The 56,915-nt window shown below is 64.8% G+C and carries 51 protein-coding genes (2 of these 51 running past the window's edge); 16 read left to right on the top strand and 35 right to left on the bottom strand.

Annotated features, from left to right (window positions below):
• The 8 genes from VUG52_RS25935 to VUG52_RS25970 all read right to left on the bottom strand — a co-directional run.
• Window positions 1-893, bottom strand: the 5' portion of a protein-coding gene (locus VUG52_RS25935) for a sulfate/molybdate ABC transporter ATP-binding protein (RefSeq protein WP_011536261.1). Its footprint begins 97 nt before the window's first position; only the first 893 of its 990 coding nucleotides appear in the window; the start codon lies at window positions 891-893; the stop codon falls past the left edge of the window.
• Window positions 894-896: 3 nt separating this feature from the next.
• Window positions 897-1,769, bottom strand: a complete 873-nt coding sequence (gene cysW, locus VUG52_RS25940; RefSeq protein WP_050707422.1) for a sulfate ABC transporter permease subunit CysW — start codon at window positions 1,767-1,769, stop codon at window positions 897-899.
• 12 nt (window positions 1,770-1,781) lie between these two features.
• Window positions 1,782-2,600, bottom strand: coding sequence for a sulfate ABC transporter permease subunit CysT (gene cysT, locus VUG52_RS25945; RefSeq protein ID WP_028688531.1), 819 nt, complete (start codon window positions 2,598-2,600; stop codon window positions 1,782-1,784).
• Window positions 2,601-2,790: 190 nt separating this feature from the next.
• Entirely contained in the window at window positions 2,791-3,798 is a 1,008-nt protein-coding gene (locus tag VUG52_RS25950; protein ID WP_050707423.1) for a sulfate ABC transporter substrate-binding protein, read from the bottom strand.
• A 48-nt stretch (window positions 3,799-3,846) separates the two neighbouring features.
• Window positions 3,847-4,029, bottom strand: a complete 183-nt coding sequence (gene oscA / locus VUG52_RS25955; RefSeq protein ID WP_016489716.1) for a sulfur starvation response protein OscA — start codon at window positions 4,027-4,029, stop codon at window positions 3,847-3,849.
• 259 nt (window positions 4,030-4,288) lie between these two features.
• A complete protein-coding gene (locus VUG52_RS25960) occupies window positions 4,289-7,354 on the bottom strand; it encodes an efflux RND transporter permease subunit (protein WP_050707424.1) in 3,066 nt (1,021 codons plus the stop codon).
• Entirely contained in the window at window positions 7,351-8,418 is a 1,068-nt protein-coding gene (locus tag VUG52_RS25965) for an efflux RND transporter periplasmic adaptor subunit (RefSeq protein ID WP_050707425.1), read from the bottom strand. Before VUG52_RS25965 ends, VUG52_RS25960 begins: the two co-directional genes overlap by 4 nt.
• Window positions 8,415-9,503: an efflux RND transporter periplasmic adaptor subunit gene (locus tag VUG52_RS25970; protein WP_050707426.1), complete on the bottom strand. Its 1,089-nt coding sequence runs from the start codon at window positions 9,501-9,503 to the stop codon at window positions 8,415-8,417. The genes VUG52_RS25965 and VUG52_RS25970 overlap by 4 nt, the downstream gene beginning before the upstream one ends.
• Before the next feature lie 293 nt (window positions 9,504-9,796).
• Between VUG52_RS25970 and VUG52_RS25975 the strand changes: the two genes are divergently transcribed.
• Entirely contained in the window at window positions 9,797-10,252 is a 456-nt protein-coding gene (locus tag VUG52_RS25975) for an REP-associated tyrosine transposase (protein ID WP_050707427.1), read from the top strand.
• Window positions 10,253-10,346: 94 nt separating this feature from the next.
• Here VUG52_RS25975 and VUG52_RS25980 read toward each other — a convergent pair whose 3' ends face one another.
• From VUG52_RS25980 to VUG52_RS26010, 7 genes are all read right to left on the bottom strand, one after another.
• Window positions 10,347-11,240 (bottom strand): ABC transporter permease subunit, encoded by an 894-nt coding sequence (locus VUG52_RS25980; protein WP_050707428.1) that lies wholly within the window; start codon window positions 11,238-11,240, stop codon window positions 10,347-10,349.
• Complete coding sequence (locus VUG52_RS25985) at window positions 11,237-12,118, bottom strand: ABC transporter permease subunit (RefSeq protein ID WP_177330865.1); 882 nt, start codon at window positions 12,116-12,118, stop codon at window positions 11,237-11,239. Before VUG52_RS25985 ends, VUG52_RS25980 begins: the two co-directional genes overlap by 4 nt.
• 35 nt (window positions 12,119-12,153) lie before the next feature.
• Window positions 12,154-13,296, bottom strand: coding sequence for a polyamine ABC transporter ATP-binding protein (gene potA / locus VUG52_RS25990; RefSeq protein WP_028688539.1), 1,143 nt, complete (start codon window positions 13,294-13,296; stop codon window positions 12,154-12,156).
• Window positions 13,297-13,353: 57 nt separating this feature from the next.
• A complete protein-coding gene (locus tag VUG52_RS25995) occupies window positions 13,354-14,448 on the bottom strand; it encodes a polyamine ABC transporter substrate-binding protein (RefSeq protein WP_050707430.1) in 1,095 nt (364 codons plus the stop codon).
• Between the two features lie 161 nt (window positions 14,449-14,609).
• Complete coding sequence (locus tag VUG52_RS26000) at window positions 14,610-15,707, bottom strand: polyamine ABC transporter substrate-binding protein (RefSeq protein WP_011536274.1); 1,098 nt, start codon at window positions 15,705-15,707, stop codon at window positions 14,610-14,612.
• A gap of 169 nt (window positions 15,708-15,876) precedes the next feature.
• Window positions 15,877-17,238: an aspartate aminotransferase family protein gene (locus tag VUG52_RS26005; RefSeq protein WP_050707431.1), complete on the bottom strand. Its 1,362-nt coding sequence runs from the start codon at window positions 17,236-17,238 to the stop codon at window positions 15,877-15,879.
• Between the two features lie 48 nt (window positions 17,239-17,286).
• Window positions 17,287-18,645, bottom strand: a complete 1,359-nt coding sequence (locus VUG52_RS26010; RefSeq protein ID WP_028688542.1) for a glutamine synthetase family protein — start codon at window positions 18,643-18,645, stop codon at window positions 17,287-17,289.
• Between the two features lie 667 nt (window positions 18,646-19,312).
• Here VUG52_RS26010 and VUG52_RS26015 point away from each other — a divergent pair.
• Window positions 19,313-20,689, top strand: a complete 1,377-nt coding sequence (locus VUG52_RS26015; protein WP_050707432.1) for a glutamine synthetase family protein — start codon at window positions 19,313-19,315, stop codon at window positions 20,687-20,689.
• Between the two features lie 193 nt (window positions 20,690-20,882).
• Here the strand turns inward: VUG52_RS26015 and argA are convergent, their stop codons facing one another.
• Together argA and argE are read right to left on the bottom strand one after the other, a co-directional pair.
• The gene (gene argA / locus VUG52_RS26020) at window positions 20,883-22,181 is read right to left on the bottom strand and encodes an amino-acid N-acetyltransferase (protein WP_262950754.1); all 1,299 of its coding nucleotides are present in this window, start codon (window positions 22,179-22,181) and stop codon (window positions 20,883-20,885) included.
• A gap of 109 nt (window positions 22,182-22,290) precedes the next feature.
• Window positions 22,291-23,436 carry an acetylornithine deacetylase gene (gene argE, locus VUG52_RS26025; RefSeq protein WP_331832260.1) on the bottom strand — a complete coding sequence of 382 codons (1,146 nt, stop codon included), beginning with the start codon at window positions 23,434-23,436 and terminating at the stop codon, window positions 22,291-22,293.
• 134 nt (window positions 23,437-23,570) lie between these two features.
• On the opposite strand from argE, the gene VUG52_RS26030 reads away from it, so the two are divergent.
• Window positions 23,571-24,950 (top strand): CYTH domain-containing protein, encoded by a 1,380-nt coding sequence (locus VUG52_RS26030; protein ID WP_050707435.1) that lies wholly within the window; start codon window positions 23,571-23,573, stop codon window positions 24,948-24,950.
• A 57-nt stretch (window positions 24,951-25,007) separates the two neighbouring features.
• Here VUG52_RS26030 and VUG52_RS26035 read toward each other — a convergent pair whose 3' ends face one another.
• On the bottom strand, window positions 25,008-25,478 hold the full coding sequence (locus tag VUG52_RS26035; protein WP_050707492.1) for an Lrp/AsnC family transcriptional regulator: 471 nt from the start codon (window positions 25,476-25,478) through the stop codon (window positions 25,008-25,010).
• 126 nt (window positions 25,479-25,604) lie between these two features.
• Here VUG52_RS26035 and VUG52_RS26040 point away from each other — a divergent pair, with 126 nt between their 5' ends.
• From VUG52_RS26040 to VUG52_RS26050, 3 genes are all read left to right on the top strand, one after another.
• Window positions 25,605-25,919, top strand: coding sequence for a hypothetical protein (locus VUG52_RS26040; protein WP_050707436.1), 315 nt, complete (start codon window positions 25,605-25,607; stop codon window positions 25,917-25,919).
• 99 nt (window positions 25,920-26,018) lie between these two features.
• Window positions 26,019-27,701, top strand: coding sequence for a GspE/PulE family protein (locus tag VUG52_RS26045; RefSeq protein WP_331832261.1), 1,683 nt, complete (start codon window positions 26,019-26,021; stop codon window positions 27,699-27,701).
• Between the two features lie 92 nt (window positions 27,702-27,793).
• Window positions 27,794-28,108 carry a DUF2388 domain-containing protein gene (locus VUG52_RS26050; protein WP_331832262.1) on the top strand — a complete coding sequence of 105 codons (315 nt, stop codon included), beginning with the start codon at window positions 27,794-27,796 and terminating at the stop codon, window positions 28,106-28,108.
• 148 nt (window positions 28,109-28,256) lie between these two features.
• On the opposite strand, the gene gcvP is transcribed toward VUG52_RS26050, so the two are convergent.
• The 6 genes from gcvP to VUG52_RS26080 all read right to left on the bottom strand — a co-directional run bounded on the left by gcvP (window position 28,257) and on the right by VUG52_RS26080 (window position 36,210).
• Window positions 28,257-31,130, bottom strand: a complete 2,874-nt coding sequence (gene gcvP / locus VUG52_RS26055) for an aminomethyl-transferring glycine dehydrogenase (RefSeq protein ID WP_331832263.1) — start codon at window positions 31,128-31,130, stop codon at window positions 28,257-28,259.
• Between the two features lie 174 nt (window positions 31,131-31,304).
• A complete protein-coding gene (gene gcvH, locus VUG52_RS26060) occupies window positions 31,305-31,688 on the bottom strand; it encodes a glycine cleavage system protein GcvH (protein WP_050707440.1) in 384 nt (127 codons plus the stop codon).
• Window positions 31,689-31,737: 49 nt separating this feature from the next.
• Window positions 31,738-32,820, bottom strand: a complete 1,083-nt coding sequence (gene gcvT / locus VUG52_RS26065; RefSeq protein ID WP_050707441.1) for a glycine cleavage system aminomethyltransferase GcvT — start codon at window positions 32,818-32,820, stop codon at window positions 31,738-31,740.
• Between the two features lie 124 nt (window positions 32,821-32,944).
• Window positions 32,945-34,567, bottom strand: a complete 1,623-nt coding sequence (locus VUG52_RS26070; RefSeq protein WP_050707442.1) for an ABC transporter permease — start codon at window positions 34,565-34,567, stop codon at window positions 32,945-32,947.
• A gap of 116 nt (window positions 34,568-34,683) precedes the next feature.
• Window positions 34,684-35,685, bottom strand: coding sequence for an extracellular solute-binding protein (locus tag VUG52_RS26075; protein WP_050707443.1), 1,002 nt, complete (start codon window positions 35,683-35,685; stop codon window positions 34,684-34,686).
• A 123-nt stretch (window positions 35,686-35,808) separates the two neighbouring features.
• The gene (locus tag VUG52_RS26080; protein ID WP_050707444.1) at window positions 35,809-36,210 is read right to left on the bottom strand and encodes an RNA-binding S4 domain-containing protein; all 402 of its coding nucleotides are present in this window, start codon (window positions 36,208-36,210) and stop codon (window positions 35,809-35,811) included.
• Between the two features lie 109 nt (window positions 36,211-36,319).
• On the opposite strand from VUG52_RS26080, the gene rimB reads away from it, so the two are divergent.
• Window positions 36,320-36,802, top strand: coding sequence for a retropepsin-like aspartic endopeptidase RimB (rimB, locus tag VUG52_RS26085; RefSeq protein WP_050707445.1), 483 nt, complete (start codon window positions 36,320-36,322; stop codon window positions 36,800-36,802).
• Window positions 36,799-37,704: a 30S ribosomal protein S6--L-glutamate ligase gene (gene rimK, locus VUG52_RS26090; RefSeq protein ID WP_011531656.1), complete on the top strand. Its 906-nt coding sequence runs from the start codon at window positions 36,799-36,801 to the stop codon at window positions 37,702-37,704. Before rimB ends, rimK begins: the two co-directional genes overlap by 4 nt.
• Window positions 37,705-37,818: 114 nt before the next feature.
• On the opposite strand, the gene VUG52_RS26095 is transcribed toward rimK, so the two are convergent.
• Entirely contained in the window at window positions 37,819-39,132 is a 1,314-nt protein-coding gene (locus VUG52_RS26095; protein ID WP_050707446.1) for an ATP-binding protein, read from the bottom strand.
• 94 nt (window positions 39,133-39,226) lie between these two features.
• Entirely contained in the window at window positions 39,227-39,967 is a 741-nt protein-coding gene (ompR, locus tag VUG52_RS26100; RefSeq protein WP_050707447.1) for an osmolarity response regulator transcription factor OmpR, read from the bottom strand.
• A 229-nt stretch (window positions 39,968-40,196) separates the two neighbouring features.
• Between ompR and VUG52_RS26105 the strand changes: the two genes are divergently transcribed.
• The 4 genes from VUG52_RS26105 (at window position 40,197) to VUG52_RS26120 (ending at window position 45,342) form a co-directional block, all read left to right on the top strand.
• Window positions 40,197-42,521, top strand: coding sequence for a Tex family protein (locus tag VUG52_RS26105; protein ID WP_331832264.1), 2,325 nt, complete (start codon window positions 40,197-40,199; stop codon window positions 42,519-42,521).
• Entirely contained in the window at window positions 42,521-42,904 is a 384-nt protein-coding gene (locus tag VUG52_RS26110) for a PaaI family thioesterase (RefSeq protein ID WP_050707449.1), read from the top strand. Before VUG52_RS26105 ends, VUG52_RS26110 begins: the two co-directional genes overlap by 1 nt.
• Before the next feature lie 228 nt (window positions 42,905-43,132).
• Window positions 43,133-44,710, top strand: coding sequence for a glutamate--cysteine ligase (gene gshA, locus VUG52_RS26115; RefSeq protein WP_162232989.1), 1,578 nt, complete (start codon window positions 43,133-43,135; stop codon window positions 44,708-44,710).
• Window positions 44,710-45,342, top strand: coding sequence for a TetR/AcrR family transcriptional regulator (locus VUG52_RS26120; protein ID WP_050707451.1), 633 nt, complete (start codon window positions 44,710-44,712; stop codon window positions 45,340-45,342). Before gshA ends, VUG52_RS26120 begins: the two co-directional genes overlap by 1 nt.
• A 123-nt stretch (window positions 45,343-45,465) precedes the next feature.
• On the opposite strand, the gene VUG52_RS26125 is transcribed toward VUG52_RS26120, so the two are convergent.
• The 8 genes from VUG52_RS26125 to VUG52_RS26160 form a co-directional block, all read right to left on the bottom strand.
• Entirely contained in the window at window positions 45,466-45,681 is a 216-nt protein-coding gene (locus tag VUG52_RS26125) for a TOBE domain-containing protein (RefSeq protein ID WP_008095172.1), read from the bottom strand.
• 29 nt (window positions 45,682-45,710) lie between these two features.
• Window positions 45,711-46,523, bottom strand: a complete 813-nt coding sequence (ssuB, locus tag VUG52_RS26130) for an aliphatic sulfonates ABC transporter ATP-binding protein (RefSeq protein ID WP_331833190.1) — start codon at window positions 46,521-46,523, stop codon at window positions 45,711-45,713.
• Window positions 46,523-47,320, bottom strand: coding sequence for an aliphatic sulfonate ABC transporter permease SsuC (gene ssuC / locus VUG52_RS26135; RefSeq protein WP_050707452.1), 798 nt, complete (start codon window positions 47,318-47,320; stop codon window positions 46,523-46,525). Before ssuC ends, ssuB begins: the two co-directional genes overlap by 1 nt.
• An 11-nt stretch (window positions 47,321-47,331) precedes the next feature.
• On the bottom strand, window positions 47,332-48,480 hold the full coding sequence (gene ssuD / locus VUG52_RS26140; protein WP_062575545.1) for an FMNH2-dependent alkanesulfonate monooxygenase: 1,149 nt from the start codon (window positions 48,478-48,480) through the stop codon (window positions 47,332-47,334).
• A 60-nt stretch (window positions 48,481-48,540) separates the two neighbouring features.
• Window positions 48,541-49,506, bottom strand: a complete 966-nt coding sequence (locus tag VUG52_RS26145) for a sulfonate ABC transporter substrate-binding protein (protein ID WP_028689217.1) — start codon at window positions 49,504-49,506, stop codon at window positions 48,541-48,543.
• A 95-nt stretch (window positions 49,507-49,601) separates the two neighbouring features.
• A complete protein-coding gene (gene ssuE, locus VUG52_RS26150; RefSeq protein WP_028689218.1) occupies window positions 49,602-50,195 on the bottom strand; it encodes an NADPH-dependent FMN reductase in 594 nt (197 codons plus the stop codon).
• A 343-nt stretch (window positions 50,196-50,538) separates the two neighbouring features.
• Complete coding sequence (locus VUG52_RS26155) at window positions 50,539-51,177, bottom strand: peroxiredoxin (protein ID WP_050707455.1); 639 nt, start codon at window positions 51,175-51,177, stop codon at window positions 50,539-50,541.
• A gap of 164 nt (window positions 51,178-51,341) precedes the next feature.
• A complete protein-coding gene (locus tag VUG52_RS26160; RefSeq protein WP_050707456.1) occupies window positions 51,342-52,670 on the bottom strand; it encodes an OprD family porin in 1,329 nt (442 codons plus the stop codon).
• A 540-nt stretch (window positions 52,671-53,210) separates the two neighbouring features.
• Here VUG52_RS26160 and tauA point away from each other — a divergent pair.
• The 4 genes from tauA to tauD all read left to right on the top strand — a co-directional run bounded on the left by tauA (window position 53,211) and on the right by tauD (window position 56,777).
• Window positions 53,211-54,182, top strand: a complete 972-nt coding sequence (tauA, locus tag VUG52_RS26165) for a taurine ABC transporter substrate-binding protein (RefSeq protein WP_050707457.1) — start codon at window positions 53,211-53,213, stop codon at window positions 54,180-54,182.
• Between the two features lie 13 nt (window positions 54,183-54,195).
• The gene (tauB, locus tag VUG52_RS26170) at window positions 54,196-54,975 is read left to right on the top strand and encodes a taurine ABC transporter ATP-binding subunit (protein ID WP_050707458.1); all 780 of its coding nucleotides are present in this window, start codon (window positions 54,196-54,198) and stop codon (window positions 54,973-54,975) included.
• Window positions 54,972-55,811, top strand: a complete 840-nt coding sequence (gene tauC / locus VUG52_RS26175) for a taurine ABC transporter permease TauC (RefSeq protein WP_050707459.1) — start codon at window positions 54,972-54,974, stop codon at window positions 55,809-55,811. Before tauB ends, tauC begins: the two co-directional genes overlap by 4 nt.
• A gap of 132 nt (window positions 55,812-55,943) precedes the next feature.
• Window positions 55,944-56,777: a taurine dioxygenase gene (gene tauD / locus VUG52_RS26180; protein WP_050707493.1), complete on the top strand. Its 834-nt coding sequence runs from the start codon at window positions 55,944-55,946 to the stop codon at window positions 56,775-56,777.
• 100 nt (window positions 56,778-56,877) lie between these two features.
• Here the strand turns inward: tauD and betT are convergent, their stop codons facing one another.
• Window positions 56,878-56,915, bottom strand: the final stretch of a protein-coding gene (gene betT / locus VUG52_RS26185; protein ID WP_162232990.1) for a choline transporter BetT. Its footprint extends 1,924 nt past the window's final position; the window shows 38 of its 1,962 coding nt (coding positions 1,925-1,962); its start codon lies off the right edge, out of view; it ends in the stop codon at window positions 56,878-56,880.

The following is a 56,915-nucleotide window of genomic DNA, read 5'->3' on the forward strand; positions in this document are numbered from 1 at the left end:
GCCTCGATCAGCTCGCTCTGCCCTTCCACCTTCAGCGTCACTCGCGTGGTCGCCCCCAACGGACGGATATCGCGCACTTCGGCGGCATGATGCCCCTCGGTCTCGTGGCGCGACAGCGACACTTCGTGCGGACGGAACAGCACGTGGTGCCCTTCGCTCAGCGCCAGGCGGTTGGAATCGCCAAGGAAGTGGTAGACGAAGTCGTTGGCCGGCTTCTCGTATACCTCGCCCGGCGAGCCGATCTGCTCGATCACACCCTTGTTCATCACCACGATGCGGTCGGCGACTTCCATGGCCTCTTCCTGGTCGTGGGTGACGAACACCGAGGTCAGGTTGATGTCCTCGTGCAGGCGCGCCAGCCAGCGGCGCAGCTCCTTGCGCACCTTGGCATCCAGCGCCCCGAACGGCTCGTCGAGCAGCAGCACCTTGGGCTCCACCGCCAGGGCACGGGCCAGGGCGATGCGCTGGCGCTGGCCGCCGGACAGCTGCTCGGGGTAACGGTCGGACAGCCAGTCGAGCTGGACCATGTTCAGCAGCTCATGGACCTTCTCGGCGATCTTGCTTTCGCTCGGGCGCTCGCCCTTGGGCTTCATGCGCAGGCCGAAGGCGACGTTGTCGAACACGCTCATGTGGCGGAACAGCGCGTAGTGCTGGAACACGAAACCAACGTTGCGATCACGCACGTCATGGCCGGACACGTCCTCGCCGTGGAATACGATGCTGCCGTTGTCCGGGGTCTCCAGGCCGGCGATGATGCGCAGCAGGGTGGTCTTGCCGCAGCCGGACGGGCCGAGCAGGGCCACCAGCTCGCCGCTGTGGATATCCAGGTTGATGTTGTCCAGGGCCTGGAAGCTGTTGAAGCGCTTGCTGACGTTACGAACTTCGATCGACATGAATCATTCCTCCGCGGCGCTGTGGCGCAGGCGGTTAATACGGTTCTCGCTCCACTGCTTGAGCAGCAGGATGAAGAGCGCCAGGATCAGCAGCAGGCTGGCCACGCTGAAGGCCGCGACATGGTTGTACTCGTTGTAGAGGATCTCCACGTGCAGCGGCAAGGTGTTGGTAACGCCACGGATATGGCCCGACACGACAGACACCGCGCCGAACTCGCCCATGGCCCGGGCAGTGCACAGCACCACGCCGTAGATCAGGCCCCACTTGATGTTCGGCAGCGTGACATGCCAGAACATCTGCCAGCCGTTGGCGCCGAGCAGGCGCGCGGCCTCCTCCTCCTGGGTGCCCTGCTCCTGCATCAGCGGGATCAGCTCGCGGGCCACGAACGGCACGGTGACGAAGATGGTCGCCAGGACGATGCCCGGCAGGGCGAAGACGATCTGGATATCGTGGTCCTGCAGCCACGGCCCGAACAGGCCCTGCGCACCGAACATCAGCACGTAGACCAGACCGGCGATTACCGGCGACACCGAAAACGGCAGGTCGATCAGGGTGACCAGGATGCTCTTGCCGCGGAAGCTGTACTTGCTCACGCACCAGGCGGCGGATACGCCGAACACCAGGTTCAACGGCACCGAGATGGCCACCGCCAGCAGGGTGAGCTTGAGCGCGGACAGCGCGTCGGGCTCGAAGATCGCTTCGAAGAACGTGCCGAAGCCGTTCTTCAGGGCCTGCGACACCACGATCACCAGCGGCAGCGCCAGGAACAGCGCGAAGACGATCCAGGCCAGGGTGATCAGCACCCGGCGCGAGGTGGCGCTGCTGCGTCGGGCGGCGTTGGCGGCGGCGGTTGCGCTCATGGGTTGACTAGACATTGCCGGCCTCCTTCAAGGGGTTTCGATGCGCCGCTGCAGCAGGTTGATCAGCAGCAGCAGGATGAAGGAAACCACCAGCATCAGCACGCCGATGGCGGTGGCGCCGGTGTAGTCGTACTGGTCAAGCTTGACCATGATCAGCAACGGCAGGATCTCGGTCTTCATCGGCATGTTGCCGGCAATGAAGATCACCGAACCGTACTCGCCCACGCCCCGGGCGAAGGCCAGGGCAAAGCCGGTCAGCCACGCCGGCAGCAGCGCCGGCGCCAGCACGTGGCGGAACACCTGCAGCGGTTTGGCGCCCAGGCAGGCGGCGGCCTCCTCGACTTCACGCGGGATGTCGGCCAGCACCGGCTGCACCGTGCGCACCACGAACGGCAGGGTGACGAAGGTCAGCGCCAGGGTGATGCCCAGGGGGGTGTAGGCGATCTTGAAGCCGAGGTCGGTGGCGAACTGGCCGACCCAGCCCGCCGGGGCGTACAGGGCGGTCAGGGCGATACCGGCAACAGCGGTGGGCAGGGCGAACGGCAGGTCGATCATCGCGTCGATGACCTTGCGCCCTGGGAAGGTGTAGCGCACCAGCACCCAGGCCAGCAGGGTGCCGATCACACCGTTGATGATGGCGGCGAACAGGGCAGTGCCGAAACTCAGTTTCAGCGCGGCCAGCACCCGTGGTGCGCTGATGATGTTCCAGAACTGCTCCCAGGTGAGCTGCGCGGCATGCACGAACATGGCGGCCAGCGGTATCAGCACGATCAGGCTGAGGTACACCAAGGTGTAGCCCAGCGTCAGCCCGAAGCCGGGTATGACGGGGGAAATGCGACGTGACATAAAGGTCCCTGGTTGAACGCACGAAGCCCGGGAGTCATCCCGGGCCGGTGCAGGCTACTGAAGGGTGAAGCGTTGGCAAAGCCCTGTTCGGAACATCGTGGGAGCGGGCTTGCCCCGCGATAGGGCCGCCCCTGCAATCGCGGGGCAAGCCCGCTCCCACGCCATCACGATACATGGTTTGAACAGCCGATCACTGTGCCTGATAGATCTGGTCGAACACACCGCCATCATTGAAGAACTTCGGCTGCGCAGTCTTCCAGCCGCCGAAGTCCTTGTCGATGGTCACCAGGTCCAGTTTCGGGAACTGCTTGCCGAATTCGGCGGCGACCTTGGCGTCACGCGGACGGTAGAAGTTCTGCGCGGCGATCTTCTGGCCAGCCGGACTGTACAGGTGCTTGAGGTATTCCTCGGCGATCTTCTCGTTGCCTTTCTTCTCGGCGTTCTTGTCGACCACCGCCACCGGTGGCTCGGCCAGGATCGACAGCGAAGGCACGACGATCTCGAACTTGTCGGCGCCGCCGTCTTCCTTCAGCGCCAGGAAGGCCTCGTTCTCCCAGGCCAGCAGCACATCGCCCTGGCCGTTGTTGACGAAGGTGATGGTCGAGCCACGGGCGCCGGTATCGAGCACCGGCACGTGCTTGAACAGCTCCTGCACGTAGGCCTTGGCCTTGTCTTCATTGCCGCCGGTCTTCAGGCCGTAGGCCCAGGCGGCGAGGAAGTTCCAGCGGGCGCCGCCGGAGGTTTTCGGGTTGGGAGTGATGACCGAGACGTCCTTCTTGATCAGGTCGCCCCAGTCCTTGATGCCTTTCGGGTTGCCCTTGCGCACCAGGAACACGATGGTCGAGGTATACGGCGTGCTGGCGTCCGGCAGGCGCTTCTGCCAGTCCTCCGGCAGGGTCTTGCCGAGCTTGGCGATCTCGTCGATGTCGCCGGCCAGGGCCAGGGTCACCACGTCGGCGCGCAGGCCGTCGATGACCGCGCGCCCCTGCTTGCCCGAACCACCGTGGGACTGCTGGATCTTCACCTTGTCGCCCGGATGGGCGGCTTGCCAGTGCTTGATGAACTCGGCGTTGTACTGCTGGTAAAGCTCGCGGGTCGGGTCATAGGACACGTTCAGCAGTTCGTAGTCCTTGGCGATCGCGGAACCGGCAAAAACGGCACTGGCCAGGGCGGCAAGCGCATAACGGCGGATGGACATGGTGAAGCTCCCGATTGGCATTTTTCTAGTTTTTGAAGTGATGCGGTGTCAGCCGGACTTGTTGCCGGGCTGCTGCAGGCGGAACTTCTCCTTGCGTTCGATCTGCACCACCTGGGCGTTGTGCACGGTGATCTCCACCGCGCCGAAGCGCAGGTCGCGCAGCGCGCTCTGGATTTCACGCAGAATGGTGGCTTCGTCCTGACCGTCGATGCTGCGCAGAGATGCACTCATGCTCGTTCTCCTGTGAGTAAGGGTGCCGGGCAGAGGTTTGAAGGGGATTTGCGCCTGGCTTGAAGGCAATACTAGTGAGGCGCGGATATTCTTAAAAATACTGTTTAAGAATGTTTATATAACCAACTTTAGGTAGCTACCCTGTAGGAGCGGCCTTGCGCCGCGATGGGCTGCGCAGCAGCCCCGAGAATTCTGCAGGATGCCCACAACCTGGGGCCGCTGCGCAGCCCATCGCGGCACAAGGCCGCTCCTACAGGGGTCAATGTGGTCGCTGTGTCTTGTCCTGCGGCTCGCGAATCTTGTACCAGGCCACATACAGCGCCGGCAGGAACAGCAGCGTCAGCAGCGTTGCACTGATGATGCCGCCAATCATGGCGTAGGCCATCGGCCCCCAGAACACTTCCCGGGCGATCGGGATCATGCCCAGGCTCGCCGCCGCCGCCGTCAGCAGGATCGGCCGGCGCCGGTGATTGGTCGCCTCCACCACCGCATCCCACGGCGTATAGCCCTGCTCCTCGAACTCGTCGATCTGGGTCACCAGGATCACCGAGTTGCGGATGATGATCCCGGCCAGGGCGAGGATCCCGAGGATCGCCACGAAGCCCATCGGCGTGCCCGTGGGCACCAGCGCCAGCACCACGCCGATCAGCCCCAGGGGCGCGACGCTGACCACCAGGAACAGCTTCTGCACGCTGTGCAGCTGGATCATCAGGAAGGTCGCCATCAGGAACAGCATCAGCGGGATAACGTCGGCGATCGGCCCCTGGGCCTTGCTGCTCTCCTCCACCGTACCGCCGGTGGCCACGTCATAGCCCACCGGCAGCTTGCTGGCGAAGTCATCGATGCCGGGCTTGAGTTCGGCCACCAGGTCGGTGGGCTGGATATCACCGACCACCGAGGCCTTGATGGTGATGGTCGGCTTGCGGTCGCGGCGCCATACCAGCGGCTGCTCCTGCTCGTAGCGCACGGTGGCGAAGGCCAGCAGCGGAATCGAGGCGCCGCTGGGCGTGACGATCTGCAGGTTCTGCAAGGTATCCGGCGAGCCGCGTTCGCTGTCTTCGGCGCGGGCCACCACATTGACCAGGTAGATGTTGTCGTTGACCTGGGTGACCGGCACGCCGCTGACAATGCTGTTCATCACATTGGCCACGTCCTCGGACGACAGGCCCAGCTGACGCGCCTTGTCCTGGGCGATCTCGATGCGCAGCACCTTGCCGGGCTCGTTCCAGTCGTAGATCATCTCGCCGATGTGTTCGTTGCTGTCGAGCAGGGTCGCCAGCTCGATGGCGTGCCTGCGCACCTGGTCGATGTCCTTGCCGCTGACCCGGTACTGGATCGGCCGGCCCACCGGCGGCCCCATTTCCAGCGACTGGACGTTGGTGCCAATGCCGACGAACTCCTCATGCAGCAGCTTCTGCAGGCGCTGCATCATGCCCTCGCGCTCCTCGAAGCCCTTGCTGACGATCACCAGCTGGGCGTAGTACGGGTTCTGCAACTGCTGGTCGAGGGGCAGGTAGAAGCGGATCGCGCCCTGGCCGATGTAGGTGCTCCAGCGCACCAGGTCCGGGTCGTCCTTGATCCTCGCCTCCAGGCGGTCGACAACCTTGCGTGTTTCCTCGATCGAGGCGTTCTGCGGCAGGTTGAGGTCGACGAGGATCTCCGGGCGGTCCGACGACGGGAAGAACTGGTTCTGCACGAAGCGCATGCTGAAGATCGACAGGGCGAACAGCACCACTGTACCGATGATGGTCAGCCAGCGGTGGCGCATGCACCACAGCAGCCCGCCTTCGAACGCCCGGCCGACACGCCCGGGCTCGGCCTCGTGGGGCTTGAGCTTGCTGCTGCTGAGGATATGCACGCCCAGTACCGGAGCGAAGAACACCGCCACCACCCAGGACACCAGCAAGGCCACGGCGATCACCGCGAACAGGGTGTAGGTGTACTCGCCCGCGGAACTGGCGTTGAGGCCGATCGGCACGAAACCGGCCACCGTCACCAGGGTGCCGGTGAGCATGGGGAACGCCGTGGAGGTGTAGGCGAAGGTGGCCGCCTGCTCCTTGGTCTCGCCCATCTCCAGGCGCGTGACCATCACCTCGACGGTGATCATCGCATCATCCACCAACAGGCCCAGGGCGATGATCAGCGCACCGAGCGAGATCCGCTGCATGGTGATGTCGCTGTACTCCATGAACACGAAGACCATGGCCAGCACCAGCGGAATCGAGCAAGCCACCACCAGTCCCGCGCGAATACCCAGGCTGACGAAGCTCACCGCCAGCACGATCACCACGGCTTCGAACAGCGCGCTGGTGAAGCCGCCGACCGCCTGCTTGACCACCACCGCCTGGTCGGACACGTTGTGCACGCCAACACCCACCGGCAGGTCCCGAACGATGCTGTCCATCCGCGCCTTCAGGGCCGCGCCGAACACCTCGATGTTGGCGCCGGCCTTCATGCCGATCGCAAGGCCAATGGCGGTCTGGCCATTGAAACGGAACATCGGCGACGGCGGGTCGACATAGCCGCGCTCGATATCGGCGATGTCGGCCAGGCGGAAGAACCGGTCATTGATGCGCAGGTTCACCGTCTGCAGGTCCTTCTCCGAGGCGAATTGCCCGGTGGTGCGCACCGAGATGCGTTCGGGCCCGGCCTCGATCACACCGGCGGGGGTCACTGCGTTCTGCTGCTGCAGGGCTTGCATGGCCTGGCGCTGGTCGATGCCCAGCGCGGCCAGCTTGCGGGTGGAGAAGTTCAGGTACAGCACTTCGTCCTGGGTGCCGATCAGCTCGACCTTGCCGATGTTGGGCACTTCGCGCACCTCGGCCCGCGCCACCTCGACATAGTCGCGCAGCTGGCGCAGGGTGAGGCCGTCGGCGGTGAACGCGTAGATCGAGCCGAACACGTCGCCGAACTCATCGTTGAACGCCGGCCCCTGGATACCTGCGGGAAACTGCCCGCGGATGTCCTGGATCTTCTTGCGTACCTGGTACCAGATCTCGGGGATGTCCTTGGCCTTGGTGGTGTCGCGAAGGTAGACGTAGACCGTGGATTCGCCCGGGCGGGTGTAGCTCTTCACGTAGTCGAGCGAGTCGAGTTCCTCGAGCTTCTTCTCGATGCGATCGGTGACCTGGTACAGGGTCTCGTCCTGAGTGGCGCCCGGCCAGCGGCTCTGGATGACCATGGTCTTGATGGTGAAGGACGGGTCCTCCTCACGGCCAAGGTTGAAGTAGGAGAAGATCCCCATCAGCAGGCCAACGAACATCAGGTACCAGACGAAGGACTGGTGCTTCAGCGCCCACTCCGAGAGGTTGAAGCTTCCTTTCATTGCGCGTCCTCGTCGAAGGTGACCTTCTGGCCGGGCTTGAGGCTGTTCACTCCAGCGGTCACCACGCGCTCGCCGGGCTGCACGCCGGAGGCCAGGACGATGCTGTCGGCGGTACGCTCGATCAACGCGACGTCACGAGTGGCCACGGTTTTCTGCTGCGGATCGACCACCCACACCTGGGGCTTGCCGTCACGTTCAAGCAACGCGGTCAGCGGCAATTCGCTGCGCGGGCTCACCGCCGAGGTCAGGGTGACGCTGACCGCGGTGCCCAGGTGGAAGGCATCGGGCGTGCTGGTCAGGGTCAAGCGGGCGCGGCGGGTACGGGTGGTGGCGTCAGCCTGTGGCTCGAGCTCGCGCAGCGTGGCGGTGGTGTTGATGCCCGGGTCGAGCTGCGAAGCGACGGTAAAGGTAAGGTCCTTGTTCAACTGTTCGGCGAGCGGGATCGGCAGGTCGATCACCGCCTCCTTGACATCCGGACGGGCCAGGGTGACAACGGCCTGACCGGCGCTGACGGTCTGCCCCGCCTCGGCCTGCCAGGCAGTGACCACCGCCGCATGATCACTGCGCAGGGTGCTGTAGCCGAGCTGGTCGCGGGCCTGGCTGACCGCCGAGCGCGCCTGCTCCAGCGCGGCACCGGTGGTTTTCAGGTCGGTCTGGGCGATGTCCAGCTGGGCCTGGGCGCCGACACCACGGTCGTACAACTGCTGCTGGCGGCGAGCATTGGCCTGGGCATTGATCCATTGCGCCTGGACCTTGGCCAGATCGCCCTCGGCTGCGCGCAACTGGTTTTGCTGGTCGGTCGGATCGAGGGTGGCCAGGGTATCGCCAGGGCTTACCCGCGTCCCCACATCCAGCCAGCGCCGGGCAATGCGTCCGGACACCCGAAACCCCAGGGTGCTTTCGTAGCGGGCCTGAATGGCACCGGCAAAGCGGCCCAGCTGCGACTGTACCTGCGGCTCGACCAGCGTCGACAGCACCGGGCGTATCGCCTCAGGCGGCGCCTCATCGCCCCCGCAGGCCCCCAGCATCAGGCTGGCTGACAGTATCAGCATCTGACGTTTCATGGCGCGGCCCCTCCGTCCTTGGCGCTGACCTTCTCGACCTGCATGTCCGGGTGCAGCAGCTGTCCACCGCCCACCACCACGGTCTCGCCGCCCTTGATACCGTCGGCGATCACCACCTTGCCGGTGAGGTAGCGCGCGACCTGGACCTTGCGCAATTCGACCTTGTCGCCCTCGCCCACCACCCACACCGCCGGCTCCTTCAGCGCCTTGGTCAATGCCGACCACGGCAATTCGATGCTGGGCCGGCCCTGGGTGTTGCCAGTGGCCGTGACCGGTGAGCCCAGCTGCATGCCGGCCGGCACGTTGCGCAGCGCGACCTTGACCTGCACCGTACCGCTCTCGGCGGACACCGTCGGGGTGATCTCGCGGACCCGGCCTTCGGCCTTGATCGCCGGGTTGTCCAGCAGGCTGACGACGACGCCCTCGTCGCTGGGGGATTTCACCAGCAGCGATTCGTAGACATTGAACACCGCGTCACGGTCGCCATCGACCGCCAGGCTGAAGATCGGCATGGTCGCCTGCACCACCTGGCCGACCTCGGCCTGGCGCGCGGTGATCACCCCGTCGGCTTCGGACACCAGCGCCGTGTAGCTCAACTGCTCATTGGCGTTGGCCAGCTGCGCCTGGGCGGCCTTGAGCGCACTCTGGCTGCTGCGCAGCGCGGCTTCGGCGGAATCGTACTCGCTCTGGCTGGTGTAGCCCTTGGGCAGGAGCTTCTGCTGGCGCACGAACGCGGCGCTGGTCTGGGTGACCCGGGCCTGCTCGGCGAACACCTCGGCCTTGGCCGAGTCGACGTTGTTCTGCAGGTCCTTCGGATCCAGGCGCGCCAGCACCTGGTTGGCCTTGACGTGGTCGCCGACATCGACACTACGGGCGATGATCTTGCCGCCCACGCGGAACGACAGGTCGGTCTGCACCCGCGCCTGCACGTCACCGGTCAAGGTGACCCGGGCGGCAAAGTCGGTGGGTTGCACCTGTTGCACCGCGACCCGGGGCAATACCGGGGCGGCCTCTTCCTTGCCACAGCCCGTAAGCATGAACAGCAGCCCCAGGCAAACGACCGACGATGGACGTGTCAACGTCATTCGGGCTCCTTGCTTGCGCGCAGATGATTCGTGGGATGCGACTGTTAGCGTAGATCAGGGATTGGAAAAGGGTACTGGGCTGGAATTCGTGGTGGCCGGAAGGGCCTCTTCGCGGGTGAACCCGCTCCCACAGGTATCGAGTGCACCTTGGCCCCTGTGGGAGCGGGTTTACCCGCGAAAGGGCCATCAAAGCCAGCACCACTTCTTGCCATATCCAGAAACCATCCGCAGCAAAGGCTCTTCATTCCAACCGCTACCGTTCAGAAGAGATGTGTTTTCAAGGAGTGACTCGAATGCCTGTCGCCCAATCCCATCTGCTGCGTCGTGGCCGCTTCTCCGAGCCTGAAAGGCTCTACCTGCTGACCACTATCACTCACCAACGCAAGCCTCTGTTCCACGACTTCCATCATGCGCGTCTGGTCGTTCAGCAACTGCGTCGATCAGATCAGGAACAAGCCTGCCGATCACTGGCCTGGGTCGTGATGCCGGATCATCTGCATTGGTTGATCGAGTTGAAGTCGGTAACGCTCGGAACACTGATGCGCAGGTTCAAGTCGCGTTCCAGCCTTGAACTGCACAAGGCTGGTGTCAGGCATCATCCGATCTGGCAGACCGGATATCAGGACCACGCATTACGTCGGGAAGAGAATGTGGTCCATGTCGCCAGGTACATCGTTGCCAATCCGTTGCGGGCGGGGCTGGTCACTAGCGTCAGGGACTATCCGCATTGGGATGCGGTCTGGCTTTGAGGCGGCGGGAGGCATTCGCGGGTAAACCCGCTCCCACAGGGACCGAGATGCACACAAGTCCTGTGGGAGCGGGCTTGCCCCGCGATGCGTCGGCTCAGGCCTGCGCGGTGGCCTGGGCCGGACGGCGGGTCTGCGGCTGCGAGACGTTCGCTGCGGCGCCCTCTTCGATGGCCTGCTGGATCGCCCGACGGCGACGCTCTTCGGCCTGGCGGCTGAAGTACCAGACCAGGAAGGTCACCAGCGACACCGACAGCAGGATCAGGCTGGCCACGGCGTTGATCTCCGGCTTCACGCCCAGGCGCACGGCCGAGAACACTTCCATCGGCAAGGTGGTCGAGCCCGGGCCGGAGACGAAGCTGGCCAGCACCAGGTCATCCAGCGACAGGGCGAACGACATCATGCCGCCCGCCGCCAGCGACGGCGCGATCATCGGGATGGTGATCAGGAAGAACACCTTCCACGGCTTGGCGCCCAGGTCCATGGCCGCCTCTTCGATGGACAGGTCCAGCTCGCGCAGGCGCGCCGACACCACCACCGCCACATAGGCGGCGCAGAACGTGGTGTGGGCGATCCAGATGGTGACGATGCCACGCTCCTGGGGCCAGCCGATCATCTGCGCCATGGCCACGAACAGCAGCAGCAGCGACAGACCGGTGATCACCTCGGGCATCACCAGCGGCGCGGTGACCAGGCCACCGAACAGGGTGCGGCCCTTGAAGCGGGTGACCCGGGTCAGCACGAAGGCCGCCAGGGTGCCCAGCGCCACCGCGGCGACCGCCGTGTAGCAGGCGATCTCCAGCGAGCGCATCACCGAACCCATCAGCTGGGTGTTGTCGAGCAGGCCGACGTACCACTTCACCGACCAGCCGCCCCACACCGTCACCAGCTTCGAGGCGTTGAACGAGTAGATCACCAGGATCAGCATCGGCAGGTAGATGAACAGCAAGCCGAGCACCAGCATCAGCTTGGAGAAACTGAAGCGTTTCATGCGCGGCCCTCCATCTCTTTGGCCTGGCTACGGTTGAACAGCAGGATCGGCACGATCAGGATCGCCAGCATCACCACCGCCAGGGCGGACGCCACCGGCCAGTCGCGGTTGTTGAAGAACTCCTGCCACAGCACTTTACCGATCATCAGGGTTTCCGGGCCGCCGAGCAGTTCAGGAATCACGAACTCGCCCACCACCGGGATGAACACCAGCATGCAGCCGGCGATGATGCCGTTCTTCGACAGCGGCACGGTGATCTTCCAGAAGCTGTTGAAGGTGCTCGAACCCAGGTCCGACGCGGCTTCGAGCAGGCTCTCGTCATGCTTCACCAGGTTGGCGTACAACGGCAGGATCATGAACGGCAGGTACGAATAGACCACGCCGATATACACCGCCAGGTTGGTGTTGAGGATCTGCAGCGGCTGGTCGATCAGGCCCAGCCACAGCAGGAAGCTGTTGAGCAGCCCGTTGTTGCTGAGAATGCCCATCCAGGCATAGACGCGGATCAGGATCGCGGTCCAGGTCGGCATCATGATCAGCAGCAGCAGGACGGTCTGCGACTCCTTCTTGGCCTTGGAGATGGCGTAGGCCATCGGGTAGCCGATCAGCAGGCACAGCAAAGTGCTGAAGAAGGCCACCTTCAACGAACCGAGGTAGGCCGCGATATACAGCTCGTCCTCGGTGAGCAGGCCGTAGTTGGCCAGGTTCAGCACCAGCTGCACCTTGCCTTCGAGATAGGTGTAGATCTCGGTGTACGGCGGGATCGCCACGTCGGCTTCGGCGAAGCTGATCTTCAGGACGATGAAGAACGGCAGCATGAAGAACAGGAACAGCCAGATGAACGGCACGCCGATCACCATGTGCCGCCCTTCGGGGATCAAGCGCTGGAGGGCTCGTTTGAGCTTTCGTGGTTTCATGAGCGCAGTACCACGCCGCTGTCGTCTTCCCACCACACGTAGACTTCGTCATCCCAGGTTGGGCGAGTGCCCTGGCGCTCGGCGTTGGCGACGAACGACTGGACGATCTTGCCGCCGGGCAGCTCGACGTAGAACACCGAGTGGCCGCCGAGGTAGGCGATATCGTGGACCTTGCCGCGCGACCAGTTGTGCTCGCAGGTCGGCTGCTCGGTGGTGACCAGCAGCTTCTCCGGACGCAGGGCGTAAGTGATGTGCTTGTCCTCGACCGAGGTGGTGACGCCGTGGCCGACGTAGATCTTGCGCTCCAGTTCCGGGCTGGCAATGATCGCGTGGCCTTCGGCGTCGTCGACCACCTCGCCCTCGAACAGGTTGACGTTGCCGATGAACTCGCAGACCAGACGGCTGGTCGGGGTTTCATAGACGTCGATCGGGCTGCCGATCTGGGCGATCCAGCCCAGGTGCATGATGGCGATGCGCTGGGCCATGGTCATGGCCTCTTCCTGGTCGTGGGTCACCATCACGCAGGTCACGCCCACGCGCTCGATGATCTCCACCAGCTCCAGCTGCATCTGCGAGCGCAGTTTCTTGTCCAGCGCGCCCATCGGCTCGTCGAGCAGCAGCAGCTTGGGACGCTTGGCCAGCGAACGGGCCAGGGCCACCCGCTGGCGCTGGCCACCGGACAACTGGTGCGGCTTGCGCTTGGCGTACTGGGTCATGTGCACCAGCTTGAGCATCTCGGCCACGCGGGCGTCGATCTCGGCCTTGGGCATCTTGTCCTGCTGCAGGCCGAAGGCGATGTTCTGCGCCACGGTCATGTGCGGGAACAGCGCGTAGGACTGGAACATCATGTTGATCGGCCGCTCATAGGGCGGCATGTCGGTGATGTCGACGCCATCGAGGAAGATCCGCCCTTCGGTCGGACGCTCGAAGCCGGCCAGCATGCGCAGCAAGGTCGATTTGCCGGACCCGGAGCCGCCCAGCAGGGCGAAGATCTCGCCCTTGCGGATTTCCAGGGACACATCGTCCACGGCTACCGTTTCGTCGAATTTTTTCGTGACCCGGTCGATCTTGACCAGCACCTGCTTGGGTTGCTGGCCACCCTCGAGGGCTTTCTTATAGGCACCGGAGGCAACTGCCATGAGTGAAACTCCCAACAAGATTTATGTGCCCGCCGCTGCGCTGGCGGGCCTGGATTGTTACTTGCCCGACTTGACCTTGGTCCAGCTGCGGGTCATCAAACGTTGCACCTTGGGTGGCAACTCGGCGTTGACGAACATCTTGTCCAGCACTTCCTGCGGTGGGTAAACCGCGGCGTCAGTCCTCACGGCCTGGTCCATCAGGTCGCCAGCCTTGGGGTTCGGGTTGGCGTAACCGACGTAATCACTGACCTGGGCGATCACCTCAGGTTTCAGCAAATAGTTGATGAAGGCGTGGGCCTCCTTGACGTTGCTGGCGTCCTTGGGAATCGCCAGCACATCGAACCAGAGGTTGCCGCCTTCCTTGGGAATGGCGTAGGCCAGCTTCACGCCCTTCTTCGCTTCTTCAGCGCGGGCCTTGGCCTGGAAAATATCGCCGGAGAAGCCAGCGGCCACGCAGATATCGCCGTTGGCGAGATCGCTGATGTACTTGGAAGAGTGGAAGTAGGTCACGTACGGGCGCACGGCCAGCAGTTTCTCTTCCGCCTTCTGGTAGTCCTTGGGGTTGCTGCTGTTCGGGTCCAGGCCCATGTAGTTGAGCACCGCCGGGAGCATCTCGTCGGCCGAGTCGAGGAAGGCCACGCCGCATTTGCTGAGCTTCTTCATGTTCTCGGGTTCGAACAGCACCGCCCAGGAGTCGATCTTGTCGGTGCCCAGCGCCGCCTTGACCTTCTCGACGTTGTAGCCGATGCCATTGGTGCCCCACAGGTAGGGGACGGCGTACTGGTTGCCCGGGTCGTTCTTCTCCAGACGCTTCATCAGCGCCGGGTCGAGGTTCGCGTAGTTGGGCAGCAAATCACGGTCGAGCTTCTGGAACGCGCCCGCCTTGATCTGCTTGCCGAGGAAATGGTTGGACGGCACGACCACGTCATAACCGGTGCGTCCGGCCAGCAGCTTGCCTTCCAGCGTCTCGTTGCTGTCGAAGACGTCGTATTTCGGGGTGATGCCGGTTTCCTTCTGGAAATCGGCAAGGGTATTCGGACCAACATAGTCGGACCAGTTGTAGATGTGCACCGTGGGCGCCGCTTGGACGCTGCAAGCCAGCGTCAGACCCGCTCCAGCCATCAAGGCCTTGCGAAATACAGAAATAGACAAGTGGGTGGTCCTCACAATCAGTGCCTCAAGTGGCGGAAAAACTCGGCCGCACACGCAAAACCGGCGCGCAACTTACCTTCACGGCGTGGATGCCGCAAACTTATTTGCCTTTACCTGCCTCCGGGCCGGGAAACCCCGGCCCAGAGGGCCTTGCATCAGGCTTACTTGCCCGACTTGATCTTGGTCCAGCTGCGGGTGATCTCGCGCTGGGCGGTCTTCTCCGGTGCCTTGATGGCGTACAGCTTGGCCTTCACCTCATCGGACGGATAGATCGCCGGATCGCTGGTGATCTCTTTGTCCACCAGCGGGGTGGCGGCCTTGTTGCCGTTCGGGAAGCGCACGGCGTTGGTGATGCCCGCCATCACTTCCGGCTGCAGCAGGAAGTCCATGAACTTGTAGGCGGCTTCGACGTTCTCGGCATCCTTCGGAATGGCGACCATGTCGTAGAAGGTACCGGCACCTTCCTTCGGAATGGTGTAGCTCAGCTTGACCTTGTCGCCGGCTTCATGGGCACGGGCCTTGGACTGTTCCAGGTCACCCGAGTAACCCACGGCCACGCAGATGTTGCCGTTGGCCAGGTCCGAGATGTACTTGGAGGAGTGGAAGTAGGTGATCGAAGGACGGATCTTCAGGAACAGGTCTTCCGCGGCCTTCAGGTCTTCCTTCTTGGTGCTGTCGCTGGGCAGGCCCAGGTAGTGCAGCGCGGCCGGGATCATCTCGGTCGGGGCATCGAGGAAGCTCACGCCGCAGCTCTTGAGCTTGGCGATGTTCTCGGGCTTGAACACGGCATCCCACGAGTCGATCTTGTCCACGCCCAGCGCGGCCTTGACCTTCTCCGGGTTGTAGCCGATGCCGATGGAGCCCCACATGTACGGGAAGGCGAACTTGTTGCCCGGGTCGCTGGCATCACCCACGGCCTTGAGCAGCGCCGGGTCGAGGTTCTTCCAGTTGGGCAGCTTGGAGCGGTCCAGTTCCTGGTAGACACCCGCCTTGATCTGCTTGGCCAGGAAGTTGTTGGACGGCACGACGATGTCGTAGCCCGACTTGCCCGCCAACAGTTTGGCTTCGAGGGTCTCGTTGCTGTCGAAGACGTCGTAGACCACCTTGATGCCGGTCTGCTTCTCGAAGTTGGCCACGGTGTCCGGGGCGATGTAGTCCGACCAGTTGTAGACGTGCAGCACCTTGTCGTCAGCCTGAACAGCGGTGGCCATGGCACCCATCAGGGCGGCGGCCAGCAGCGTCTTGCCCAATTTCTTCATGCGTAATGCTCCAGAATTTATTATCAAGCCATCTGTTCAGCAGCCAGGTACCACGGGACGCGCGTTGGGCGACTAAACAGCCGTTAGTCTGGCAAGTTACAAGGCGCTGTTTCAACCAAAGCAGGGCCTTGCAACGACATTAATGTCACCTCGCCAGCCTAGCAGACTGTCATTTGACCGCTTCGTAGGTCAGGTCCAGGCACTTGCGCGCCTTTTCCACCAGTTCGTCGATCTCTTCGCGGCTGATCACCAGCGGCGGCGCGATGATCATGGTGTCGCCCACCGCGCGCATCACCAGGCCGTTCTCGAAGCAGTGGGTGCGGCAGATCATGCCGACGCCCTTGCCCTCGTAGCGGCTACGGGTGGCCTTGTCCTTGACCAGCTCGATCGCGCCGAGCAGGCCCAGGCCGCGTACCTCGCCCACCAGCGGGTGGTCCTGCAGCTCACGCAGTCGTTTTTGCAAATACGGTGCCGTTTCGTTGCGGGCACGCTCGACAATCTTCTCGTCGCGCAGGATGCGCAGGTTTTCCAGGCCCACCGCCGCCGCCACCGGATGGCCGGAGTAGGTGAAGCCGTGGTTGAAGTCACCACCTTCGCTGATCACCTTGGCCACTGTGTCACGCACGATCACACCGCCCATGGGGATGTAACCGGAGGTCAGGCCCTTGGCGATGGTCATCAGGTCAGGCGCAAGGTCGTAGTAGTCGGAGCCGAACCACTCGCCGGTGCGGCCAAAACCGCAGATCACTTCGTCGGCGACGAACAGGATGTCGTACTTGGCGAGGATCTCCTTGACCTTCGGCCAGTAGGTCTCTGGCGGGATGATCACCCCGCCCGCGCCCTGGATCGGCTCGGCGATGAAAGCGGCGACGTTGTCCTCGCCGACTTCGAGAATCTTCTTCTCCAGCTGCTCGGCCGCCCACACGCCGAATTCGTCCGGGGTCATGTCGCCACCCTCGCCGAACCAGTACGGCTGAGGGATATGCACGATGCCCGGAATCGGCAGGCCGCCCTGCTCGTGCATGCCGCTCATGCCGCCCAGGCACGCACCCGCAAAGGTGGAGCCGTGGTAGCCGTTGATGCGGCCGATGATGGTCTGCTTGTGCGGCTTGCCCTTGAGCGCCCAGTAATGGCGGACCATGCGCAGCACGGTGTCGTTGCCTTCGGAACCGGAGCCGGTGAAGAACACATGGGTCATGCCCTCGGGCGCCACGTCGGTGATCGCCTTGGCCAGCTCCAGCGCCGGCGGGTGGGCGGTCTGGAAGAACAGGTTGTAGTACGGCAGTTCGCGCATCTGCTTTTCTGCCGCCTGCACCAGCTCTTCGCGGCCATAGCCGACCGCCACGCACCACAGGCCGGCCATGCCGTCGAGGATCTTGTGCCCCTCGCTGTCCCACAAATGCACGCCCTGCGCCTTGGTGATGATGCGCGGCCCCTTCTCCTTCAGCTGCTTGTAGTCGCTGAAAGGTGCAAGGTGGTGCTCGCCGCTCAGGGTTTGCCATTCACGGGTTTGCGGGTTGTTGACGCTCATGTGCCTCTCCATTTTCCGGTGGCCGCCCGCAGGCGGCCTCAGGGTTGATCACACAGCAAACAGCAGGAACTCACGCTCCCAGGAGCTGATGACGCGCTTGAAGTTCTCATGCTCGGCGCGCTTGGTGGCGACGTAGCCGGTGATGAATTTCTTGCCCAGGTACTGCACCAGCGCGCGGCTGTTCTCCATGCGCTCCAGGGCGTCCTCGATGGTCAGCGGCAGGCGCAGGTTGCGCCGCTCGTAGCCTCGGCCCTGCACCGGCGCGCTGGCCTCGATGCCTTCGACCATGCCGATATAGCCGCACAGCAGGCTCGCGGCGATGGCCAGGTAGGGGTTGGCGTCGGCGCCCGGCAGGCGGTTCTCGACGCGACGGTTCTGCGGGCCGGCATCCGGCACGCGCAGGCCCACGGTACGGTTCTCTTCACCCCACTCGACGTTCACCGGCGCCGAGGTGTCGGGCAGGAAGCGGCGGAACGAGTTGACGTTGGGGGCGAACAACGGCAGCGCCTCGGGGATGAACTTCTGCAGACCGCCGATATGGTGCAGGAACAGCTCGCTCATGCTGCCGTCGGCGTTGGAGAAGATGTTCTTGCCGGTGGCCACGTCGACCACGCTCTGGTGCAGGTGCATCGCGCTGCCCGGCTCGCCGGTCATGGGCTTGGCCATGAAGGTGGCGGCCACGTTGTGCTTGAGCGCGGCCTCGCGCATGGTGCGCTTGAACACCAGGATCTGGTCGGCCAGGTGCAGGGCATCGCCGTGACGGAAGTTGATTTCCATCTGCGCGGTGCCGTCCTCGTGGATCAGCGTGTCGAGGTCCAGCTGCTGCAGTTCGCACCAGTCGTAGACATCCTCGAACAATGGGTCGAATTCGTTGGCCGCCTCGATGGAGAACGACTGCCGCCCGGTTTCCGGACGGCCGGAACGGCCTACCGGCGGCTGCAGCGGAAAGTCCGGGTCTTCGCTACGCTTGGTGAGGTAGAACTCCATCTCGGGCGCGACGATCGGCTGCCAGCCCTTGTCGGCGTAGAGTTTCAGGACCTTCTTCAGCACGTTGCGCGGCGACAGCTCGACCGGGTTGCCCTTCTTGTCGTAGGTGTCGTGGATCACCTGGGCGGTCGGTTCGATGGCCCATGGCACGAGAAACACCGCGTTCTCGTCGGGGCGGCAGATCATGTCGATGTCGGCCGGGTCGAGCAGTTCGTAATAGATGTCATCGTCGACGTAGTCGCCGGTCACGGTCTGCAGCAGCACGCTTTCGGGCAGGCGCATGCCTTTCTCGGCGATGAATTTGTTGGTGGGCGAGATCTTGCCGCGGGTGATGCCGGTCAGGTCGCTGATCAGGCATTCCACTTCGGTGATCTTGTGCTCTTTCAACCAATCGGTGAGCTGGTCGAGGTTGTGACTCATAAATACCTCAGGAGGTAATGTGGCGCGGTTGAAGGCAACCGGCGGCCACTGACGCCAGGCGTCGGGCAAAGTCGGCGCGCAGGGCGCCGAGGGGCCTGGAAAGGCCCGCGCCTTGATTCTGGATGCTGTGCATGGCTAAAGCAAAAACCCTCGCGCAGGACGACAGTGGCGGCACGCCATGACGGCGCGTCCGGACAGAAAGCGAAGGGCAGAAAGAAAGGAGGTGTTGCGGTAAAGCGTTACGAGGTATGGCTTTTTTACGCGAACCGTCAATTATTGCGGCCAGCGCGGCGCCCCTTCGATGCAGGCGTGCGATGACCGGACGGCAACCGGGAGATGTACCTGAACGCACCGTGCATGCGGCGCTGACAGGTCTCGGCAAGCGGACCATGTGACCCTCGTATTATTGTGTTCTGGGTTGTGACCGAGCTTATCCTCGTTCATTTTTTTACACAACCTCTCCGTAAAAAATAAAACACGCCCTGCTCGGGATAACCCTTCAGGGCGAAAATAGCGGATAATGGCACGCCCCGATATGCAGCAAATCTGCCGTAGATGTGCCATTTAAGGGCATCATGGGCTTGGCTTGACTTCACCTGGTCTTTCCGATTGACTGGGGTTGCAAGCCCCCCTTGATTGATATTTTTAACAACAAAGGTGTTGCATCATGTCGGTACCCCCGCGTGCCGTTCAGCTTAACGAAGCGAACGCGTTCCTTAAGGAACATCCTGAGGTTCTCTACGTTGACCTTCTGATTGCAGATATGAATGGTGTGGTGCGTGGCAAGCGCATCGAGCGCACCAGCCTCCACAAGGTTTACGAGAAAGGCATCAACCTGCCTGCCTCCCTCTTCGCCCTGGATATCAACGGTTCGACCGTCGAAAGCACCGGCCTTGGCCTGGACATCGGCGATGCCGACCGTATCTGCTACCCCATCCCCGGCACCCTCTCCAACGAACCCTGGCAGAAGCGCCCGACCGCGCAGCTGCTGATGACCATGCACGAACTCGAAGGCGAGCCCTTCTTCGCCGACCCGCGCGAAGTGCTGCGCCAGGTGGTGAGCAAGTTCACCGAGATGGGCCTGACCATCTGCGCCGCGTTCGAGCTGGAGTTCTACCTGATCGACCAGGAGAACGTGAACGGCCGTCCGCAGCCGCCGCGCTCGCCGATCTCGGGCAAGCGCCCGCAGTCGACCCAGGTCTACCTGATCGACGACCTCGACGAATACGCCGACTGCCTGCAGGACATCCTCGAAGGCGCGAAGGAGCAAGGCATCCCGGCCGACGCCATCGTCAAGGAAAGCGCCCCGGCGCAGTTCGAAGTCAACCTGCACCACGTCGCCGACCCGCTCAAGGCCTGTGACTACGCGGTGCTGCTCAAGCGCCTGATCAAGAACATCGCCTACGACCATGAAATGGACACCACGTTCATGGCCAAGCCCTACCCGGGCCAGGCAGGCAACGGCCTGCATGTACACATCTCCGTGCTGGACAAGGATGGCAACAACATCTTCACCAGCGAGGATCCCGAGCAGAACGCCGCGCTACGTCACGCTGTCGGCGGTGTGCTCGAGACCCTGCCCGCTTCGATGGCGTTCCTCTGCCCGAACGTCAACTCGTACCGCCGTTTCGGCGCGCAGTTCTACGTGCCGAACGCACCGAGCTGGGGCCTGGACAACCGCACCGTGGCCCTGCGCGTGCCGACCGGTTCGGCGGACGCCGTGCGCATCGAGCACCGGGTGGCCGGCGCCGACGCCAACCCGTACCTGATGATGGCCGCCGTGCTGGCCGGCGTGCACCACGGTCTGACCAACAAGATCGAACCGGGCGAGCCGATCGAAGGCAACTCGTACGAGCAGTTGGAGCAGAGCCTGCCGAACAACCTGCGCGATGCCCTGCGCGAGCTGGACGACAGCGAGATCCTCAACAAGTACATCGATCCGAAGTACATCGACATCTTCGTCGCGTGCAAGGAGAGCGAGCTGGAGGAGTTCGAGCATTCGATCTCCGACCTCGAGTACAACTGGTACCTGCATACCGTGTAAACGAAAACGCCGCCCACAAGGGCGGCGTTTTTGTTTGGCCCGCAGATACACCCATCCATGTGTAGGAGCGGCCTTGTGCCGCGAAAGGGGTGCGAAGCGCCCCCAAGATTTGTGCATCAATTCTGAAATTGCCGGGGCCGCTGCGCGGCCCTTTCGCGGCACAAGGCCGCTCCTACAAGGGCCGTATTTACTGTCAGAGCGGCTTCTCGAAGATCTTCGAATTGCGCTGGTAGTTGTACAGCGAAGCCCGCGCCGCCGGCAGCCGTTCCACGCCACTGGGCGCGAAGCCTCGCTCTCGGAACCAGTGCGCGGTCCGGGTCGTCAGCACGAACAGGGTATTGAGCCCCAGCTTGCGCGCCCGCTCCTCGATGCGCTCGAGCAGTTCGTCGCCACGCCCGCCATGCCGGTACTCCGGGTTCACTGCCAGGCACGCCAGCTCCCCGGCCTCGGAGTCGGCAATCGGGTACAGCGCCGCGCAGGCGATGATCATGCCCTCGCGCTCGACCACGCTGAACTGCTCGATCTCCCGCTCCAGCACCTCGCGCGAACGGCGCACCAGGATGCCCTGCTCTTCCAGCGGGCTGATCAGCTCCAGCAGGCCGCCCACATCCTCGATGGTCGCCTCGCGCACCACTTCGAACTGCTCCTGGGACACCAACGTACCGCCACCGCCACGGGTGAACAGCTCGGTCAGCAGCGCACCGTCCTCGGCATAGCTGACGATATGGCTGCGCGCCACGCCGCCCTTGCAGGCCTCGGCGGCGGCGTCCAGCAGCTCGGCCTGGTAGTCGCTGCCCAGGCGCTGCAGGTGCGGGGCGATCTGCTGCGGCCGCAGCTCGCGCACCAGCTGGCCACGCTCGTCCAGCAGTCCCGGTTCGGCGCCGAACAGCAGCAGCTTGTCGGCGCCCAGCTCGATGGCGGCGCGGGTGGCCACGTCCTCGCAGGCGAGGTTGAAAATCTCGCCGGTCGGCGAATAGCCCAGCGGCGACAGCAGCACGATGGAGCGCTCGTCGAGCAGGCGGTTGATGCCCTTGCGGTCGACCCGGCGCACCTCGCCGGTGTGGTGGTAGTCGACCCCTTCGAGCACGCCGATCGGCCGTGCGGTGACCAGGTTGCCGGAGGCCACCCGCAGGCGCGAGCCCTGCATCGGCGAGGCCGCCATGTCCATCGACAGGCGCGCCTCGATGGCCAGGCGCAGGGCGCCGACCGCATCGATCACGCAATCGAGCGTCGCCGCGTCGGTAATGCGCATGCCGTGATGGTAGTGCGGGGTCAGGCCGCGCGCGGCCAGGCGGCTTTCGATCTGCGGGCGCGAGCCATGGACCAGCACCAGGCGCACGCCAAGGCTGTGCAGCAGCACCAGGTCGTGGACGATGTTGCCGAAGTTCGGGTGTTCGACGCCGTCACCGGGGAGCATGACCACGAAGGTGCAGTCGCGGTGGGCGTTGATGTAGGGAGACGCATGACGCAGCCAGTTGACGTAATCGGGCATGACAGGGCCTGTGGATAAGTGAACGGAGAACGAAAAAGCGCACAACGTTCGAAAGTCATCGTCGGAACAGGCTTGCGGTCACACGCGGTCTCCTCTGCTCAGGGAAAGATCAATGGCTCAGGCAATAGTGCCGGATCAGGTCACGCAATAGACGCACGGTAGGCTCGATTCGTGACATTTCAAGGTATTCGCCGGGCTGGTGGGCACAGGCGATGTCCCCCGGGCCGAGCACGATGGTCTGGCAACCGAGCTGCTGAAGATAAGGCGCTTCGGTGCCGAAGGCCACCGCTTCGGCGCGGTGGCCGGTCAGGCGTTCGGCCAGGTGCACCAGTTCGCTGTCGGCGTTCTGCTCGAACGGCGGCACTTCGGGGAACAGCGGCGCATAGTCGATACGCACGTCGTGGCGCTCGGCCAGTGGCGCGATCCTGCCGCGGATCGCCGCGCGCAGCTGCTCTACATCCATGCCCGGCAGCGGGCGCAGGTCGAATTCCAGGGTGCACTGGCCACAGATGCGGTTGGGGTTGTCGCCGCCATGGATGCAGCCGAAGTTCAGGGTTGGCGTCGGCACCGTGAACTGCGGGTTGCGGTACTGCTCCTGCCAGGTGCGACGCAGGCCCATGAGCTCGCCCATCACCGCGTGCATGGCTTCCATGGCACTGCGGCCCAGGCTCGGATCCGACGAATGGCCACTGCGCCCGAGGATATCGATGCGGTCCATGAGGATGCCCTTGTGCATCCTGATCGGCTTGAGCCCGGTGGGTTCGCCGATCACCGCCGCCCGTCCGAGCGGCTGGCCGGCCTCGGCCAGGGCGCGGGCGCCGGACATCGAGCTTTCCTCGTCGCAGGTGGCGAGGATCAGCAGCGGTTGCTTGAAATCGTGCTCGAGCAGCGGGATGACCGCATCGATGACCAGGGCGAAGAAGCCCTTCATGTCGCAGCTACCCAGCCCGACCCAGCGGCCATCAACCTCGGTCAGCTTGAGCGGATCGCTGCTCCACAGTTGCGGGTCGTAGGGCACGGTATCGCTGTGCCCGGCCAGCACCAGGCCGCCCGGGCCGGTGCCGCGGCTGGCGAGAAGGTTGAACTTGCCGGGGCTGACCTGCTGGATCTCGCAGGTGAACCCCAGGTCGCCCAGCCAGCCGGCCAGCAGGTCGATGACCGCGCGGTTGGACTGGTCCAGCGCAGGCTGGGTGCAACTGACCGAGGGCGCGGCGATCAGGGCGGCGAACTGGTCTTTCAGCGACGGCAACGGCATGCGCGGACTCCTCGGAAGCGTGGCCCATCATAGCAACGCGAAAGCATCGCGGGGCAAGCCCGCTCCCACGAACAAGGATTCAGGCCGTAACTACGGTAGACTGCACGCCTACGACGCCCCTTCCCGAGCCCGCGATGCACAAAGAAACCGAACTCAAACTCCGCGCCAGCCGCGAGACCCTTGCCGCGCTGCGCGAGCACCCCCTGCTGAAGAAGCGCAACAAGTCTGGCTGGCAGACCCGCGAACTGCTCAACCAGTACTTCGACACCCCGGAGCGCGACCTGTCCGCCGCCCGCGTCGCCCTGCGCCTGCGCCGCGATGGCGAGGTCATCATCCAGACCCTCAAGTGCCGTGGCCAGAGCGTCGCCGGGCTGTCCGAGCGCAACGAGCACGAGTGGCACCTGGACAAGGTCAAGCTCGACCTGAAGAAGCTCGACGCCACCTGCTGGCCCGAGCAACTGGCCGAGCTGGACAAGAAGACCATCAAGCCGCTGTTCACCACCGACTTCACCCGCGAGTACGCCGAGATCGCTTGGGGCCGCGGCAAGGCGAAGGTAGTGATCGAGGCCGCGCTGGACCAAGGTTTCGTGATCGCAGGCAAGCGCAAGGAAGAAATCTGCGAGCTGGAGCTGGAACTGCGTGAAGGCACCCCTGAGGCGCTGCTGGAGCTGGCCGCCGAGTTGGCCGCCAGCCTGCCGCTGATGCCCTGCGACATCAGCAAGGCCGAGCGCGGCTACCGCCTGCTCGATCCGGACAGCTACGAGCTGGGCCTGCCGGTGACCGAACTGCAGGCCGAGATGCCGCTGGACGACGCCTATGCCGCCCTCGCCTGGCAACTGCTGGGCAGCAGCCAGCGCCTGGCCGAGCAGTATCGCCACAATGGCCACTGGCGCCTGCTGCAGGACTGGGTTCGCTGCCTGGCCGAACTGCGCGCCCTCACCGCCAGCCTTGGCCAGGCCGCGCCGCGCCCAACCACTCGCGCCCTGCGCGCCAGCCTCGACGCGCTGCTGGAAGACTGGCGCCCGCTGGTGCTGGCCGGCAACGATGACGAGGACATTCGCCGCGCCGCCCCCGAGCAGTTCGCCGAAGAGCTGGAAGACCCGCGTTGGGGCCAGTTCTCCCTGGAGACCGCGCGCTGGCTGAGCGCCCGCGCCTGGACCGCCGAGCGCAAGGGCCGTGGCGAGCGCCAGGGCAAGGCGCAGCTGGCCAGCTGGCTGCAGCACCTGCTGGGCGAGGAGTCCCGCGCCCTGAAGCTGCCGCTGTACGTGCAGCGCCCGGAAGACCTGGCCGAGCAGCTGCCACGCATCGAATGCGTGCAGACCTGGCTGCACCACGCCCGCCAGGTACTGGACCTGCCACAGCAGGACCGCCTCTACGGCGAGCTGAACAAGCTGCACGAGCTGGCCGAGCAGCCGCTGGTCGAAGAAGGCAAGGAAGAACTGCTCGAAGCCCGCATCGAGCAGGCCCGCGCCATCGAGCAGAACCGCGCCTGGAAGCACCTGCTCAAGGCCTGAGTCTGTACTGCCCGCTCCTGCACTGCGCGGGAGTGGGCTTGCCCCGCGATCGACGCTTCAGGGTCTCAACGGCAAGCTGGTGGTCGACTTGATCTCCGACAACGCCACGATCGAATTCACTTCCTGGATACCCGGCACGTTCGATAGCTTTTCGAAGAAGAACCGCTCGTAAGCCTCGATATCCGAGGTGACAATGCGCAGCAGGAAGTCCACCGCCCCCATCAGCACGTAGCATTCCAGCACTTCGGGAAAACCGCGGATGGCCTCGGTGAACTCGGCGAAGTTCGACCGCCCGTGGGCGTTGAGCTTCACTTCGGCAAAGATCTGCGTGTTCAGCCCCACCTTCTTGCGATCCAGCAGGGTCACCTGCCCACGGATCACGCCCTCCTCCTTCAAGCGCTGGATGCGCCGCCAGCACGGCGACTGCGACAGGCCCACACGCTCGGCGATCTGCGCGCTGGACAGTGACGCGTCCTCCTGCAGCAGTTCGAGGATCCGCCGATCATAGGCATCCAGTTCGCCATGCATCATCAATTCTCCAAAGTCTGACTTTGCGAATTGAATTATTCGCAAACAATACAAAATACTTAAATCATAGCGAAAAAATACCACCACCAACGTGCAAGAATTTCTCCAATTTCGCGGAGAAACGCCATGCACGCAGCCGAACACCCCAGGATCGACGCCTGGGCCGCCAACACCGCCCACAGCACTGTCCACTATCGCCTGCAGGCCGAGGCGGAACCGGACAGCCTGTGCCGCGTGCTCAACCTGTTCGCCCTGCAGTTCCTTACGCCGCACAGCGTGCGGGTCAACCAGTGCGATGACCTGCTGGACATGGAAATCGGCATCGGCGGCCTGAGCTGGCACCGCGCCGAAGTCATCGCGCAGAAGCTGCGCAACCTGGTCTGCGTGGCCGATGTCAGCCTGGAGTGCCGGCCACGCCTGGCGCAGGCCGCCTCGGCCTGATCGCGCTCCGGCAAGATTCCGAAACCCTTTATTCACCCGACCGGCGCGCCCTCTGGCTAGCCTTGCCAGCGTCATGGATCACCTGGCAGGGATATCGCCATGTTCGCCAACGCTAGCCAAGACCTGGACCTGAACCGGCTGCTCGACGCCTTGCTCGCCGAACAGCGGATCGCCGCGTGCGACGCGCTCAAGGCGCTCGAGCGGGCCAGGCAACACCCCGACGAACATCCCCTGGAGCTGATCGCCGAGCTGGCCCTGCCGGACCCGTTGCACCCTGGCCAGCGCCTGAACCTCGATGCGCTCTGCCACTGGCTGGCCGACCAGGTAGGCCAGCCGTTTTTGCACATCGACCCGCTGCAGGTCGACCTGGCACAGGTCGCCAACCTGATGTCCGCAGCCTTCGCCGAGCGTCACGGTATCCTCGCCGTGGCGCTGGATGACAGCAGCGTGACCGTGGCCAGCGCCCAACCCTATCGACGTGACTGGGAAGCCGACCTGAGCCAAGGCCTGGGCAAGCGCGTGAAGCGTGTGCTGGCCAGCCCACGGCAGATCCGCCAGCTGACGTCCACCTTCTTCGGCCTCGCGCATTCGCTGCGCGGCGCCGGACAGCCCCCGGCAACCGGGCTCGGCGAGCTGGAGCAACTGCTGGAGCTGGGCGCCAGCCAGGCCCAGGCGGGCGCCGAGGATCAACATGTGGTGCGCATCGTCGACTGGATGCTGCAGTACGCCATCGAGCAACGCGCCAGCGATATCCACCTGGAACCGCGCCGCGAACAGGGTCACCTGCGCCTGCGCATCGATGGCCTGCTGTACCCTGTCTACGCCTTCCCGGCGGGCGTCGCCCTGGCCATGGTCAGCCGCCTGAAGCACTTGGGCCGGATGAACGTGGCGGAGAAACGCCGGCCACAGGACGGTCGCCTGAAAAGCCGCCTGCCGGATGGCGCGCAGATCGAACTGCGCCTGTCCACGCTGCCCACGCCATTCGGCGAGAAGCTGGTGCTGCGCCTGTTCGATCCGCAGCTATGCCACGAAGCCCTCGAACACCTTGGCCTGGAGGCGCCCTTGCTGGCCCAGTGGAAAGCCCTGCTGCAGCGGCGCCAGGGCATCCTGCTGGTGACCGGCCCCACCGGTTCGGGCAAGACCAGCACCCTGTACGCCAGCCTGCGCCACCTAGCCACGCCCCAGGTCAACCTGTGCAGCATCGAAGACCCCATCGAGCGCCTGGAGCCGGCGATCAACCAGTTGCAGGTGCAACCCGGCCTGGGCCTGGGCTTCGCCGAAGGCGTGCGCGCCCTGCTGCGGCAAGACCCGGACATCATCATGATCGGCGAGATCCGCGATCAGGAAACCGCCCAGGTGGCGGTACAGGCGGCCTTGACCGGCCACCTGGTGCTGTCCACCCTGCACACCGACGATGCCTGCGCGGCGATCACCCGCCTGCAGGAGCTGAAGGTGGCCGACTACCTGATCAGGGCCACGTTGCTCGGGGTCATGGCCCAACGACTGGTGCGCACCCTATGTCCGGACTGTCATGGCGTGGAGCATGCCGATCGCCCCGCCTGCCAGACCTGCCGGGGCAGCGGCTTTCATGGCCGCACCGGGCTGTTCGAGCTGCTCCGGGTCGGCAGCGCGCTGCGCCAGCGCATCACCCCGGGCGCCGACCTGGAGGCGCTGCGCCAGCAGGCGGCCGCCGATGGCCTGCACGACCTGCGCCGCTGCGGGCGCCGGCTGGCCGAGCAACGGCTGACCTCCCTGGAGGAAGTGCTGCGGGTCTGTGGATAAGTAAGAAATCCCCTGTGTGGTCGGGAACTTGGCAGCGGTAAACCGGATCAAACCGGCATTCCGACAGCCCTCATCGACCGAGGTGATTCATCATGCGTTTCAAAACAGCCATCGCAGCCACCGTCCTCTGCTCGCTGCCCCTTGGCTCCGCCATGGCCGACACGTTCTGGCGCAACGTCATCTCCTCCGGTGCCACCACTGCCTCGACCTACCTGACCTTCAAGGACCACAAGCTGATCGTCGCCGCCCAGGACGACGCCGGCAGCTTCGTCGCCAGTGAAGGCGCCATCCGCGGTCCGTTCCTGGAAGCCGCGATCCGCCAGGTACGCGCGGACAACCCGGGCGTCCAGGCCAGCGACATGGAACTGGCCAACGCGATCCTGGCCAAGAACGCCATGGCCGAATAAAACTCTACCCCTTGTAGGAGCGGCCTTGTGCCGCGAAAGGGCCGCAGAGCGGCCCCGGCGATCTTTGCGTCAACGCTGAAATCCTGGGGCCGCTCTGCGGCCCTTTCGCGGCACAAGGCCGCTCCTACATGGGAGCAAGGAACCCCTCTCAGCGATACGCCTCCACCGGCACGCACGCACAGAACAGATTCCTGTCCCCATACACGTTGTCGACCCGGTTCACCGCCGGCCAGTATTTATGCTGGCGCGCGTGAGCGCTGGGGGCGATGCCCTGCTCGATGCTGTATGGCCGGTCCCACGGCGCCAGCACATCGGCCAGGGTGTGCGGCGCATGCTTGAGCGGATTGTCCTCGGTCGGCCAGTTGCCCTCCTGTACCTCGGCGATTTCCGCCCTGATCGCCAGCATCGCCTCGACGAAACGGTCCAGTTCGGCCTTCGACTCGCTCTCGGTGGGCTCGACCATCAGCGTGCCCGGCACCGGGAACGACATGGTCGGCGCATGGAAGCCGTAGTCCATCAGGCGCTTGGCCACATCCTCCTCGGTGATGCCGGTCAGCGCCTTGAGCGGCCGCAGGTCGAAGATGCACTCGTGGGCGACCCGCTGGTTGCGCCCACGGTAGAGCACCGGGAAGGCATCGCGCAGCTGGCTGGCCAGGTAGTTGGCGGACAGGATCGCCACCTCGCTGGCGTCAGCCAGTTGCGGCCCCATCATGGCGATGTACATCCAGCTGATCGGCAGGATGCTGGCACTGCCCCAGGGCGCCGCGCTCACCGCGCTGTTGGTCGGCTCCAGCCCGGGCACCGGCACCACCGGATGGCTGGCGACGAACGGCTTGAGGTGGGCGCGGATGCCGATCGGGCCCATGCCCGGGCCACCGCCGCCATGGGGGATGCAGAAGGTCTTGTGCAGGTTCATGTGCGAGACGTCGGCACCGATGTCCGCTGGCCGTGCCAGCCCCACCTGGGCATTGAGGTTGGCGCCGTCCATGTACACCTGCCCTCCGTACTGGTGCACCACCTCGCAGATCTCACGGATCCCCTCCTCGTACACGCCGTGGGTGGAGGGGTAGGTCACCATCAGGCATGACAGCCGCTCGCCGGCGGCGTGGGCCTTGGCCTTGAGGTCGTCGAGATCGACGTTGCCGTCTTCGTCGCACTCGACGATCACCACCTCCATGCCGGCCATCTGCGCCGATGCCGGGTTGGTGCCATGGGCCGAGGACGGAATCAGGCACAAGGTGCGCCCGGGCTGGTGACGGCTGCGGTGGTAACGGGTGATGGCCATGAGCCCGGCGTATTCGCCCTGGGCGCCGGAGTTGGGCTGCATGCAGATGGCGTCGAAGCCGGTGATCGCGCACAACCAGCTTTCCAGCTCGTCGATCATCGCCTTGTAGCCTTGCACCTGGGCGGCCGGGGCAAAGGGATGCGGCTGGGCGAACTCCGGCCAGGTGATGGGGATCATCTCGCTGCTGGCGTTAAGCTTCATGGTGCACGAGCCCAGCGGGATCATCGACTGGTTCAGCGCCAGGTCCTTGTTCTCCAGCTGCTTGAGGTAGCGCAGCATCTCGGTTTCGCTGTGGTGCAGGTTGAACACCGCGTGCCCGAGGATCGGCGTACGCCGCACCAGCGCGCCGGGGATGCCTTCGGGCAGCACCTGCTGATCGAGCATGGCGATGTCCAGGCCATGATCGACGCCGAGGAAGATATCCAGCAGCTTGAGCACCGTGGCTTCGTTACAGGTTTCGTCCAGGCTCACCCCCAGATGCCCGCGCCCGAGGATGCGCAGGTTGATACGCGCGGCCTCGGCGCTCTCGATGATTGCCGCCTGGGTGCCGCCGACGTCCAGGGTCAGGGTGTCGAAGAAGTGCTGGTTGAGGCGCTTGATGCCCTTGGCTTCGAGGCCGGCGGCGAGGATGAAGGTCAGCCGGTGCACCCGCTGGGCGATGCGTTGCAGGCCTTCAGGGCCGTGGTAGACGGCGTAGAAGCCGGCGATGTTGGCCAGCAGCACCTGGGCCGTGCAGATATTGGAGTTGGCCTTCTCCCGACGAATGTGTTGCTCGCGGGTCTGCAGGGCCATGCGCAGCGCGGTGTTGCCGCGGGCATCGCGGGACACCCCGATGATGCGCCCGGGCATGGCCCGCTTGTAGTCGTCGCGGCAGGCAAAATAGGCCGCGTGCGGCCCGCCGTAGCCCATCGGCACGCCAAAACGCTGGGTCGAGCCGAGCACCACATCGGCCCCCAGTTCGCCCGGCGGCGTGAGCACCACCAGGCTGAGGATGTCGGCGGCGACGCAGGCCAGGGCCTGCTGGGCGTGCAACTGGTCGATCAGCGGGCGCAGGTCGCGCACCTCGCCATGGGTATCCGGGTACTGCAGCAACGCCCCGAACACCTTGTGCTTGGCCAGGTTATCCACAGAATCGATGATCAGCTCGAAACCGAAGCCCTCGGCACGGGTCTTGAGCACCGACAGGGTCTGCGGGTGGCAGTGTTCGTCGGCGAAGAAGGCGTTGCTCTTGCTGCGCGCCACGCGCTTGGCCAGGGCCATGGCCTCGGCGGCGGCGGTGGCCTCGTCGAGCAACGAGGCATTGGCCAGCGCCAAGCCGGTGAGGTCGATGACCATCTGCTGGTAGTTCAGCAGCGCCTCCAGCCGCCCCTGGGCGATCTCCGGCTGATAGGGCGTGTAGGCGGTGTACCAGCCGGGATTCTCCAGCACGTTGCGCAGGATGACGGTGGGGGTGATGGTCGCGTGATAGCCCATGCCGATCAGGCTGGTCCACAGCTGGTTCTGCGCGGCATGGCTCGCCAGCCTGGCCAGCGCGGCCTGCTCATCGAGGGCCGGCGGCAGGTCCAGCGGGCGGTTGAAGCGGATGCCCGGCGGTACCGTCTGCTCGATCAGTTCGCTGCGGCTGGCGACGCCGAGGACGTCGAGCATGGCCTGCTGCTCCTGGGCATCGGGTCCCAGGTGGCGACGCAGGAAAGGGTTGGGCTCTTGCAGTTGATGCAGGGATGGCGACTGGGACATGGCGACGATCTCTTCCTGGACCAGTTCTCAAGGGAGACTTACAAGTCTAGGAAGGATTGCCAAATGTGCGGGGATTATTGCATTTGCAGTGCAGGCCTCATCGCGGGGCAAGCCCGCTCCCACGATGTGTACCATGCGTGGGAGCGGGCTTGCCCCGCGATGAGGCCGGTATTGTCACTCGCCGATCAGGGCTGCGTAACCAGCGGCATCCAGCAGCTTTTCCAGCTCGGACTTGTCGCTCGGCTTCAGCTTGAAGATCCACGATTCGTAGGGCTCTTCGTTGAGCAGTTCCGGGCTGTCGGCCAGTTCTTCATTGACCGCGATCACCTCGCCGCCCACCGGCGCATAGATGTCCGAGGCAGCCTTGACCGACTCGACCACGCCAGCGGCGTCGCCGGCGGCGAACACCTTGCCGACTTCGGCCAGCTCGACGAACACCACGTCACCCAGTGCGGCCTGGGCGTGGTCGCTGATGCCCACGGTCACGGTGCCATCGGCTTCCAGGCGGGCCCATTCATGGCTTTCGGCATAACGCAGGTCGGCGGGGATTTGGCTCATTGTCTTGTATTCCTCGTTAGGGTCAGCGGTCGGCCCGCCATTTGGATAATCAGATCAGGATCTTGCCATGGCGCACGAAGGTCGGCTTGACCACCCGCACCGGGTACCACTTGCCACGGATCTCCACTTCGGCGCGGTCGCCGGTGGCCATGGGCACGCGGGCCAGGGCAATGGATTTGCTCAGCGTAGGCGAGAAACTACCACTGGTGATCTCTCCTTCGCCAATCCCGGATACACGGACCACCTGGTGGGCACGAAGAACACCACGCTCCTCGAGCACCAGGCCGACCAGTTTTTCCTTCACGCCCTGCTCGATTTCCGCCAGCAGGCCGGCACGGCCGATGAACTCGCGGCCCGCCGGCTCCCAGGCGACGCTCCAGCCCAGATTGGAGGTCAGCGGGGTGTGGGCTTCGTCGATGTCCTGGCCGTACAGGTTCATGCCGGCTTCCAGGCGCAGGGTGTCGCGCGCCCCCAGGCCGCTCGGGGCGATGCCGGCGCCGACCAGGTCGTTGAAGAACGCCGGGGCCTGCTCGCCGGGAAGGATGATCTCCAGGCCGTCCTCGCCGGTGTAACCGGTGCGGGCGATGAACCAGTCACCGTCGGCGAGGCCTTCGAAGGGGCGCAGCTCGCGGATCAGCGCGGCACGCGAGGCGCTGAGCAGGGCGGCGACCTTTTCCCGGGCATGAGGGCCCTGGATGGCGAGGATGGCCAGTTCGGGGCGGACCTTGAAGCTGACCTTGAAACCTTCGCTGCGCGCCTGCAGCCAGGCCAGTACCTTGTCGCGGGTGGCGGCGTTGGCCACCAGGCGGTAGCCGTCCTCGGTGCGGTAGGCGATCAGGTCGTCGATCACTCCGCCATCGGCGTTGAGCAGGGGACTGTAGAGGGCCTTGCCGGGGTTTTCCAGACGCGTCACGTCATTGGCCAGCAGGTGTTGCAGCCAGGGCGTGGCGGCGCAACCGTCGATATCGATGACGGTCATGTGGGAGACATCGAAGACCCCGCAGTCACTGCGCACCTGGTGGTGCTCCTCGACTTGCGAGCCGTAATGCAGGGGCATGTCCCATCCGCCGAAATCGACCGTCTTGGCGCCGAGCGCCAGGTGCAGGTCATACAGAGGCGTACGCTGTCCCATGGGTTTCTCCTTCCGGGCGTGGCGAGGCGGCGGCGGTCGGCGATGTTCAATCATCACCTGTTTTTGTAGGACCCGTCGCTGCGAATGCCGCGCATTGTAGCCGCAAGGACGCTGCGTGGCACCCTCAGCGCGGGTGGCCCGGACGATGGGCCGAGCGACGGATCAGGCCGATCACCGGCAGCAGGCCGACCAGCACCAGGGTCAGGGCCGGCAGCGAGGCCCGTGCCCATTCGCCCTCGCTGGTCATCTCGAACACCCGCACGGCCAGGGTGTCCCAGCCGAATGGGCGCATCAGCAGTGTCGCCGGCATCTCCTTCAACACGTCGACGAACACCAGCAGGGCGGCGCTGAGCGCACCGGGCACCAGCAGCGGCAGATACACCTTGAAAAACAATCCCGGCCCGGCGACCCCGAGGCTGCGTGACGCCTCCGGCAACGACGGGCGGATCCGCTCCAGGCTGCTTTCCAGCGGGCCATAGGCCACGGCGATGAACCGCACCAGGTAGGCCAGCAGCAGGGCCGACAGGCTGCCCAGCAACAATGGCTTGCCCGCCCCGCCCAACCACTGCGACAGCGGTATCACCAGCTGGTTGTCCAGGTAGCTGAACGCCAGCATGATCGATACGGCCAGCACCGAACCCGGCAAGGCATAGCCAAGGTTGGCCAGGCCGACCCCGGCACGGATGGCCGTGGTCGGCGCCTGGCGCCGGGCGAAGGCCATCAGCATGGCCACGCTGACCGTGATCAGCGCCGCCATGGCGCCGAGGTACAGGGTGTGCATGACCAGGCCGAGGTAGCGCTCGTCCAGGTCGTGCCGGCCGCGCTGCCAGAACCACGCCAGCAGCTGCAGCATCGGGATGACGAAGGCGCAGGCGAACACCAGCAGGCACCAGCCGCTGGCGGCCAGGGCCTTGATGCCTCGCAAGTGATACAGCGCCTGCCCTCGTGGCCGCTCGTTGCCACTGCGGCTGGCCCCCCGTGCGCGGCGCTCGCCATACAGCACCAGCATCACCGCCAGCAGCAGCAGGCTGGCCAGCTGCGCCGCGCTGGACAGGCTGAAGAAGCCGTACCAGGTCTTGTAGATGGCCGTGGTGAAGGTGTCGAAGTTGAACACCGCCACCGCGCCGAAATCGGCCAGGGTTTCCATCAGCGCCAGGGCGATGCCGGCGCCGATGGCCGGGCGCGCCATGGGCAAGGCCACCCGCCAGAACGCCTGCAGCGGCGACAGCCCGAGCACCCGCGCGGCCTCCATCAGGCCCTTGCCCTGGGCCAGGAACGCGGTGCGCGCCAGCAGGTAGACGTAGGGATAGAACACCAGCACCAATACTGTGATCACCCCGCCGGTGGAACGTACCCGTGGCAGGCGCATGGGCCCGAACACCTCGCGCAGGGCCGTCTGCACGGGGCCTGCGAAGTCGAGCAGGCCGACGAAGACGAACGCCAGGACATAGGCCGGAATCGCGAACGGTAGCATCAGCGCCCAGTCCAGCCAGCGCCGACCGGGGAATTCGCAGAGGCTGGTCAGCCAGGCCAGGCTCACGCCCAGTACGGTCACGCCGGCGCCAACGCCGACCACCAACGTGAGAGTGTTACCCAGCAGGCGGCTCATCTGGGTGTCGAGCAGGTGCGACCAGATCTGTATGTCGACCGATTGCCAGGATAGTAGCAGGACGCTCAGTGGGAGCAGGACCAGGGCAGCGGTCAGGGAGACTGGTAGGTACCAGCGGCGTTGGGGGGTGTGGGGCAAATCGAAGATCTCGATGGCTGGGCGATAGCATCGCGGGGCAAGCCCGCTCCCACGTCCGCATGGTTCGTGGGAGCGGGCTTGCCCCGCGATTGGTTCTCAAGGATAAGGCGACAGGCTCAGTTCCAGCCAGCCCGGTCCATCAAGCGAATCGCTTCGGCCTGGCGCTTGCCGGCGACTTCCACCGGAATGCTGTCGGCCTTGAAGCTGCCCCAGGCCGCGACTTCCGCCGAAGGCTTGACCTTCGGGTTGGCCGGGAACTCCTGGTTGATGTCGGCGAACAGTTTTTGCGCCTCCTCGCCGGTCATCCACTCCACCAGTTTCTTCGCAGCTTCCGGATGCGGTGCATGCTTGGTCAGGCCGATGCCCGACAGGTTGACGTGCACGCCACGATCACCCTGGTTGGGCCAGAACAGCTTCACCGGCAGATCAGGTTTTTCCTTGTGCAGGCGCCCGTAGTAGTAGGTGTTGACGATGCCCACATCGCACTGGCCGGCGGCGATGGCCTGGATTACTGCGGTGTCGTCGGAGAACACATCGGTGGACAGGTTGTTGACCCAGCCCTTGATCAGCTTCTCGGTCGCGGCCTCGCCGTGGTTCTCGATCAGCGTGGCGGCCAGCGACTGGTTGTAGACCTTCTTCGCCGTGCGCAGGCACAGGCGGCCCTCCCAGTTCTTGTCGGCCAGGGCCTCGTAAGTGCTGAGCTCCCCCGGTTTGACCCGGTCGGTGGAGTAGGCGATGGTCCGCGCGCGCAGGCTCAGGCCGGTCCAGTCATGGGACGAGGCGCGGTATTGCGGCGGGATGTTCTGGTCGATGACCGCCGACTTGATCGGCTGCAGGATGCCCATCTGCTCGGCCTGCCAGAGGTTGCCGGCATCGACGGTGAGCAGCAGATCAGCCACGCCGTTCTCGCCCTCGGCCTTGATGCGCTGCATCAACGGGGCTTCCTTGTCGGTGATGAACTTGATCTTGACGCCGGTCTTGGCGGTATAGGCGTCAAACACCGGCTTGATCAGCTCGTCGATGCGCGAGGAGTACACCACCACTTCATCCGCCGCCTGGGCGGTGCCGCCGAACAGAGTGAGGGCCAGGGCGGCCAGTAGGGGCTTGCGGGGCAACATCGGGGGTACTCCTCGCTGGATTGAGAGCTGTAAATGGTAGTGAATCCCATTTTCTTGCTCATCTGCCGAGGAGTTACCGAATGTTGCAAGGGCTGGTTGCAACGAACCAAACGACAGCCCCGATCAATCGAAACTGCCGTGCAACTGATGGATCTGGCGCCGCTGCTTCTTGTTCGGTCGCCCGTCGCTGGTCATGCCCAGCGCGCCCGCCTTGCGCATCTCGGCCGCCTGTTCGCGGCGCTTCATGCTTTCGGCCGTTTCCTCATACAGCGCCTGCGCCTCGGGCGCGCCGCGGCGCACCACCGACAATGCCCTGACCACCACGGTGCGCTCGTCGAAACCGGTGCGCAGCACGAACTCGTCGCCCACCCGCGGCTCCTTGCCCGGCTTGCAGCGCTCGCCCCGGCAGTGCACCTTGCCGCTTTCGATCGCCGCCTTGGCCAGGGCGCGGGTCTTGTAGAAGCGCGCCGCCCACAGCCATTTGTCCAGGCGGACCTTGTCGTCGTCTTCAGGCTTTTGTGCCATGGTCTTTCCTCGAACTCTGTCTTTCACGGAACTGTACTACCGTGACTGACGGATGCAAAAAGTCCGTGCCGTCATTACAGTTCACCTCCATATCCGCAGGGCACGCTTCGTGAAGACATTTGACCACCTGACTGTGATCGGCCTGCGCGAGTGGGTCGCCCTGCCCGAGCTGGGTGTCGCCGGGCTGCGCGCCAAGATCGACACCGGCGCCAGCACCTCCAGCCTGCATGCCACCGAGGTCGAACCGTTCGAGCGCGATGGCCAGCCATGGGTGCGCTTCACTGCGCACCTGGGCTCGGTGGTGCAGCTGCGCCACCGGCGTTGCGAGGCGCCGCTGGTGACCATGAAGACCATCAAGAGCTCCAACGGCCAGGCCCAGGTCCGCTACGTGATCCGGACGGCCCTGGCGCTCGGCGACCGGGTCTGGGAGGTCGAGTTCACCCTGGCCTGCCGCAAGAGCATGCGCTATCGGCTGCTGCTCGGCTCGAAGGCGCTCATCCATGGCCAGCTGGTGGTCAACCCAGGCCTTAAGTACGTCCAGGACAAACCGGCCTTCCCGGCCACCCTTTCCCCTGTCACAGGTGCTGCATGAAGATCGCTGTGCTGTCGCGCAATCCGCGTCTGTATTCCACCCGCCGCCTGGTCGAGGCCGGTACCCAGCGGGGCCACGAAGTGGTGGTGATCGACACGCTCCGGGCCTATATGAACATCGCCAGCCACAAGCCGCAGATCCATTACCGCGGCAAGCCGCTGGAGGGGTTCGATGCAGTGATCCCGCGCATCGGCGCATCGGTCACCTTCTATGGCTGCGCGGTGCTGCGCCAGTTCGAGATGATGGGCGTGTATCCGCTCAACGAGTCGGTGGCCATTGCCCGCTCACGGGACAAGCTGCGCTCGCTGCAGCTGCTGTCTCGGCGCGGTATCGGCCTGCCGATCACCGGTTTCGCCCACTCGCCGGACGATATCCCCGACCTGATCCAGATGGTCAACGGCGCGCCGCTGGTGATCAAGGTGCTCGAAGGCACCCAGGGCATCGGCGTGGTGCTGTGCGAGACCACCAAGGCCGCCGAATCGGTGATCGAGGCGTTCATGGGCCTGAAGCAGAACATCATGGTCCAGGAATACATCAAGGAGGCCGGGGGCGCCGACATCCGCTGCTTCGTGGTGGGCGACAAGGTGATCGCCTCGATGAAGCGCCAGGCCAAGCCGGGCGAGTTTCGCTCCAACCTGCACCGCGGTGGCGTGGCCAGCCTGATCAAGATCACCCCCGAGGAGCGCATGACCGCCATTCGCGCGGCGAAGGTCATGGGCCTGAGCGTGGCGGGGGTGGATATCCTGCGCTCCAATCACGGGCCGCTGGTGATGGAGGTGAATTCATCGCCGGGGCTTGAGGGTATCGAGGTAACCACCGGCAAGGACGTGGCCGGGATGATCATCGAGCATCTCGAGAAGAACAGCGGGCCGAATCAGACGCGGACCAAGGGCAAGGGCTGAGATTCCGGGGCTGCTGCGCAGCCCATCGCGGCACAAGGCCGCTCCTACAGGGACTCGCGCAGTCCTGTAAGAGCGGCCTGATGTCGCGAAAGGGCCGCAAAGCGGCCCCGGAAATCACACGGCATTACGCGGCAACAACAGCCCCAGCGGCAACCTCACCCGCGCCTCGATCCCGCCACCGGAGCGGTTGCGCAGCTCCACGTTGCCGCCATGCTGCGCGGCAATGCGCTTGACGATCGCCAACCCCAGCCCGGTGCCCTTGCCGCCCCGTGCCCGGTCGCCACGGATGAACGGGTTGAAGATGGTCTCCAGCTCCGACTCGTCGATGCCCGCGCCACGGTCCAGCACGCTGAGCACCACATACGGCGCGCTCTGGTCGCCCGACACATAGGCCGCCACCTCGACGCCCTTGCCGGCGTGATGCAGGGCGTTGCCGATCAGGTTGCCCAGCATGCGCTTGAGCGACACCCGGCGCAGCGGGAACGGCGGGATAGGCTCCAGGCACAGCCGTACCTGCTCCTTGTGCTGGTTGTAGGGCGCCACCACTTCGTAGATCAGGTCGTTGAGGTCGACCTCCTCCACCGGTTCGTCGCGCCCGTCCCGAATGAACGCCAGGAACTGGTCGAGGATCGCGTCCATGTCCTCGATGTCGCGGACCATGTCCTCGCTGAGATCGCTGTCGTTGTTCATCAGAGACAACGACAGGCGCAGCCGGGTCAGCGGCGTGCGCAGGTCATGGGACACCCCAGCCAGCATCAGCTCGCGCTCACGCCCGGCCTGCTCGACATCCTCGGCCATCTGGTTGAACGCGCGGTACACCTCGGTCATCTCGCTCGGGGTGTCGCTGATCGGCAGGCGCACACTGCGCCCCTGGCCCAGCTGGCGGGCGGCGAACACCAGGCGCTTGAGCGGCTGGTTGAGCTGGCGCACGAAAATCCAGGCCGATGCCGTGGACAACAGGCCGATGGCCAGGAACCAACCGAGCACGTTCCAGATCTTCTGCCCACGCAGCGGGTGCGGATACAGCGGCACCTTGAGCCAGCCCGGGCCCAGGCTCGGGGCATTCACCCACAGCGCGGGCGGCGCGTGGATGCGCAGGCGCACCTCGGTGTCATCGCCCAGCTCGGCCTGCATCTGGCGCTGGTAGATCTCGCTGTAGGGCCAGTGCTGCTCGCCCTCCGGCACGCCGGCGCCGGTCACGCGGATCAGGCCGGCCGCCTCGGCGATCTGGTCACGGTTCTCTTCATCCGCGGCCCAGTAGGCGCGCAACGTCAAGGCTACGCCGTGGCTGTACTGGCGATCGACCAGCACGTCCTCGTTCATCAGCAGGTACACGAGCGTCAGTGCCTTGGAGAACAGCACGACGATCAGCACCAGCCAGAGGGTGCGGGCGAAGAAGCTTTGCGGGAACCAGAGAGGCGTTTTCATCGATCAACTACTGTGCTGAAAAGGCCGGCCGCCACAGACGAAAACAGGGCGACCCGCATGGGTCGCCCTGCTGCACCCTGACGAGCCGACAGGCTCATTTGCCGGCGTTTCCGTCCGGCACGAAGACGTAGCCCACACCCCATACGGTCTGGATGTAGCGTGGCTTGGACGGGTCGGGCTCGATCATCCGGCGCAGGCGCGAGATCTGCACATCGATGGAGCGCTCCAGGGCGTCCCACTCGCGACCACGGGCCAGGTTCATCAGCTTGTCGCGGGTCAGCGGCTCGCGGGCGTGCATCACCAGGGCCTTGAGCACGGCGAACTCACCGGTGGTGAGCATGTGCGTCTCGTCGCCGCGCTTGAGTTCGCGGGTTGCCAGCGACAGCTCGTAGTCGCCGAAGGTGACGGTCTCTTCCTCGCTGCCCGGCGCGCCCGGCACGCTCGGGGACTGGCGGCGCAGCACGGCCTTGACCCGGGCCACCAGCTCGTCTGGGTTGAACGGCTTGGCCAGGTAGTCGTCGGCGCCCAGCTCCAGGCCCTTGATGCGGCTGAGCTCGTCACCCTTGGCGGTGAGCATGATGATCGGGATCTGGTTGTTCGACGCGCGCAGGCGCTTGCACGCGGACAGGCCGTCCTCGCCCGGCAGCATCAGGTCCAGGACCACCAGGTTGAACACTTCACGGGCCAGCAGGCGGTCCATCTGTTCGACGTTTGGCACGGTGCGGACACGGAAGCCCTTGCTGGTGAAGAAACGGTCCAGCAGGCTGCTCAGGCCCGGGTCGTCGTCGACGATGAGAATCTTGTCGCCTTCTGCGGCGTTTGCGGTGCTGGTCATGAATAACTCCTCTGATATCGCCGCGCATTATGGCGTAGCCACTGCAGCGCGTGCCGTGTGCATTGTTAGCAGATTTTTCCCGGCATGCCACTGTCGCCCCGTCGTCGGCTGGCGCCGCGCCATCACCGCAAGCCCGGCACGATGGGTATAATGCGCGCCTTTCACCCAGCGCCGCCGGGCATGAATGCCCACCCGCGGCCTTGCATTCACTATTTGTCAGGTGGTTTTCATGGACAGCATCAACAGCCGTATCGCCGAGGAACTGGGCGTGCGCCCACAGCAGGTCGAAGCGGCCGTGGGCCTGTTGGACGAAGGATCGACCGTGCCCTTCATCGCCCGTTACCGCAAGGAAGTGACCGGCAGCCTGGATGACACCCAACTGCGCCACCTGGAAGAGCGCCTGCGCTACCTGCGCGAGCTCGACGAGCGCCGCGCCAGCATCCTGGCCAGCATCGAGGAGCAGGGCAAGCTGACCCCGGAGCTGGCCCGCGAGATCAAGCTGGCCGACACCAAGACCCGCCTCGAAGACCTGTACCTGCCGTACAAGCAGAAGCGCCGTACCAAGGGCCAGATCGCCCTGGAAGCGGGCCTGGGCGAGCTGGCCGACGGCCTGTTCAACGACCCGCAACTGAACCCGGAAAGCGAAGCGGCACGTTTCGTCGACGCCGAAAAAGGCGTGGCCGACGTCAAGGCCGCCCTGGAAGGCGCCAAGTACATCCTCATGGAGCGCTTCGCCGAGGACGCCGCCCTGCTCGACAAGCTGCGCGGTTTCCTCAAGCAGGAAGCGGTGCTGACCGCCCGCGTAATCGCCGGCAAGGAAGAGGAAGGCGCCAAGTTCCGCGACTACTTCGCCCACGACGAACTGCTGCGCAGCGCGCCGTCGCACCGTGCCCTGGCGATCTTCCGCGGGCGCAACGAAGGCGTGCTGAGCGCCTCGCTGAAAGTCGGCGAGGAGCTGCCGGGCACCCTGCACCCGTGCGAGCTGATGATCGGCAACCATGTCGGCATCGAGAACCGCAACCGCCCGGCCGACAAATGGCTGGGCGAAGTGGTGCGCTGGACCTGGAAGGTGAAGCTGTACACCCACCTGGAAACCGACCTGTTCGGCGAGCTGCGCGACAACGCCGAAGGCGAGGCGATCAACGTCTTCGCCCACAACCTGCACGACCTGCTGCTGGCCGCCCCGGCCGGTCCGCGCGCAACGCTGGGCTTCGACCCGGGCCTGCGCACCGGCTGCAAGATCGCCGTGGTCGACGCCACCGGCAAGCTGCTGGACCACACCACGGTCTACCCGCACGCGCCGAAGAACGACTGGGACCGCACCATTTCCATCATGGCCGCGCTGTGCGCCAAGCACTCGGTCGAGCTGATCGCCATCGGCAACGGCACCGCCAGCCGCGAAAGCGACAAGCTGGTGGCCGAGCTGGTCAAGAAGTACCCGGCCCTGAAGATCACCAAGATCATGGTCTCCGAGGCCGGCGCCTCGGTGTACTCGGCTTCCGAGTTGGCCGCTCGCGAATTCCCTGACCTGGACGTGTCGATCCGTGGCGCGGTGTCCATCGCCCGCCGCCTGCAGGACCCACTGGCCGAACTGGTCAAGATCGATCCGAAATCCATCGGCGTCGGCCAGTACCAGCACGACGTGTCGCAGGTCAAGCTGGCCCGCGGCCTGGACGCCGTGGTCGAGGACTGCGTGAACGCCGTGGGCGTGGACGTCAACACCGCTTCCGTGGCGCTGCTGACGCGCATCTCCGGCCTCAACGCTACCCTGGCGCAGAACATCGTCGCCCACCGCGACGCCCACGGCCCATTCGCCACCCGCGCCGCGCTGAAGAAAGTCAGCCGCCTGGGCGAGAAGACCTTCGAACAGGCCGCCGGCTTCCTGCGCGTGATGAACGGCGACAACCCGCTGGACGCCTCGGCGGTGCACCCGGAAGCCTACCCGCTGGTGCAACGCATCGCCGCCGACACCGACCGCGACATTCGCTCGCTGATCGGCGACAGCGGTTTCCTCAAACGCCTGGATCCGAAGAAGTTCACCGACGAAAGCTTCGGCCTGCCGACCGTCACCGACATCCTCCAGGAGCTGGACAAGCCGGGCCGCGACCCACGCCCGGAGTTCAAGACCGCCACCTTCCAGGACGGCGTCGAGGACCTCAAGGACCTGGAGCCGGGCATGATCCTCGAAGGCGTGGTGACCAACGTCACCAACTTCGGTGCCTTCGTCGACATCGGCGTGCACCAGGATGGCCTGGTGCACATCTCGGCGCTTTCGGAGAAGTTCGTCAAGGACCCGCGTGAAGCGGTCAAGGCCGGCGACGTGGTCAAGGTCAAGGTCATGGAAGTGGACATCCCGCGCAAGCGCGTCGGCCTGTCCATGCGCATGAGCGACACCCCGGGCGAAAAGGTCGAGGGCAATCGCGGTGGCAACCGTGGCAACGGCGGCAACCGCCAGCAGCAGGCGCCGCGCCAGCGCGAGACCAGCACCGCCGCGCCGGCCAACAACGCCATGGCGTCGCTGTTCGCCAACGCCAAGCAGCTGAAGAAGAAGTGATGGACGTACCGAAGGAGTACGTCGAGAGCGCCTTCAGCCAGCTCCTGGGCTGCCGCCTGCAACGCCTGGACACGGGTGTTGCAGAGGTGGCCCTGGCGCTCGAGCCGCACCTGCGCAACCGCGGCCAGAAGCTGCACGGCGGAGCGCTCTTCAGCCTGGTGGACATCGCCATGGGCCTGGCCTGCTCGGCCAGCCATGGCTTCGACCAGCAGAGCGTGACCATCGAGTGCAAGATCAACTACATGCGCGCCGTCAGCGAGGGCGAGGTGCTGTGCACCGCCCGGGTGCTGCACGCCGGGCGGCGCACGCTGGTGGTCGACGCCGACGTGCTTCAGGACGACAAGCTGGTGGCCAAGGCCCAGGGAACCTTCGCGGTTCTCTAGCTGACAGGCCCCATCTGCGGTATTTTCGGCGCATTGCTGTACACCTGATCGCGGGGCAAGCCCGCCCCCACGAACGTTCACAGACTTCGTGGGAGCGGGCTTGCCCCGCGATCGGATGCACCGGAACCGAGCAAACCAGGCGACAACGCCAGTTCCTTTCCCAACTACCCTTGTAGACCGTCATCCCTACCCCCATATTGGGGCGACTGACGCGTGAAGGAATCCATCTTGAGCGACCTCCTCAACCGCCGCCTGAGCCTGCTCGGCGACAATATCGACCTGCTCAAGCAGTGCCTGCACGGCATTGAGCGCGAATGCCTGCGCGTGACCGACGACGGTCGCCTGGCCCAGACCCCGCACCCCGAGGCCCTGGGTTCGGCGCTGACCAACGAGCAGATCACCACCGACTATTCCGAGTCGCTGCTTGAGTTCATCACCCCGGCCCTGGCGGACCCTGCCAAGGTGCTCGAGAGCCTCGACCAGATCCACCGTTTCGTCTACACCAAGCTGGGCGACGAATACCTGTGGAGCCCGTCGATGCCCTGCGCGCTGCCGGCCGAGGAAGATATCCCGATCGCCGAATACGGCAGCTCCAACATCGGCAAGCTCAAGCACGTCTATCGCAAGGGCCTGGCCCTGCGTTACGGCCGCACCATGCAGTGCATCGCCGGCATCCACTACAACTTCTCCCTGCCCGAGGCGCTGTGGCCGTTGCTGCGCGATGCCGAAGGCGGCGAGCAGGACGACCGCGACTACCAGTCCTCGGCCTATATCGCGCTGATCCGCAACTTCCGCCGCTACAGCTGGCTGCTGATGTACCTGTTCGGCGCCTCCCCGGCCCTGGACAAAGGCTTCCTGCGCGGCCGCCCGCACCAGCTCGAAGAGCTGGATGCCCAGACCCTCTACCTGCCCTACGCCACCAGCCTGCGCATGAGCGACCTGGGCTACCAGAGCAACGCCCAGGCGGGCCTGACGCCCTGCTACAACAACCTGGCCAGCTACACCGACAGCCTGCGCAAGGCCGTCGGCACGCCCTACCCGCCGTATGTCGAGGTCGGCACGCACAAGGATGGCGAGTGGGTGCAGTTGAACACCAACATCCTGCAGATCGAGAACGAGTACTACTCGAACATCCGCCCCAAGCGCGTCACCTACACCGGCGAGCGGCCGATCCAGGCCCTGACCTCCCGTGGCGTGCAGTACGTGGAAGTGCGCTGCCTGGACATCAACCCGTTCCTGCCGGTGGGTATCGACCTGACCGAGGCGCGCTTCCTCGACGCGTTCCTGCTGTTCTGCGCCTTGGAAGAAAGCCCGCAGCTGGACAACGGCGAGTGCGGCCAGTGCACCGACAACTTCCTTACCGTGGTCAAGGAAGGTCGTCGCCCGGGCCTGGAACTGCGCCGTGACGGCCAGCCGGTCGCGCTGAAGGCATGGGCGAGCGAACTGATCGGACGCATCGGCCAGCTGGCCGGGCTGCTCGACCGCGCCCAGGGTGGCAATGACCACGCCAAGGCCCTGGAAGCGCAGCAGGCCAAGGTCGACGACCCCGAGCTGACACCATCGGCCCAGGTGCTGGCGCGCATGACCGAGCACGACGAGAGCTTCGTCCAGTTCTCCCTGCGCCAGAGCCGCCTGCACGCCGAGACTTTCCGCGAGCAGCCGCTGCCCGCCGAACGCCAACAGGCCTTCGAGACCCTTGCCCGCGAGTCCCTGGCCGAGCAGTCGCGCCTGGAGCAGCAGGAAGTGGGTGACTTCGACCTGTTCGTCGGCGCCTACCAGGCCAGCATCCTGGCGATCAGCAACTGATGACCCGCCCCGCCTCCCCGCGCAAGCCACGTGCCAGCAGCCAGGCCAGGATCGAAGCGATCCTGGCCGCGGCCCGCGAGCTGCTGGCCGGGCAAGGGGTGGCGGCGCTGTCGATCTACAGCGTGGCCGAACGGGCGCAGATTCCGCCGTCGTCGGTGTATCACTTCTTCGCCAGCGTGCCGGCCTTGCTCGAGGCGCTGACCGCCGACGTGCACCGGGCATTTCGCGAGGCCCTGAACGCGCCCATCGACAGCAGCGCATTCAGTACCTGGCCGCAACTGTCGCGGCTGATCGAGCAGCGCATGCTCGACATCTACAACGAAGATGCCGCGGCGCGGCAGCTGATCCTGGCCCAGCATGGGTTGAGTGAGGTGGTGCAGGCCGACCGTCAGCACGACCTGGAGCTGGGCGAGCTGATGCACCGGCTGTTCGACCGGCATTTCCAGCTGCCGGCGATGCCTCGGGACATGGATGTGTTCGCGTTGGCGATGGAGCTGAGCGATCGGGTGTATGTCCGCTCGATGCAGTTGCATGAAGCGATCACGCCGCGCATGGCGGAAGAGGGGATGCGGGTGTTCGAGGCGTACCTGGGGCTGTATCTGCCGCCTTATCTGGCCAAGCGTTCGGCGTGAGATCCTTGGGGCCGCTTTGCGGCCCTTTCGCGGCACAAGGCCGCTCCTACAGGGGTTATGCGATCCTCTGTAGGAGCGGCCTCGTGCCGCGAAAGGGGCGCACAGCGCCCCCTCTCCAGACCATCACAACTTGGCGATGGACACCTCGGTCGATTTGACGAAGGCGATCACTTCACTGCCCACCTGCAGCTCCAGTTCCTTCACGGAGCGGGTGGTGATCACCGAAGTGACGATACCGGAGGCAGTCTGCACGTCGATTTCCGACAGTACCGGGCCTTCGAGGATTTCCTTCACGGTGCCTTTGAACTGGTTGCGAACGTTGATGGCTTTGATGGTCATGGCGTCATTCCTTTTGCGGCTTCGAGGATTCAGTGAGCCCAACGCAACTGCGTGGGCAATGGGGCTACAGGTTCCGGATCGGGCGGCGTGCCCGGGACGGACAGAACACGGTTGAGCACTTCGCTTTCCAGCGCCGCCAGGCGGTGCGAACCCCGCACCCGTGGCCGGGGCAGGTCAACGACCAGGTCCAGGCCGACGGCGCCGTCTTCGATCAGGATCACCCGGTCGGCCACGGCGACGGCTTCGCTGACGTCGTGGGTGACCAGCAGCACGGTGAAACCGTGCTGGCGCCACAGGCGCTCGATCAATTGCTGCATTTCGATACGGGTCAGGGCATCCAGCGCACCCAATGGCTCGTCCAGCAGCAGCAGGCGCGGCTGGTGAATGAGCGCCCGGGCCAGGGCCACCCGCTGTTTCTGGCCGCCGGACAACGCCGCCGGCCAGTCGTTGGCGCGATTGACCAGGCCGACCGCCTCCAATGCCTCCAGGGCGCGGGGCCGCCAGTTGCCGGACAAGCCCAGGCCCACGTTGTCGATCACCTTCTTCCAGGGCAGCAGACGCGCGTCCTGGAACATCAGGCGGGTATCCTCGCGGGCCTCGGCCAGCGGCGCGGCCCCCGCCAGCAGTTGGCCGGCGCTGGGTTGGTCGAGCCCGGCCAGCAGGCGCAGCAAGGTGCTCTTGCCGCAGCCACTGCGACCGACGATGGCGACGAACTGGCCGGCCGGAATGTGCAGGTCGATGCCGCGCAGCACTTCACGCTGGCCAAAGGTGCGACGCAGGTCCCGGGCCGCCAGGGGGATGCCACGTAGCAGGCGTGGCGGCTGTTCCTTGAGCACGGTCATCATGCGCCCTCCTTCTTTGCCACCTGGTACGCGGGGTGCCAGCGCAGCCACACCCGCTCCAGGCCCCGGGCAGCCAGGTCGGCCAGCTTGCCCAGCACCGCGTACAGGACAATGGCCAGCACCACCACATCGGTCTGCAGGAACTCGCGGGCGTTCATCGCCAGGTAGCCGATGCCGGCGTTGGCCGAGATGGTCTCGGCGACGATCAGCGTCAGCCACATGAAGCCCAGGGCGAAGCGCACACCGACCAGGATCGAAGGCAGCGCCCCCGGCAGGATCACCTGGCGGAACAGGGCGAAGCCCGACAGCCCGTAGCTGCGCGCCATCTCCACCAGTGCCGGATCGACGTTGCGGATCCCGTGGTAGGTGTTCAGGTAGATGGGGAACAGCGTCCCCAGCGCCACCAGGAAGATCTTTGCCGACTCGTCGATGCCGAACCACAGGATCACCAGCGGGATCAACGCCAGGTGCGGCACGTTGCGGATCATCTGCACCGAGCTGTCGAGCAGGCGCTCGCCCCAGTTCGACAGGCCGGTGATGAAGCCCAGCAACAGGCCGAGGCTGCCGCCGATGACGAAGCCCAGGCCGGCGCGCCAGCCGCTGATGGCCAGGTGGGTCCAGAGCTGGCCGCTGCGCACCAGCTCGACACCGGCACTGACCACCGCGCTCGGCGCTGGCAGGATGCGGGTCGACAGCCAGCCCGCGCTGACCGCCAGTTGCCATACCGCCAGCAGCAGGATCGGCAGGGCCCAGGGCGCCAAGCGCTTGGACCAGGTGGTGGGGGATGCACGACTCATGGCCCCGGTCCTCAGCTCTGCGACACGGACTTGGGCAGGATGTCGTTGGCGACCATTTCACCGAACGGGCTCACATAGCCACCGGTCTTCGGCTGCTCCGGGCGCTGCACGTCCAGGTGCGGGAACAGCAGCTCGGCGACGCGGTACGACTCCTCCAGGTGTGGATAACCAGAGAAGATGAACGTGTCGATGCCAAGATCGGCGTATTCCTTGACCCGCGCCGCGACGGTCGGGCCATCACCCACCAGCGCGGTGCCGGCACCGCCACGCACCAGGCCGACACCGGCCCACAGGTTCGGCGCCACTTCCAGCTTGTCGCGTTTGCCGCCATGCAGGGCGGCCATGCGCTGCTGGCCGACCGAATCAAAGCGCGCCAGCGATGCCTGGGCGCGGGCGATGGTGTCGTCGTCCAGGTGCGAGATCAGCTTGTCGGCGGCGGCCCAGGCCTCTTCATTGGTTTCCCGCACGATCACGTGCAGGCGGATGCCGAAGCGCACTTCACGGCCTTGGGCCGCAGCCTTCTCGCGCACCTGGGCGATCTTCTCGGCGACGGCCGCCGGCGGCTCGCCCCAGGTCAGGTACAGCTCGACCTGCTCGGCGGCCAGGTCCTGGGCGGCCTCGGAGGAGCCACCGAAGTACAGCGGCGGACGCGGCTGCTGGATCGGCGGGTAGAGCAGCTTGGCGCCTTTCACCTGGATATGCTTGCCGTCGTAGTCGACCGTTTCGCCTTCGAGTACCTTGCGCCAGATGCGGGTGAATTCCACCGACGCCTCGTAGCGTTCCTGGTGGTTAAGGTGCAGGCCGTCGCCGGCCAGTTCGTCCGGATCACCGCCGGTCACCAGGTTGAACAGCGCCCGGCCGTTGGACAGGCGATCGAGGGTGGCGGCCTGACGCGCGGCCACGGTCGGCGAAATGATCCCCGGGCGCAAGGCCACCAGGAACTTCAGGCGCTCGGTCAGCGGAATCAGCGACGCCGCCACCAGCCAGGAGTCCTCGCAGGAACGTCCGGTGGGGATCAGCACGCCGCCGAAGCCCAGGCGGTCGGCGGCCTGGGCGATCTGGCTCAGGTAGCCGTGGTCGACGGCGCGGGCGCCTTCGCTGGTGCCCAGGTACTTGCCGTCACCGTGGGTGGGGAGGAACCAGAAGATGTTAAGGCTCATTGGAGTTGTCTCCTCAAGGGTGGCTCATGCCGGGGCGGCGCCCCGGCGCAGGCGAATCGTTCAAGGCGCGCTGGCGACCTTGGCCGGGGGTGTCCAGATCACGTCCTTGATGCTCAAGGGCTTGGGAATCAGCTTCAGGGCCTGGAAGGTGTCGGCGATCTTCTGCTGCGCGGCGATCACTTCCGGGGTCAGCGGCGCGGCGCCGTAGCCCTGGCGTTTCACCGAGGTCAGAGTGATGTCGGCGGGCAGGCCGAGCAGCGGCGCGACCTGGTCGGTGACCTGCTGCGGGTTGGCCTGGGACCATTCGCCCACGGCGCGTACTTCCTCGACCAGGGTGTTGATCACCGCCGGGTGCTGGGTGGCATAGCTGCGGGTGGCCAGGTAGAACTGGTGGTTGTCGACCAGGTCCTTGCCGTCACGCAGGGTGCGTGCCTGCAGCTGTTGCTCGGCGGCGGCCTGGTACGGGTCCCAGATCACCCAGGCGTCGACGCTGCCGCGCTCGAATGCGGCGCGGGCATCGGCCGGTGGCAGGTAGACAGGCTGGATATCGGTGTACTTGAGGCCAGCGTCTTCCAGGGCGCGCACCAGCAGGTAGTGCACGTTGGAACCCTTGTTGAGGGCGACTTTCTTGCCCTTCAGTTCCTTCACCGACTGGATCGTCGATCCCTTCGGCACCAGGATCGCCTCGCTGTGCGGGGCTGGCGGCTCATAGGCGACGTACAGCAGGTCGGCACCCGCGGCCTGGGCGAACACCGGCGGGGTTTCGCCGGTCACGCCGAAGTCGATGGAACCGACATTGAGACCTTCGAGCAGTTGCGGGCCGCCGGGGAACTCGGTCCATTGCACGTCGATGCCCTGTTCCTTCAGGCGCTTTTCCAGCGAGCCCTTGGCCTTGAGCAGCACCAGGGTGCCGTATTTCTGATAACCGATGCGCAGGCTCTCGGCCTGGGCTTGAGTGATGGCGCCGAAGGACACAGCCGCCGCAAACAGGGCGACCAGACCGCGACGCAAGAAGATTGTGCGCATGGCGCTCTCCTGTGCGAGTGGGTTCGGGTAGCACCTGCTTGCCTCGTTGACGGGCGAGTAAGGTGGGAACAACGGTCAAGCGGTGTAGCGGGCGATCAGATGCTCCAACGGGCACTGATCAGGCGTTCGTTGAGCTCGCCCGGCACCACCGGCCGAGGCCGGCGTGCCAGGGCGCTGTGGAACGTTTCCAGCGAATCCTGCAGGCGCTGCTCCAGGGCAGCGGCCAGTTGCGCGGGTCGGGTGCCTTCGCCGTAGGCGACCTGGCTGTCGTCGGCGAAGATCCCCTGCAGGGTCTCCTGCGCCTTGAGGGCCGACAGCACGGGCTTGAGGGCGTAGTCCACGGCCAGCATGTGGGCGATGCTGCCGCCGGTGGCGATCGGCAGGACCACCTTGTGTTCCAGGGCACGTTCGGGCAGCAGGTCGAGCAAGGTCTTCAGGGCGCCGGCGAACGAGGCCTTGTACACCGGGGTGGCAACCACCAGGCCATCGGCCTGGGCCACCAGTTCATTGAAGTGACGCACCTGCGGGCTGTCGAAGCGCGCGTGGAGCAAGTCCTCGGCGGGGAATTCCCGCACCTGGAAGGTCACCACCTCGACGCCGCGCTCCTGCAGCCAGTCGCGCGAGCGTTCTAGCAGCACGCCTGAGCGTGAACGAAGACTGGGGCTACCACCGACAGAAACAACCAGCATTGAAAGCGCTTCCTTCGATTCGATTGCAGGGCCGCGAGGGGTTGTCCCCGCTGGATGGAAGTGACATTAACAGTTCGTCACATATATCTATAAATCATATTTTAGTATTTATTTATTCCATATAGAGATATTAAGATTTATCTCTGTAGGAGCGGCCTTGTGTCGCGAAAGGGCCGCAAAGCGGCCCCGGTGATAGGTGCATTGACGCTGAAATCTTGGGGGTGCTGCGCACCCCTTTCGCGGCACAAGGCCGCTCCTACAGGCTTTCGGCGGACATAAAAAAGGGCCGTCGAAACGGCCCGAAGATCCCTGCTTGGCTAAGAGCAATGCAACGAGGAATGCCTCATCGATTCGGTTGCGGGGTCAGTCGCAGATAGGGTTTCACCGCCCGGTACCCTTTCGGGAAACGCCGTTTGATTTCGTCCTCGTCCTTGAGCGAAGGCACGATCACTACCTCGTCGCCGTCCTGCCAGTTGCCTGGCGTGGCGACCTTGTAGTTGTCGGTCAGCTGCAGCGAGTCGATCACCCGCAGGATCTCGTTGAAGTTGCGCCCGGTACTGGCCGGATAGGTGATGGTCAGGCGCACCTTCTTGTTCGGGTCGATGACGAACAGCGAGCGCACGGTCAGGGTGTCGCTGGCGTTGGGGTGGATCAGGTCGTACAGGTCGGAGACCTTGCGGTCGGCGTCGGCGATGATCGGGAAGTTGACCACGGTGTTCTGGGTCTCGTTGATGTCATCGATCCACTTGTGGTGCGAGTCGACCGGGTCCACCGACAGGGCGATGGCTTTCACGCCACGCTTGGCGAAGTCTTCCTTGAGCTTGGCGGTCAGGCCCAGCTCGGTGGTGCACACCGGGGTGAAGTCGGCCGGGTGGGAGAACAGCACGCCCCAGCTGTCGCCCAGCCATTCGTGGAAACGGATCTTGCCGACGCTGGAATCCTGTTCGAAATCGGGGGCGATATCGCCGAGTTTGAGGCTCATGGAAGCGGCTCCTGTGCTGTGTCTGGCCTTGTGGGTTCAATGTGCCTGCTTCCGAATAAAAATAAAAAGAATATATATCGATTTATTTATAACCATTAAGCATACGGATTCGCAGACACAAAAAAGCCTCGCACTAGGGGAGGCTTTTTTGATGCCGCTACGACTTACATGAAGGCGTAAGTGTAGTTGACGATGAAGCGAGTCTGGTCCTGGTCGTTCGCCGAACCCGAACCGGTACCACGGTAGACGCCCTGGCGCAGGCTGAAGCCCAAGCCTTTGAGCGCGCCGCTTTGCAGAACGTAATCAACACGTGCGTCACGCTCCCATTCGCTGAAGGTGCCATGGCCATTGGTGGCACGGCCATCTTCACCGCGCAGGTAGGCGACGGAGGCTTTCAGGCCCGGCACACCCAGGCGAGCGAAGTCGTAGGAGTACTGACCGAAGGTGGTGTTTTCACCGGCCTTGGCGAACTGGTTGATCATACTGTCGGTGAACAGATAGAAGCTTGCGCCGCCAGCACCTTCGTCGACCAGGCTGCCTTGGTTCAGCCAGACGAAACCACCATCATCGCTGACCTGCTGGTGGCCCAGCATCAGGGCATGGCCACCGAGGGTGTAAGTGAACATGGCCGACCAGGTCTTGTTGTCGACCTCGCCTGGGTTCTTGGCGTAGCCGTTGTTGTTCTTGAACTCGTAACCGGCTTCACCGTTCTTGCCGTCCTTGCTGCTCTTGAAGTAGCGCAGGTCAGTCTTGAACGACTGGTCGTCAGCGATCTGGAACACGTGAGTCGCGCCCAGGAAGTGCTGCTTGTAGAAGTCTTCCAGGTTCGAGTAGTAGTACTGCAGGGTCAGGTCCTTGGTGACCTTCCAGTCAGCACCGGCGTAACGGAACTTGTTGCTTTCCTGCGTAGCACCCTGCACCGACAGACCAGTGCGGTTGCTCGACGAACGACCCATAGCGTGGGTCAGCTGACCGGCATTGAGGGTCAGGTTGTCGATCTCTTTCGAAGAGATGGTGCCGCCTTCGAAGGTTTGTGGCAGCAGACGACCATCGTTGGACACGAGGATTGGCAGGTTAGGTGCCAGTGCGCTACCGAAGTGCGCCTCGGTCTTGGAGAAACGAGCCTTTGCATTGGCGCCCAGACGTGCCCACTGCTTCTCGGCAGAGCCGTCGGAGTCACTAGGGAAGAAGCTGCTGCCGTTCTGGTGGTAGCCCTTGCCGCCATCCAGGTGAATACCCCACAGGGCTTGAGCGTCCACACCAAAGCCAACGGTGCCTTCGGTGAAGCCGGAGATGTAGTCAAGCTTGAAACCTTGACCGGACTCACGCACGTCAGGACGTGGCTTGCTACCAGGCGCTTCACGGTTGTCGTTGTTGAAGTACATGGTGCGCGAGCTCAGGGACAGCTTGCTGTCCTCGACGAAACCTGCAGCGCCTGCTTGTTGGGCGAGAACCCCCAGTGCCACGGCCAGGGCCAGGCTGGACTTGTACATGTTTTGCTCCTCTACGTTCTAATTTTTGTGCGTCTCAAGCGGCGGGATCTGCTGCCCCACTCGCCCGGATTGGCGATTTAGCACCAATGCGTGACCGCCAAGTCAATCGCTAACGGTCGATCTGCGACTTTGGTCTAACCCGCCGACCTGCGCTACAGGATAATGACAATCCTATAAATCCAAAATGACCGTTTTATGAATCTGTAAGATTTTTACGGAATAACATCGGAACCATTCCTACGAAACGTTGTATCGACGCCGTCAATCATACCTTTAGGTTATGTGCAAACGTTTGCCGAGCTTTCGACCAGCGGTCCCTCCGCAGGAACCGAACAAGACTAGCCGTCTTGAGCGATTCCGCCAGCTTCGCCCCCGCCTGTGGAAGCGAGCTTGTCCTGCGATGAAAACGGCCCCACACCAACATGGGGGGTCAGAGCGTTTGGCTTTTAAGCTAAGTCCAAAAAGTTATTTATTTACTATTTCTTAGATCATCTAGTCTTCTCGCCATCCATCCCAGAATGCCTGACGAGAGGTTCAACCATGATCCCGCACGCTCCGCTGCGCCTGTTCGCCGCCCTGACCCTCGCCAGTGCCAGCTGGCTGGCCCAGGCCGCCGACCTGACCGTCGCCTACCAGACCACCGTCGACCCGGCCAAGGTGGCCCAGGTCGATGGCACCTATGAAAAGGACAGCAAGGCCAGCATCGACTGGCGCAAATTCGACAATGGCGCCGATGTGATCACCGCCGTCGCCTCGGGCGACGTGCAGATCGGCTACCTCGGCTCCAGCCCGCTGGCCGCCGCCGCCACCCGCAAGCTGCCGGTCGAAACCTTCCTGATCGCCACCCAGATAGGCGCAGGCGAAGCCCTGGTCGCCCGCGACAGCATCAAGACCCCGCAGGACCTGGTGGGCAAGAAAGTCGCCGTGCCGTTCGTTTCCACCGGCCATTACAGCCTGCTGGCCGCGCTCAAGAGCTGGAACATCGACCCGTCGAAGGTGCAGATCCTCAACCTCGCGCCACCGGCAATCATCGCCGCCTGGAAACGCGGCGACATCGACGCCACCTACGTCTGGGACCCGGCCCTGGGCGTGGCCAAGGAGAACGGCAAGGTGCTGATCACCTCGGGCGAGCTGGCCGAGAAAGGCGCGCCGACCTTCGATGCCTGGATCGTGCGCAAGGACTTCGCCGCCAAGCACCCGGAGATCGTCAAGTCGTTCGCCAAGGTCACCCTTGACGCCTACGCCGACTACCGCAAGGACCCGAAAGCCTGGCTGGCCGACAAGGACAACGTTGCCAAGCTGGTCAAGCTGTCCGGCGCCAAGCCGGCCGATATCCCGGTGCTGCTGCAGGGCAACGTCTACCCGCTGGCCGCCGACCAGGCCAGCGCACTGGGCGCGCCGACCACCCAGGCACTGACCGACACCGCGACCTTCCTCAAGCAACAAGGCAAGGTCGACGCCGTGCTGCCTGACTACTCGCCCTACGTCAGCGCCCAATACCTGCCCAACTGATCCGGAGCCCGTCATGGCCTTGCTCGAACTGGAGCGCATCAGCGCACAGTACCCCGGCGCCACCACCCCGGTGCTGGCCGACATCAACCTGAGCCTGGGCCCGCGCCAGCTGCTGGTGGCCCTCGGGCCATCCGGCAGCGGCAAGACCTCGCTGCTCAACCTGATCGCCGGCTTCGTCGCCCCCAGCGGCGGGCGCATCAGCCTCGACGGCGCGCCGGTGCAAGGCCCGGGCGCCGAGCGTGGCGTGGTATTCCAGGACGATGCCCTGCTGCCCTGGCAGGACGTGCTCGGCAACGTCGCCTTCGGCCTCGAGCTGGCCGGCGTGCCCCGTGCACAGCGTGAAGCCAAGGCCCGCGAGATGCTGGCGCTGGTCGACCTGGCCGGCTTCGGCGAGCGACGCATCTGGCAATTGTCCGGTGGGCAGAAGCAGCGCGTGGGCCTGGCCCGGGCGCTGGCCGCCGACCCGCGGGTGCTGTTGATGGACGAGCCGTTCGGCGCCCTCGATGCCTTTACCCGCGAACAGATGCAGGAGCTGCTGCTGCAGGTCTGGCAGCGCACCGCCAAGCCGGTGTTCCTGATCACCCACGACATTGAGGAAGCGGTGTTCCTCGCCACCGAGCTGGTGCTCCTGGCGCCCAATCCGGGGCGTGTGGTCGAGCGCCTGCAGTTGGAGTTCGGCCAGCGCTATGCCGCTGGTGAGTCGGCCCGGGCGATCAAGTCCGATCCCCGTTTCATCGAAACCCGCGAGCACGTGCTGGCGCGGGTGTTCTCGCAACGTCAGGAGTCCGCATGAGCAGCATCGAATTGCCGGCCGCCGCCAAGCAGGCACAACGCACGCCTCCTGTCGTGAAGACCCGCAAGCCCTTGTCGACCCGCTGGATCAGCGCCCTCACCCTGGCCGCCCTGCTGCTGGCGTGGTGGCTGGTGACCGCCGCCGGCTGGATCGAACCCCTGTTCCTGCCCTCGCCCGCCGACATCCTGGCCAAGGGCTGGACGCTGCTCACCCGGGGCTACATGGACGCCAGCCTGTGGCAGCACCTGGGCGCGAGCCTGGGCCGTATCGGCCTGGCGCTGGTGGCGGCGACACTGACCGCCATCCCCGTCGGCCTGGCCATCGGCTACAACCGCGTGGCCCGCGGCATCCTCGACCCACTGATCGAGTTCTACCGACCGATCCCGCCGCTGGCCTACCTGCCGCTGATCGTCATCTGGTGCGGTATCGGCGAGCTGTCGAAGGTGCTGCTGATCTACCTGGCGATCTTCGCCCCGATCGCCATCGCCACCGCCACCGGCGTGCGCACCGTCGACCCGGCCAAGCTGCGCGCCGCGCAGTCGCTGGGGGCCACCCGGGCGCAACTGATCCGCCATGTGATCCTGCCCAGCGCCCTGCCCGACATCCTCACCGGCGTCCGCATCGGCCTCGGCGTGGGCTGGTCGACCCTGGTCGCCGCCGAGCTGATCGCCGCCACCAGCGGCCTGGGCTTCATGGTGCAGTCGGCGGCGCAGTTCCTGGTCACCGACGTGGTGGTGCTGGGGATCCTGCTGATCGCCCTGATCGCCTTTGCCCTGGAGATGGGCCTGCGCGCCCTGCAGCGCAAGCTGGTGCCCTGGCATGGCCAGAGCCACTGATACCTCCTGACAATCGCGGGGCAAACCCGCTCCCACGCCAAGCACTCACCTCGTGGGAGCGGGCTTGCCCCGCGATAGAGATTCTCGATCTGTATACCCGACAGCGGGAACGAACCTTTGAGCGAGACCGACATGAGCCTGACCGTTACCCCCTTGAGCCCGGCACTGGGCGCGCAGATCAGCGGCGTGGACATCAGCCGCGACATCACCCTCGAACAGCGTGACGCCATCGAGCAGGCACTGCTCGAACACCAGGTGCTGTTCTTCCGCGACCAGCCGATCACCCCCGAGCAGCAGGCCCGTTTCGCCGCCCGCTTCGGCGACCTGCACATCCACCCGATCTACCCCAATGTGCCACAGACGCCGCAGGTATTGATCCTCGACACCGCGGTCACCGATGTGCGCGACAACGCCGTCTGGCACACCGACGTGACCTTCCTGCCGACCCCGGCGCTGGGCGCGGTACTCAGCGCCAAGCAGTTGCCGGCCTTTGGCGGCGACACCCTGTGGGCTAGCGGGATCGCCGCGTTCGAGGCGTTGTCGGCGCCGCTGCGCGCGATGCTCGACGGCCTGACCGCCACCCACGACTTCACCAAGTCGTTCCCGCTGGAGCGCTTCGGCACCACCGCCGAAGACCTGGCGCGCTGGGAAGCCACCCGGCGCAACAACCCACCGCTGTCGCACCCGGTGGTGCGTACCCATCCGGTCAGCGGGCGCAAGGCATTGTTCGTCAATGAGGGGTTCACCACGCGGATCAACGAGCTGAACGAGCAGGAGAGCGAGGCACTGCTCAAGCTGCTGTTCGCCCATGCGACGCGGCCGGAGTTCAGCATTCGCTGGCGTTGGCAGGAAAACGACGTGGCGTTCTGGGACAACCGCGTGACCCAGCACTTTGCGGTGGATGACTACCGGCCCAATCGGCGGGTGATGCATCGGGCGACCATTCTGGGGGATGCGCCGTTCTGAGGTTTCCTGTGCGGGCCTCTTCGCGGGACAAGCCCGCTCCTACAAGGGTTACGCGATCCCTGTAGGAGCGGGCTTGTCCCGCGAAGAGGCCGGAACAGGCTTACCTCACCAGATGCAGGTACTGCATGTGCCGCTCAT

It is taken from the genome of Pseudomonas sp. LH21 (genome assembly GCF_036549575.1).
In the GTDB taxonomy this organism is placed as follows: domain Bacteria; phylum Pseudomonadota; class Gammaproteobacteria; order Pseudomonadales; family Pseudomonadaceae; genus Aquipseudomonas; species Aquipseudomonas peradeniyensis.

What these genes read in the sequence shown, in the direction of transcription:
- cysT (WP_028688531.1), bottom strand. Translation starts at nt 2,600, where the DNA reads ATGTCACGTCGCATTTCCCCCGTCATACCCGGCTTCGGGCTGACGCTG.
- gcvH (WP_050707440.1), bottom strand. Translation starts at nt 31,688, where the DNA reads ATGAGCCAAATCCCCGCCGACCTGCGTTATGCCGAAAGCCATGAATGG.
- argE (WP_331832260.1), bottom strand. Translation starts at nt 23,436, where the DNA reads ATGCCGTTGCCGTCGCTGAAAGACCAGTTCGCCGCCCTGATCGCCGCG.
- argA (WP_262950754.1), bottom strand. Translation starts at nt 22,181, where the DNA reads ATGCCCGATTACGTCAACTGGCTGCGTCATGCGTCTCCCTACATCAAC.
- VUG52_RS25975 (WP_050707427.1), top strand. Translation starts at nt 9,797, where the DNA reads ATGCCTGTCGCCCAATCCCATCTGCTGCGTCGTGGCCGCTTCTCCGAG.
- VUG52_RS26160 (WP_050707456.1), bottom strand. Translation starts at nt 52,670, where the DNA reads ATGTACAAGTCCAGCCTGGCCCTGGCCGTGGCACTGGGGGTTCTCGCC.
- VUG52_RS26075 (WP_050707443.1), bottom strand. Translation starts at nt 35,685, where the DNA reads ATGTTGCCCCGCAAGCCCCTACTGGCCGCCCTGGCCCTCACTCTGTTC.
- ssuD (WP_062575545.1), bottom strand. Translation starts at nt 48,480, where the DNA reads ATGAGCCTTAACATCTTCTGGTTCCTCCCCACCCACGGTGACGGCAAG.
- ssuE (WP_028689218.1), bottom strand. Translation starts at nt 50,195, where the DNA reads ATGCTGGTTGTTTCTGTCGGTGGTAGCCCCAGTCTTCGTTCACGCTCA.
- VUG52_RS25965 (WP_050707425.1), bottom strand. Translation starts at nt 8,418, where the DNA reads ATGAAACGTCAGATGCTGATACTGTCAGCCAGCCTGATGCTGGGGGCC.
- VUG52_RS25980 (WP_050707428.1), bottom strand. Translation starts at nt 11,240, where the DNA reads ATGAAACGCTTCAGTTTCTCCAAGCTGATGCTGGTGCTCGGCTTGCTG.
- VUG52_RS26120 (WP_050707451.1), top strand. Translation starts at nt 44,710, where the DNA reads ATGACCCGCCCCGCCTCCCCGCGCAAGCCACGTGCCAGCAGCCAGGCC.
- VUG52_RS25970 (WP_050707426.1), bottom strand. Translation starts at nt 9,503, where the DNA reads ATGACGTTGACACGTCCATCGTCGGTCGTTTGCCTGGGGCTGCTGTTC.
- tauA (WP_050707457.1), top strand. Translation starts at nt 53,211, where the DNA reads ATGATCCCGCACGCTCCGCTGCGCCTGTTCGCCGCCCTGACCCTCGCC.
- VUG52_RS25960 (WP_050707424.1), bottom strand. Translation starts at nt 7,354, where the DNA reads ATGAAAGGAAGCTTCAACCTCTCGGAGTGGGCGCTGAAGCACCAGTCC.
- gcvP (WP_331832263.1), bottom strand. Translation starts at nt 31,130, where the DNA reads ATGTCCCAGTCGCCATCCCTGCATCAACTGCAAGAGCCCAACCCTTTC.
- VUG52_RS26095 (WP_050707446.1), bottom strand. Translation starts at nt 39,132, where the DNA reads ATGAAAACGCCTCTCTGGTTCCCGCAAAGCTTCTTCGCCCGCACCCTC.
- VUG52_RS26050 (WP_331832262.1), top strand. Translation starts at nt 27,794, where the DNA reads ATGCGTTTCAAAACAGCCATCGCAGCCACCGTCCTCTGCTCGCTGCCC.
- VUG52_RS25950 (WP_050707423.1), bottom strand. Translation starts at nt 3,798, where the DNA reads ATGTCCATCCGCCGTTATGCGCTTGCCGCCCTGGCCAGTGCCGTTTTT.
- VUG52_RS26005 (WP_050707431.1), bottom strand. Translation starts at nt 17,238, where the DNA reads ATGAGCGTCAACAACCCGCAAACCCGTGAATGGCAAACCCTGAGCGGC.
- VUG52_RS26045 (WP_331832261.1), top strand. Translation starts at nt 26,019, where the DNA reads ATGTTCGCCAACGCTAGCCAAGACCTGGACCTGAACCGGCTGCTCGAC.
- VUG52_RS26035 (WP_050707492.1), bottom strand. Translation starts at nt 25,478, where the DNA reads ATGCATGGCGAACTGGATGCCTATGATCGGCGGATCCTCGAACTGCTG.
- VUG52_RS26030 (WP_050707435.1), top strand. Translation starts at nt 23,571, where the DNA reads ATGCACAAAGAAACCGAACTCAAACTCCGCGCCAGCCGCGAGACCCTT.
- tauD (WP_050707493.1), top strand. Translation starts at nt 55,944, where the DNA reads ATGAGCCTGACCGTTACCCCCTTGAGCCCGGCACTGGGCGCGCAGATC.
- oscA (WP_016489716.1), bottom strand. Translation starts at nt 4,029, where the DNA reads ATGAGTGCATCTCTGCGCAGCATCGACGGTCAGGACGAAGCCACCATT.
- VUG52_RS26145 (WP_028689217.1), bottom strand. Translation starts at nt 49,506, where the DNA reads ATGCGCACAATCTTCTTGCGTCGCGGTCTGGTCGCCCTGTTTGCGGCG.
- gcvT (WP_050707441.1), bottom strand. Translation starts at nt 32,820, where the DNA reads ATGGGACAGCGTACGCCTCTGTATGACCTGCACCTGGCGCTCGGCGCC.
- VUG52_RS26080 (WP_050707444.1), bottom strand. Translation starts at nt 36,210, where the DNA reads ATGGCACAAAAGCCTGAAGACGACGACAAGGTCCGCCTGGACAAATGG.
- ompR (WP_050707447.1), bottom strand. Translation starts at nt 39,967, where the DNA reads ATGACCAGCACCGCAAACGCCGCAGAAGGCGACAAGATTCTCATCGTC.
- VUG52_RS26010 (WP_028688542.1), bottom strand. Translation starts at nt 18,645, where the DNA reads ATGAGTCACAACCTCGACCAGCTCACCGATTGGTTGAAAGAGCACAAG.
- VUG52_RS26125 (WP_008095172.1), bottom strand. Translation starts at nt 45,681, where the DNA reads ATGACCATCAAAGCCATCAACGTTCGCAACCAGTTCAAAGGCACCGTG.
- VUG52_RS26155 (WP_050707455.1), bottom strand. Translation starts at nt 51,177, where the DNA reads ATGAGCCTCAAACTCGGCGATATCGCCCCCGATTTCGAACAGGATTCC.
- VUG52_RS26040 (WP_050707436.1), top strand. Translation starts at nt 25,605, where the DNA reads ATGCACGCAGCCGAACACCCCAGGATCGACGCCTGGGCCGCCAACACC.
- cysW (WP_050707422.1), bottom strand. Translation starts at nt 1,769, where the DNA reads ATGTCTAGTCAACCCATGAGCGCAACCGCCGCCGCCAACGCCGCCCGA.
- VUG52_RS26110 (WP_050707449.1), top strand. Translation starts at nt 42,521, where the DNA reads ATGGACGTACCGAAGGAGTACGTCGAGAGCGCCTTCAGCCAGCTCCTG.
- VUG52_RS26015 (WP_050707432.1), top strand. Translation starts at nt 19,313, where the DNA reads ATGTCGGTACCCCCGCGTGCCGTTCAGCTTAACGAAGCGAACGCGTTC.
- potA (WP_028688539.1), bottom strand. Translation starts at nt 13,296, where the DNA reads ATGGCAGTTGCCTCCGGTGCCTATAAGAAAGCCCTCGAGGGTGGCCAG.
- VUG52_RS26105 (WP_331832264.1), top strand. Translation starts at nt 40,197, where the DNA reads ATGGACAGCATCAACAGCCGTATCGCCGAGGAACTGGGCGTGCGCCCA.
- rimK (WP_011531656.1), top strand. Translation starts at nt 36,799, where the DNA reads ATGAAGATCGCTGTGCTGTCGCGCAATCCGCGTCTGTATTCCACCCGC.
- VUG52_RS26000 (WP_011536274.1), bottom strand. Translation starts at nt 15,707, where the DNA reads ATGAAGAAATTGGGCAAGACGCTGCTGGCCGCCGCCCTGATGGGTGCC.
- tauC (WP_050707459.1), top strand. Translation starts at nt 54,972, where the DNA reads ATGAGCAGCATCGAATTGCCGGCCGCCGCCAAGCAGGCACAACGCACG.
- ssuB (WP_331833190.1), bottom strand. Translation starts at nt 46,523, where the DNA reads ATGACCGTGCTCAAGGAACAGCCGCCACGCCTGCTACGTGGCATCCCC.
- tauB (WP_050707458.1), top strand. Translation starts at nt 54,196, where the DNA reads ATGGCCTTGCTCGAACTGGAGCGCATCAGCGCACAGTACCCCGGCGCC.
- ssuC (WP_050707452.1), bottom strand. Translation starts at nt 47,320, where the DNA reads ATGAGTCGTGCATCCCCCACCACCTGGTCCAAGCGCTTGGCGCCCTGG.